Source organism: Ramlibacter alkalitolerans, assembly GCF_016722765.1.
GTDB classification, from domain to species: domain Bacteria; phylum Pseudomonadota; class Gammaproteobacteria; order Burkholderiales; family Burkholderiaceae_C; genus Ramlibacter; species Ramlibacter alkalitolerans.
Genome location: NZ_JAEQND010000021.1, coordinates 1 through 56872, shown reverse-complemented (window position 1 = coordinate 56872; position 56872 = coordinate 1). Strand labels below are relative to the sequence as shown.

Below are 56872 nucleotides of genomic sequence, written 5' to 3'. Positions count from 1 at the left end.
CGCGCTGCAGATTACGCGCAAGATGTGCCTCGATGCCGACATGGTGCTTGTCATGAGCCGGGAGCAGCGACGTCAGATCGAGTCCCTGTATCCGGAAATCTGCGGCCGCGTGTTCCGCCTCGGCGAACACGCGGACCGCGATATTCCAGATCCGTACCGGCAACCGGAGCCGGTTTTCCGTCACGCCTTGAAGCTCATCGACGAAGGCGTGACTTCCTGGGTGCAGCGCATCCGCAGACTCTGAAGTTGCCCATCATGAACGCTCCCCATCCACTGCAGTCGCAGCTGATGCCGCCGCCCAGCGTCGCACGCGACGAGGAACGCGGCATCAACCTCGTCGAATACTGGGACATCGTCGTCGACAACCGCTGGCTCGTCGCAGCGATCGTGGCGCTGGCAGTGGGCCTGGGCGGCGCCTATGCCTTCCTCGCGCGGCCGATCTACGAGGCCAACCTCCTGGTGCAGGTGGAGGACAACACGGGCAACGCGAAAGGCGTGCTCGGCGAGGCCGCCGGCCTGGTGGACGTGAAGACCGCCACCTCGGCGGAGCTCGAGATCCTGCGTTCGCGCCTGGTGATCGGCGAGGCGGTGGACAACGCCCGCCTCTATATCAGGGCGCACCCCCGCTACATCCCCGTCGTCGGCGACGCGCTGGCGCGCCATGCCGACGGCCTCTCGACACCGGGCTTCCTCGGGATGCCTGGCTACGTGTCCGGAACCGAGTCGATCACGGTGCCGTCGTTCCAGGTGCCGCGCCAGCTCGAAGGGTCGGAATTCCGGGTGACCGCGCTGGGCAACGGCGAATACCAGCTGTCCAACCCGCGCCTGAGCCAGCCGCTGCGGGGGCGCGTAGGCACGCCCCTCGTTTCCGACTCGCACCTGGGTCGCATCGAACTCACCATCACGAACCTGCAGGGCAATCCCGGCGCGGAATTCACCCTCCTGCGTCGCTCGCGGCTTTCGGCGGTGGAGGAATTGCAGCGCAACCTGAAACTGAACGAAAAGGGTCGCCAATCCGGCATCCTGGATGTATCACTCACCAGCTCCGATCCTGACCAGCTGATCGTCGTCCTGAACGAGATCGGGCGCCAGTACGTGCGCCAGAACGTCGACCGCAAGGCCGCGGAAGCCGAGAAGACGCTGGCCTTCCTCGACGTGCAGATGCCGCAGTTCAAGAAGCAGCTGACGCACGCCGAGGAGCTCTATACGCGCTACCGCAACCAGCAAGGCTCCGTCGCGCTCGATGAAGAAGCCAAGATGGCGCTGACGCGCACCGCCGACCTCGAAGGCAAGATGTTCGAGGCCCAGCAGAAGCGGCGCGAGCTGATCACGCGCTTCACCGCCGACCACCCTGCCGTCAAGACGCTCGACTCGCAGATCAACGCCTGGCAGCAGGAGCTGTCGCGCGCGAATGCGAGCATCCGCAAGATGCCGGCCGTGCAGCAGGACGCCCTGCGCCTCGAGCGCGACGTGCGGGTGTCCAACGACCTGTACCAGCAGCTGCGCAACACCACGCTGCAGTTGCAGCTGGTGCGCGAAGGCAAGATCGGCAACGTCCGCGTGATCGACCAGGCCACCCGGCCCGAGCTGCCGGTCGGCCCGAACCGGCCTGCCATCCTGGGCGTGGCCGCCCTGGTCGGCCTGGTCGGCGGCGCGCTGCTGGCACTCGCCCGCAATGCATTCTTCCGCGGCATCCGCAGCGCCCAGGAGATCGAGGCCGAAACCAGCCTCAACGTGTACAGCACGATTCCCTTGAGCGGCACGCAGGCCGAACTCGCCCGCAAGACGACGGAGAAGCAACCTGGCGTGCACGTGCTGGCGGCCACCCTGCCCGACGATGCGGCGATCGAGAGCCTGCGCAGCCTGCGCACCGCGCTGCAGTTCGCGATGCTGGAGTCGGGCTCCAACCGCATCCTGATCACGGGTGCGACGCCCAGCGTCGGCAAGAGCTTCATCTCCTCCAACTTCGCCGCTGTGCTCGCCGCCAGCGGCAAGCACGTGCTGCTGATCGACGCGGACCTGCGCAAGGGTCACCTGAACCAGTACTTCGGGCTGGCGCGCCAGCGCGGCCTGTCGGAGCTGATCGCCGGCGTGCTGCAGCCGCAGGACGTGATCCGCCGCGACGTTCTGCCCAACCTCGACCTGCTCACCACCGGTGTGCTGCCGCCCAATCCCGCGGAACTGATGATGAGCGGCGCGCTGGTCAACCTGCTGCAGCAGCTTTCCGCCGAATACGACTACGTCATCGTGGATACACCGCCGGTGCTCGTGGCGGCGGACACTCCCGCCATCGCAACCCAGGCCGGCGCGCTTCTGCTCGTGGCCCGCGCGGGGGAGACGCAGATGGGAGAAATCGTCGAGTGCGCCAAGCGGCTGTCGCATGCAGGCAAGTCCGTCACGGGCGTGCTGCTCAACGCGCTGGATCTGAGCCGCCGCCACTACGGCAGCTACGCGTACAAGTACGGCGGCTATCGCTATCGCGCCTATACGTATTCGCCGGGGAAGTAACCGCGGTGATGCACGGAGTCCGCCCTTACCCAATTAGTGTGCAACGGTGCTTGCCACGGGGACGGGCGTGCCATACAGTCCGCAGCTCTGTGACAGTCGGCTCGTAGAAGAAACAAACAACGACAAGGCGGGGCCCAAGAGCCCGCCGCGATCAGACGGTCCATCCTGATCTCCCACAGGAGGAACACGTGGTGCCCTACTTGAGTTCTACCGCAGTTGTTGCGGTGACTCTCACGTTGTCGTATGTGATCGCGCAGGCTCTCGTGCTCAGCGCGCACAAGCACGGCCACCTGACCATGGACCTGCCCGGCGCAGTCCAGAAGTTCCACCTGGATCCAACGCCGCGCGTGGGCGGCATCGCCATCTACATCGCGATCACCGCCGCCTGGATCGTGCTTCCCGGCGCAAGCGAAGCGAAGCTGCTCGGCACGGCGCTGCTCGCGGGCATGCCCGCCCTGCTGGTCGGCCTGGTGGAAGACGTGACCAAGCGCGTGAGCGTGCGTGCGCGCCTGCTGGTCACCATGGGCAGCGGCGGCTTGGCCGCGCTATGGAGCGGCTACGGCATCAACCGGCTCGACATCCCGCTGGCGGACAGCATGCTCGCGTTCTGGCCCTTCGCCATCCTGTTCACGGCCTTCGCCGTCGGCGGCGTCGCCAACGCCATCAACATCATCGACGGCTTCCACGGCCTGGCCAGCGGCACGCTGATGATCTCGCTGGTGGCCCTCGCCACGATCGCTTATTCGGTCGGCGACGTCCCGCTCGCAACGGTTGCGTTGGTCGTCGGAGCCGGCGTGGCCGGGTTCTGGGTGGTCAACTTCCCGTGGGGGCGGCTGTTCCTCGGCGACGGCGGCGCGTACTTCTCCGGCTTCACCCTGGCGTGGCTGACGGTGGAATTGCTGGCGCGCAATCCGCGCGTGTCGCCGTGGGCCAGCGTGCTGCTGTGCGCCTATCCGACGGTGGAAGTCATCTACAGCATCATCCGCCGCAGCCGCCAGCGTCGCTCTCCCGGCGCCGCGGACCGCCATCACCTGCACAGCCTCGTTGCGACGCAGATCGTGCAACCGCGCATGCGCGGTGCGCACCCGAATCTGCGCAACGCCGCCGTCTCGGTGGTGATGTGGATCTGCGCGCTCGTTCCGGTGCTGCCAGCGATCTTCTTCTACAACCGGGCCGATATCCTGCTGCCCTCGCTGGCGGGCTGCTTCCTGGCCTATCACGTGTTCTACCGGCGCGTCGCGACGATGGCCGATCGCAGCAGTGCCGAGGTGCCCGCCGAGGACGCCGCCGACGCGACGACCTGAATCCCCCCGGGTGCAATAAGCGAAAGGGCCGCAATGCGGCCCTTCTTCATTTTCAACGTGCGTTCTGCACCGCGAATTCCTCGAGGTTGCGCCCCTGCTTGAGCGCTTCCACGATCCATTGCGGTTTGCGGCCGCGGCCACCCGACCAGGTTTCGCCGTTCGGGCCTCGGTATTTCACCGCCGATTTGGCGGCCGATTTGGCCGGCCGCGCGCGCGAGCTGCCGGGCCCGCCGCCATTTCTCGCCAGCCCGAGATCCGCCGCGGTCAATCCGTAAAGCTCGATCTTCTGCTTGATATCGGCAATGGCATCCGCGATTTCCTGTTCGCGCATCCTTTCGGCTTCCGCCATCAGCTTTTCGGCCTGTTCCTTCAACTCGCGATAAGTCGCCATCGATGATCGTCCTTGAATTGGGTGCCCGCGATTATGCAAAAAGAAATCGATGTGCGACAGGCAACGGCCGGGCACGGCTGCCGATTTCCCATCTTGCACCGCTGCGCCTTTTGCCGCATTCTGGGGCTCCACTCCAGGGGATCCGGAATGTCCCTCCTCGCACGGCTGCGCGCACTGGCACTCTCGTCGTTCGTGCTTTGGGCCTGCGCACCCCTGGCGCTCGCCGCCGCGCCTTCCGCCGGCGAGCAGGAGACGATCGACGCCTTGTCGCGCGCGATGGAAGCCGTCGTCGGCGTGCAGGTCAACGCGGCCGAAGACGCGCGCTCCGTCCAGACGCTGGGGCGCCGGCGCACCGGCTCCGGCGTGGTGATCGGCCCCGACGGCCTTATCCTGACCATCGGCTACCTCATTCTCGAAGCAGACAGCATCCAGGTCACCACGCAGGACCACCGCGTGCTCCCGGCCCGCCCCGTGGCCTACGACCTCGCCACCGGCTTCGGCCTGATCCGGCCGCTGCTGCCCCTGCGCGTGCAGCCCGTGCCCCTGGGCACGGCGAGCGGCACCGCTGCCAGCGCGAAGCTGATGGCCGCCATCGGCGGCGAAGGCGGCGGCGCCGCGGTGACGGAACTGGTCAGCACCCGCCCCTTCTCCGGCTACTGGGAATACCACATCGAAGGCGCGCTCTTCACCAGCCCGCCGGTGGGCAGGCACAGTGGCGCCGGCCTGTTCAACGCGCGCGGCGAACTGCTCGGGATCGGCAGCCTCTTCGTGGGCGACGCGCTCGGTGACAGCCACGGCAGGCCGGGCAACATGTTCGTGCCGGTGGACCTGCTGCGGCCCATCCTCGCGGAGCTGCAGCAAACCGGCAGCACCCGCAGCAGCCGCCGGCCCTGGCTCGGGATCAATTCCACCGAACAGGGCGGGCGCGTGCAGATCGTGCGCGTGAGCGAAGACGGACCGGCCTTCGCCGCCGGCTTGGCGGAGGGCGACATCGTCCTCGCCATCGACGGCGAGAAGGTCAGCACGCTGGAAGGCTTCTACAAGAAACTGTGGTCACGCCCGGAGGCCGAGGGGGAGGTCACGCTCACGGTGCTGAAGGGAACGCAGATCCGCCAGGTGCCGGTGAAGACGATGGACCGCATGAAGACGATGCGGCGTCCCGCGGGCATCTGAAGGAGTATCCGGCAGCCTTGTCCGACAGGGCCTCCGGATAAAACCTGACAGGGCGTCGGGCAGCAGTCCTTAGCCTCGGGGCTGCGCTGCAGACCTTCGAGCGGCGCAGTGCCTGCAGTCGGCACGATGGGGGGGAAGCATGTCGAACGAAGTTCCTGGATCCACGCAGCCGCCGGCCCGCACGGGATGGGGCCAGTGGTTGCGCCTGGTGGCGGCCGCGCTGCTCCTGCTGGCGCTCTCCGAAGCGCTCTGGGTGTGGCAGACCTGGCCGGTGCGCGAATTGCTGCACCCTTCGGCAACGCGAGGCGCGGGGCAATGATGAAAGCGCGCTGGTTGCGGTCCCGCTTCGGGTCCTTCTCCGCCGCGGCGCTCACGCTCGGTTGGCTGTTGCTGGCCGTGTGGGCGGCAGGCCTGGTCACGGCCGCCGTCCAGCTCGGAAGCTGGCGCCAGGAGCTCTCGCGCACGCTGCTGCAGCTCAATGCCGACGCGCAGTTCCGCGCCCGCGCCCACACCCGCGACGCCGTCGATCCCGAGTGGTACCGGCGCAAGGCGCTCGCGCTGCTGTCGGCCACGCAGCGGCTGCAGCACAACGCGAGCTGGACGCTGTTCGTGCCCGGCTCCTGGCGCACCTTCGACAACCTCGAAGAACAGATCCAGGGCCGCCTGGAGCGCGAGTTCTCCGACATCGTGGTCGAGACCATGCGGCGCGAGCTCTACGCGCGCGCCAGCAAGCTCACGGGCGTGCCCCTGGTGCGCGGCTCCGGCGAACTGCAGACCGGCGCCGAATGCCAGTCGCCGGTGCCGCAGAACGTCGACCGGCGCCTCACCGCGGCGGCGGAGGACCTGCCCGAGTTCGTCGCGGTCAGCGATTACGTGGCGGCCGTGGGCGGCCTGGACGACGCCGTGCAGTCCTTCCTGTCGCTGCAATACAGCAACGGGCAGCCGGAGCAACTGCGCAAGCTGGTGGCCTATACGCTGGACCAGAAGCTGCCCGGGGCGCTCGCCGGCGCCGTGCACATGTTCCGCTCCAGCGAGGAGGTGAAGATGCAGCCGGCGCTGATGCAGACCCGCCTGCAATGGGCCACCCGCTGCGCGATGGGAAAGGCGATGAGCGCGCTGCACACGCGGCTGCTGAACACCAACGACCTGTTCGCGCTGGAGCAGGGGCTGGTGGAGCGCAGCGCCGGCTTGTTCGAGCCGGCCGCGCGGGCGGTCGCCTTCGACCGCACGCTGGAGCGCTATCGCGCCGTGCATGCGCTGCTCGACGACCAGCACACGCTGCTCGCCAAGGGGCACAACGACTGGATGGGCCAGGGCACGCTGCAGCTCGGGCCGGCGTACCAGAAGGTGCTCGCGCGCATTGCCCGCACGCGGCTGCTCGGGCCGGAGGTCGTGCAGCAGTTGCAGAACCAGTCGGGCGAGGCGTTCACCGAATTCCGCCGGCAGTTCCTCCTGGCCTTCGGCACGCGCGGGGAGCCGGGCATCGTCTGGATCGAAGGCGAGAAGCGCTTCGGCCTGTCCGCCGATCGCGCCGCGCTGCGCGAGGGCCTCGCCGGGCTGCTCAAGACCTCCTTCATGGCGGACGACGCAGCGCGCACGGGCAAGGACTCGGGCTCGCTGGCGAAGGTGGTGCAGGAGGCGCGCGCGCTCGCGCAGGAACGCGAGCGCGCCATCAAGGAGATCGTGCCGACCTTCCCGCGCGCGGCGCAGCCGGTGGTGCAGCGGGTGGTCGATGCGCGCGTCTCCGAGCTCGTGTACCAGCGCGCGTATCGCACGCTGAAGGCCGCCCTGCCCACCGACACCCGCGTGCCGCTGGACCCCGTCACGTTCCGGCAGCAGCGCGATCAGGTGCTCGCCCTGCACGCCGTGCTCAAGGAAACCGGCGGCAACGCCCTGGGCGACAAGCTGGTGGCCACCCTCGACGGGGAACTGCTGCGCCGGCTCGCCACCCTGCGGGACGACTGGATGCAGCAGCCCTTGCAGGACGCGCGCGCGGACGATTTCGGCTGGTGGCAAGGCGAAGTCGTCTCGCTCGCGCAGACGCTCGGTGCAGCCGACGGCAGCGCCGCTCCGTCCTTCAACCGCACCGCCAACCGCCTGGACGTGCTCGCACAGCAGGCCAAGGCCCTGCTCGCCCTGGGCAGCCCGGCGCTGGCGGCGGATCCGGCGGCCCTGCGCTGGCGCGGGCTGCACGAGGAACTGGATCGCTACCGCGCGCACTCGGCCGAGAGCAGCCTGGTGCGCCTCGAACGATATCTCGCCGGCCTGGGCCCGGACCTGCGGCGGGAGAACTGTGTCGAGCGCCTGGCGATCAACCAGCCCGCCGCAGGGCGCGACGACGAGATCGCGCAGCGGCACCTGCAGTTGCACCAGGCGCTCACGAAGCGCTGCCAGGAATTGCGCGCAGCGCCGGTGCTGCCGATGGTGCCGGCGGCGAGTTTGTCGCAGTAGGTCGGGGCCTGCGCACGACAACATTCACGATCTGCGAACCACGGCGCTTCGTAGGCTGGTGGTGAGCTTTGCGAACCCCAGCGATCAGCGAGCGCAGCGGAGCTGGGGTTCCGGCGCTTCGCGCGTCACGCCAGCCTACGAAGAGGGGCCACCCACCTACGCGCGCAACCCGCTCTCCACCGTCGGAAACCGCAACCGCACACGCAGCTCGTTCTTCATCCGCGCGTTCGCCAGCCGGCGCGACTCGCTCATGAAACTCAGGAGCGCCAGCGGAAGCGCCTCCTGCGCCGTGGCGCGCGGCACGCGCGGCGGGCGCGGCAGGCCGTACAGGTCCGCGGCCAGGTCGAAGTAGTCGCCCATCTTCAGCGCGCTGTCGTCGCTCGCGTTGTACACGCGTTGCGGCCGACCGCGCCACAGTGCCGCGATCACGGCACGCGCGAGATCGTCGGCGTGGATGTGGTTGGTGTAGACGTCGTCGCTGGCCTGCAGCACCGGCGTGCCCTTCTCCAGCCGCTCGCGCGGGGTGCCGCCCACGCGGTCGCTGGCATAGATGCCCGGGATGCGCAGCACGCTCGCACGCGTGCCCGTGGCGCGGCCGAAGTGACGCACCAGCCGCTCGGCATCCACGCGCCGCTGCGCCCGCGGCGTGTGCGGCGCCACCGCGCGGTGTTCCGCGACCAGCTCGCCGCCGCAGTCGCCGTACACGCCGCTGGTGGAGGCATACACCAGCGTCGCCGGCAAGCTGCGCCGGCGCAGCACGCGCAGCAGCGCCTGCGTGCGGCCGTCGCGCCACCACTGCTGCGCCGGCTCGGTCGAGGGCGGCGCGAGGTGCACGATGCGGTCGGCCAGCCCCGCCAGCCGCGCCAGCGTGGCCGGATCGTCGAGGTTGCCGTGCAGCGGCGTAATCCCGCGCGCGCGCAACTGCGGCGCCCGCGCCGGCGACGAGGTCAGCCCCAGCAGGTGCAGGCGCGGCGGCAGCGCCCGCGCGACGCGCAGGCCGACGTCACCGCAGCCGATGACCAGGATGCGCGGGCGGCGAAAGCGGCTGGGCAGCGCGCCGAGGGGGTTCTGGTTTGAGGGCAAAATCGGACCGAGACACCGACAAGAGCCCGAGGATACCCAAAGCATGACCGCCGCCACGCCGCCCGCCGGGCCCTTCCAGATCACGGTCCAGCCCAGTGGACGGCAATTCAGCGTCGACGGCGGTGAAGCCATCCTGCCGGCGGCGATCCGCCAGGGCATCGGCATGCCCTACGGCTGCAAGGACGGCGCCTGCGGCTCCTGCAAGTGCAGGAAGCTCGAAGGCACGGTGGTGCATGGCGTGCACCAGGCCAAGGCGCTGTCGCCGGAGGAGGAAGCCAATGGGCTGATCCTCACCTGCTGCGCGGTGCCGCAGACCGACGTGGTGCTCGAGTCGCGCCAGGTCACCGACGAAAGCGCCTTCCCGGTGCGCAAGATGCCTTCGCGCGTGAGCAGCCTGGAGAAGGTCTCGCACGACGTGATGATCGTCAAGCTGCAGCTCCCGGCCAACGACACGCTGCGCTACCACGCGGGCCAGTACATCGAGTTCATCCTGCGCGACGGCGCGCGCCGCAGCTACTCGATGGCCAACGCGCCGCACAACGGGCCTGGCGTGGAACTGCACATTCGCCACATGGCGGGCGGCAAGTTCACCGACCACGTCTTCACCGCGATGAAGGAAAAGGAGATCCTGCGCGTGGAGGGCCCGTTCGGCAGCTTCTTCCTGCGCGAGGACTCCGACAAGCCGATGATCCTGCTGGCCTCGGGCACCGGCTTCGCGCCGATCAAGGCGCTGATCGAGCACATGCAGTCCAAGGGCATCCAGCGCGAGGCGATCCTCTACTGGGGCGGTCGCCGGCCGGCGGATCTGTACATGGACGCATGGGTGCGCGAGCGGCTGGGCGAGATGCCGAATCTGAAGTACGTGCCGGTGATTTCCAACGCGCTGCCGGAGGACAACTGGACGGGCCGCACGGGCTTCGTGCACAAGGCGGTGATGGAGGACTTCCCCGACATGTCGGGGCACCAGGTGTACGCCTGCGGGGCGCCGATCGTGGTGGATTCGGCGAGGGATGAATATTCGGCGCTGTGCAAGTTGCCGGCGGAGGAGTTCTATGCGGACTCGTTTACCAGCGAGGCGGACAAGCACGGGAAAGAGGCGTAAGCCCTGGATTGCCGCCTTCGCGGGAATGACGCAGAGGGCCCCCTGGATTCCCGCCTTCGCGGGAATGACGCAGAGGGCCCCCTGGATTCCCGCCTTCGCGGAAGTGACGGCTTCTCTTCGTCATTCCCGCGAAGGCGGGAATCGTCCTTAGCCGGGCTGCGTTACGCTGGTCGCTGGAGTGACTCACTTCGTGAGACTACGCGTCGCGTGCGACGCTCGGCCGCAAGGCTCACCACCAGCCTGCTCAGTCACGCCAGGGTGGGCGGTCAGCGGCGCGACTGCAGCCGCTGCCAATCCTCGTACGCGCTGTTCATCCGGTCCTCGCGCGCACGCGCATCCAGATCCGTCGACGGACTGCCGGCTCCGGCGCCCATCGCTCGCGTATTGCGATGGTCCATGTGCGCCCGCGCATGCATGTCGTGTCCATGGTGCATCGCCCGGGCATGCATGTCGTGCCCATGGTGCATCGCGCTGGCGTGGTGACGCGCGTGCGCCCGCTTGGCCTTGGCCATCTTCTTGTGCTGCGCCTTGGCCTCGGCGTGGTGGCTGCTCATCGAGCCGCTCGCGCTCGCGTCGGCCGGGGCCGCGGCCGTCCCGTAGGAGGACTGGGCGAAGGCAGTACCGCCAAAGGGCAGCGCAGCAGCGATCATCAGGGCGTGGAGCTTCATGGAGTGTGTCCTTTCGGTGTAAGCCTCTACTCAACGCGCCGCGGCGGCCGAGGCTTGTCGGACGCCACGGATGCGGCGCGTCAGCCAATCACCGCGCCCGCCTGATCACACTTGCGACAATGGAGGGATGAAACGTCGTCAACTCCTACAGTCCGGCGCCGCCGCAGTGGCCGCCATCGCCGTTCCCGCCAGCTACGCGCAGGCGCGCCCCATTCGCCTGATCGTCCCGTACGCACCGGGCGGGCCCATCGATGTCACCGCCCGGCTGCTGGCCGAACGTGTCAAGGACACGCTGGGCACCGTCATCATCGACAACAAGCCGGGCGGCGGCGGCAACATCGGCGCCGACGCCATCGCCAAGGCCGCACCGGACGGCACCACCATCGGCATCTCGGCGGTCGCCACGCACGCGATCAACCCGTGGCTGTTCTCGAAGATGCCCTACGACCCGGTGAAGGACTTCGCGGCCATCACGCAGATGGTGCGCGTGCCCAACGTGCTGGTCATGAACGCCGAGACGGCCGACCGGCTGAAGATCGCCTCGGTGCGCGACCTGATCGCATACGGCAAGGCCAACCCCGGCAAGCTCAATTACGGCAGCGGCGGCAACGGCAGCGCGGGCCACCTCGCAGGCGAGATGTTCAAGCGCGACGCGGGCATCTACGCCGTGCACATCCCCTACAACGGCGGCAATCCGGCGCAACTGGCCCTGCTCTCGGGCCAGGTCGATTTCAACTTCGACAACCTGGCCACGGCCGCGCCCAACATCCGCTCCGGCAAGCTCAAGGCGCTGGCCGTCACCACCTTGAAGCGCTCGCCCAACCTGCCGGACGCCCCGCCGGTGGCCGACACGCTCAAGGGCTTCTCGATCGACACCTGGTGGGGCCTGGTCGCTCCGGCCGGCACCCCGCGCGATGCGATCCAGAAACTGAACCACGCCTTCGTGGCGGCGCTGAATTCGCCCGAAGCCAGGTCGCGCTTCGCGACGCTGATGGCGGAGCCCGTGCCGACCACCCCGGACGAATTCGCCGCATTCATGCGTAGCGAACTGCTTAAATACGAGAAAGTCGTGAAGGCCTCGGGCGCTAAGGTCGATTAAAGGCTGAGCCGCGGCTCCTACAACGCTGGTGAGAATCGTCCTACACGCAGTGCCTCAGCCGCGTTCCACATTGAAGCTCCAAGCACAACATGAGGGAGCCGGCGATGTGGACGCAGCGCAATATCCTGGTGTTGGTTCTTGGCCTCGTGGCGGCCGCTGCTGCCGTGGCGCAGTTGAACGAGGCCCTGCGATGGCGCTCCGGCCAGGCAGCGCTGGGGCTGCAGCCTGCAGCCGTCGCGCCCGCGGCACAGTGCGGTCCCTTCTCCCTCGCTTGCGATGCGTCCGCCGTCCTGCCCCTGTACGAGAGCCGCGCCGCCACCCGCAGCATCAGCCTGCAAGTCGGCACCAGCGATGGCCTCGCCCTGCGCCCGGCACGCGCGCAGGGCCTCAGCCTCGCCGTCCTGGGCAAGGCAGGCCTGGTCTCGGATCTCGGCGTGTACGGGCGCGTAGGCACCACGCTGGGCCGCGGCAACAGCTTCGCCGGCGTGGCGGGCGCCGACGCCGGCATGAGCTACGGCATCGGCCTGAGCTGGGACTTCTCGCGCCGCGCTTCGGCGATGATCGGCTTCGACAGCTACGACATGCGCGGTTCAGCCGGTGAAGCGCGGGACGTGCGCGCCACCAGCCTCGGGCTGCAATGGCGCTACTAGGCCCTTAGCACTCCACCTACATCTTTCGTGTCGCCGCGGGCCGGGCGACGTCGGGTCGACACAACACCGCTCGGCGGAAAACTCCACGTCCAGGCGGATGGGGGCCGGCCGCGGTCTTCCAACTCGGCCGGTTGTTGCGATACAACATGGCACACTTCCCACTCTCGGGTAACAGGTAGCCAGATGCAAAAGCGCACGACCGTCGACAAGGCAGTCTTCCCCGTCGCCGGGCTCGGAACCCGGTTCCTCCCCGCCACCAAGGCGCAGCCCAAGGAAATGCTGCCCGTGGTCGACAAGCCCCTGATCCAGTACGCCGTCGAAGAGGCGTACGACGCGGGCATCCGCCACATGGTGTTCGTCACCGGCCGGAACAAGCGGGCGATCGAGGACCACTTCGACACCGCCTACGAGCTCGAGACGGAGCTGGAAGCGAGCGGCAAGCACGAACTGCTGGACCTGGTGCGCTCGCTGGCGCCCGCCGACATGGACTGCTCCTACGTGCGCCAGCCGCGCATGCTGGGGCTTGGCCACGCCGTGCTGTGCGCAGCCCACATCGTCGGCGACTCGCCCTTCGCGGTGCTGCTGGCCGACGACCTGATGAAGGGCGCCGAGGGCGGCCCGGGCGTGCTGACGCAACTGGTGCAGGCCTTCCAGGAGGTGCAGACCTCGGTGCTGGCCGTGCAGGAAGTGCCGCTCGAACAGGTGCGGCGCTACGGAATCGTCGCCGGCGAAGCCAAGGGCGAGCGACTCGTGCAAGTGCAGCAGATGGTGGAAAAGCCGACCCCGGAGCGCGCCCCTTCGCGCCTGGGCGTGGCCGGCCGCTACGTGCTGACGCCGTCGGTCTTCGACAAGATCCGCAACCAGCCGCGCGGCAGCGGCGGCGAGATCCAGCTCACGGACGGCATCGCGCAGCTGATCGCCTCCGAGGGCGTGCATGCCTGGCGTTACGAAGGCAAGCGCTACGACTGCGGCACGAAGGACGGCTTCCTGGAAGCGACCGTCGAATTCGCGCTGCAGCACGCCGAGGTGGGGCCGGCCTTCCGCGAGTACCTGCGCGGTGTGCGCTCCGGGCTCTGAGATCGACAACAGGTGGGGAGCAGCCGCGGCATCGAACGCATCACAGGCAGGCAATGGCTCCTGGCCTGGGGCTGCGCCGTGATCCTGCTCCTCGTGGGCGTCACCCTGCCCGGCGCCCTCAAGGCCGACATCGAGGGGCAGCTGTGGCATGCGTGGCCCTGGTCGGCCTCGGCGCACTTCGTCCTGTTCGGCGTGATCGCCGCGATCCCCGTGTATGGCCGCGGCCGCCTGTGGGCACTGCGCCCGCTCGCAGTCGCCCTGCTCCTGGCCTTTCTCACCGAATGGCTCCAGGGATTCGTCCCGGGCCGCCATCCGATGGTGCGCGACGGGATCATCGACCTGTGTGGCGCCGCCACCGGCCTGCTCGCCGGCACCCTGTGCCTGCGCAGAAGGCAGCCCTGATATGCGCCGGCCAGGCCGCGCTTACCAAAGCGCGGCCAGTGGCCTTGTTCCGGAATTCTGCTTAAGCCACCGATAATGTCGGGTTGCTCCCTTGCTACCGCTGTCGAAAGAACAATGATGACCCGCAGCAACGAAACTTCCGCCTCCCCCAGGAACCTGCGCCCGGCACCCGCCGTGGCTCGCTGAGCGGGCCGCTGCCGATGCGTTCCTGCCTTGCCCTGGTCCTCGGGGCCACCACGTCCGCCTGCCTGGCGCAAAGCCCGCAGACCACGATGACGCAGGCCGGCTTCACCGGCCTGTCGATCACGCCCAGTGCGCACATCCTCGGATGGGGGCGCATGGAGTTCTCGTACGACAACCAGTTGCCCGGCAACGTGCGCGATCCGTCGGGGCACAACTACGTGCTCGGTGTCGGCCTGCTGCCGAACCTGGAAATCGCAGGAAGGCTGGCCGCCAACTCGCCGCTGGACGCGAACTGCTTCGTGGCACCCGGCTGCGGCACGCGCGACCTCTCCGCCTCCGCCAAGGCGGGCATCGCGCTCGATCGCGCGCAGCGCTACCACATCGCCGCGGGCATCACGGACGTCGGCGGATCCGTCACGCACTTCCGCAGCGTCTACGGCGTGCTCACGTACAACCAGGGCCCCTGGGAAGCGAGCGGCGGCTACGCAAGGCGTAGCGGCGGCGTGAACGGCTCGCGCTCGCCGCTGGATGGCATCTTCCTGGCCGGTGCGTGGCAGCCGCTGCCCTGGGCGCGCGGCCAGCTCGAATTCACGGATCGCAAGGCCTGGGCCGGCGTGCGCCTGTTCGCGCCCAAGGAGTGGCTGCCCGAGGGCTGGTCCGCCTATGTCGGTGCCAACCGCCGCCTGACGGACACGAACCTCACCGAGAAATCCTGGTTCAGCGCCGGCATCGCCATCCCGCTGTACAAGGTGCCGAACCTGCCTGCCAGCAGCGTGAATCCGTCGGCGGTCGCGCCTGCCCCGCAGCAGCCCCCCACGATTGCCGCGCCCCGCACCTCGCCGCCCGCCAGCGTTCTGGAATCCAGTCCTGCGCCGGCGCGGCCCGCGCCGGCCCCGCGTGTCGACGATGCGCGCCTGTTCGAACTAGCCGCCGCCCTGCGTAACCGCGGCCTGGAAGACCTCTGGGTCGGCCGCATGGACGACGGCTCCATCGCCGTGCGCGCCAACAACGCCACCTACAACTGGAATTCGCTCGATGCGCTGGGCGTCGCGCTCGCCGCGGTTGCCGACACCCTGGGAAGCAACGCCACGGTCTACCGCCTGATCCTCACGCAGCGCCAGCTTCCGCTGGTGGCCGTGACGGGCCAGGCCGATTGCCTGCGCCGCTGGATCCAGGACGCCACCGCGGCCTGCACCGCCGGCCAGCTCACCACGCCGGGCAGTGCGGTGCTCGATCGCATGCACTTCGGGGCCGACTGGGTGGTCCGCCGCGAGCAGGCCAGCATCGAGACGGTGCGCATGCGGATCAGCCCGATCCTGCAGAAGAACGTGGGTTCGGAATTGGGCGCGCTGGACTACTCGCTGGGTGCCAACATCGGCGTGGAGCTCCCGCTCTGGGACGGCGCGCGGGTCGAGGCCGGTTACGACGTGCCCATCACCGAGACCAGCGACTTCAAGAACGGCGGCGTCTTCTCGGACCGCCGCGTGCGCTCGCGCCTCGATCGCCTCGCTTTCACGCAGACCCTGCGCCTGCCGTTCGAGCAATGGATCACCGGCGCCGACGACGCCATGATCCAGCGCTGGGGCCTGGGCAACGTCGTGGCCCAGGGGTCGGTCGGCCAGTTCGGCGGCTTCTACACCGGCGTGCATGGGGCCGTGCGGTGGGAGCCGGGTGCCGGCCGCCATCGCGTGAGCGCCGAGGCCGGCCTGTTCGAGCACTCCGATTTCGGCAGCCCTGGAACGCCGGGCGTGCGTTCGCCGCGGCCGCTGATCGCGGAGTACCGGTACAACTTCGCGCCCACCCGCACGTACTTCGAAGCCACCGCCGGCAACTTCATGAACAACGACCTGGGTTATCAGCTCGGGTTAAGGCAATGGTTCAACGATGTGGCGGTGCATGTGTACTACAAGCGCACGCGCCTGGAGCACGAGCCGAGCCGCCAGTTCGTCGGCCTCGAGCTCACGTTCCCGCTCGGCCCGCGCAAGGACATGAATCCGCGCGGGTTCCAGGTGACGGGGACGCCGCGGTTCGCGCTGGGGGTGGAGACGACGGTGCGGGAGACCGGGTTGAATCCGGTGCGCGTGGGGCATGGTGTCGTGCCGCCCGTGGCGTCGGTGGAGGAGACGTTCAACTCGGATCGATCGGGGTTGGTTTATTTCGAGGACAACGTGGGGCGGATTCGGGACGTTGCGGCGCAAGCCGTGCGGAGGGCAGGTGCGCCATGATTTGGCAGGCGTGTGCAATATCTGCTTTTAGTCGTCCTTGATCAGTCCGCCTCTTCCTGATCTTGGCAAGCACCCTGTAACACTTGATAATGGACGACTGTCCAGCTGCGACCGCATCGCAGAACGCAAAGCAAGAACGTGCCGCCCCGAGAAGGGTCCGCGCCAAACTTCCTTGGCTCATCGCTGGACGCTGCCGCGCGAGAACCGGCTCACAGCCGCTGCCAAGACGCGTCTAAGTTTCCGAGGTATGGCGATGGCTCTACCTCAACCACTATTCTCGGGCTAAACATGAATGCACCGCACCCGTTATCAAGCCAGTTAATGGCCGCACCCCAAATGACAGCTTCGGATAATGACGATCAAATCGACCTACGTGAGTATTGGGACCTCATCGTTGATAGTAGATGGTTTATTGCAAGCCTTACCGCGCTGTCGCTATCCGTCGGCGTGGCGTACGCTTTCCTTGCTCGCCCGATCTACGAAGCGAACCTGCTAATTCAAGTGGAGGATTCAGCAGGTTCGGCGGCGAGTTTCCTCGGCCAAGCAGCCAGCCTCTTTGATGTTAAGACTCCCGCAGCCGGCGAGATCGAGATCATTCGCTCTCGGATGATCATTGGTGAAGCCGTTGACAAAACGCTGATGTACGTCCAAGCAAAGCCGCGCTACGTTCCTTTGGTCGGGGGGATTTTGGCTAGGAACACGAAGGCATTGTCTGAGCCCGGGTTCCTGGGTTTTGCGGGGTACGTAAGTGGCAGCGAGAGCATTCAAATCGGCAGTTTCACTGTGCCGGAAGAATTCGAAGCAAGCAAATTTCGTCTGCGCGTTCTCTCCAGCGGTAGATTTTCGGTGACCCACCCTGACTTGGAGGCTGAAATTCAAGGTGCAGTTGGTGTGCCTGCAACTCAAGAAACGCCCGACGGGACAATTTCTTTACTGGTAGGCTCCATTTCAGCCAAACCTGGCGCGGAATTTACGGTAGTGCGGAACTCTCGAGAGGAAACCATTGCAGACCTTCAAGAAGACCTAAAACTCACCGAAAAGGGAAGACAGTCCGGAGTGATCGAGGCGCGCCTGGAAGGCGCCGATAAAGAAAAGCTGATTCAATTACTCAACGAGATTGGAGGTCAGTACGTCCGCCAAAACGTGGAAAGGAAAGCGGCAGAAGCAGAGAAAACTTTGGCTTTCCTCGACGCCCAGTTGCCGCAATTTAAGAAACAGCTAATGGATGCAGAGGATGCCTTTAATCGGTACCGGAACAGGCAAGGCACGGTCGCACTAGATGAGGAGGCCAAGCTTATTCTGAGCAGAACCGTCGATCTGCAGGGCAAACTTCTGGAGGCGCAGCAAAAGAGAAAAGAACTCGTCAGCCGCTTCACACCTGAACACCCACTGGTGGCCACGCTGGATTCTCAGATTTCCGCGTTTAATGTTGAGATTGCGGCACTAAACGCGAAGGTGCACACTCTTCCCCTTGTGCAGCAAGACGCTCTACGCTTGGAGCGGGACGTAAAGGTGAATAATGAGCTGTATCAGCAGCTGCGGAATAATGCAATGCAGTTGCAACTTATGCGGGAGGGCAAGATTGGGAATGTCCGCTTGGTCGATCGTGCTGCGTTACCGAAGGATCCCATCCGTCCGCGGCGCGCACTTGTCATTGTCCTGTCACTGCTCCTCGGCTTTGTGGGAGCGGTGCTCGTCGCAATCGCGCGTAACGCCTTCTTCCGTGGAATCCGGAATCCGGAAGAAATCGAGGCGCACGCGGGATTAACGGTCTATAGCACTGTTCCTTTGAGCAAAGTGCAAGCGGGATTGGCACAGAAGGTAACTTCGAAGGAGCCAGGTACCCATGTACTTGCCTGCGAGGCTCCCCACGATTCAGCGGTGGAGAGCCTGCGAAGCCTGCGAACTGCCCTTCAGTTCGCCATGTTGGATGCGCCAAACAATCGAATCGTTATCACGGGCGCAAGTCCCGGGGTCGGCAAGAGCTTCATTTCCACCAACTTTGCCGCCGTGGTGGCAAGCAGTGGTAAACGTGTTCTCCTGATCGATGCTGATTTGCGCAAGGGCTATCTCAATAGCTACTTCGGTCTCCCGCGAGAGCGCGGCCTTTCGGAACTGATCGCTGGATCGGTCGCTGAATCCGAGGCGATTCACAGGAACGTTGCTCCGCATCTTGACATGTTGACCACCGGGGTGCTTCCGCCGAATCCAGCGGAGTTGTTGATGACTCAGTCGTTCTCGACACTTCTTGTTCGTCTTTCTAGTATGTATGACGTTGTCATCATCGATACTCCTCCAATCTTGGCCGCTGCGGATACCTTGAATATCTCTTTCCACGCGGGGACTTTGCTCCTTGTTGCACGCGCCGGCCAATCACTTGTTGGCGAATTGCACGAGAGCGCGAAGCGGCTTTCACATTCCGGCAGAACTGTGACAGGTGCCATTCTCAATGCGCTGGATGCGTCTCGTCGGCATATGGGCGCCTACGGGTACAAGTACGGCGGTTATAAGTACCGGCAATATAGCTACGAGGCGACCTCTCGTTGATCGAGACGGAGCGCTTCTCTGCGCTGATGTCCTTTCGCCGAAGCCGAAGCCGCCGCGGACGTTCACTAAGTCCCGGTGCTTCCTGAGCGCTTGGCCCCAGCTGCACCGGATCCACTTGCGCCGGAGCTCGCATGCTGAGATCTGTACCCAGTGTACGGGACGGGGTGCCACTTGGCTGCTGAGGCGGCGCGGCGCCAGTAGCCACCCTCAGGCAATTGCCGGCTGCATCATAGTCTGGTATTCCAGATCGTCGCGCGGCCACCACCCGTGACGGGGACGCTTTCGCGCTGGCCCGCCTCTCGGGCCGGCAGCGTTTAGATGGGCGGTGTTCTTGTTTGGCTTCAAGGCGGTCAATTTCGCGGGCCTTCCTAATTGGAAAGATCGTCCTCTCCAAATCGGGCCCGGCGGTGAAGGCCAGCGCCCCTAGATCAATTCAGGTGGAGGAGTTCGAGAAAAACCACGCGTGGAGGGGCCTCTGAGTTGCCAAGCCCAGATCTCTCACGAACATCGCCACCACGCTTGGATCTACGAGGCCGTCGTCGCTAAGTTACGTCAGCTTGGCCGCTGTTGACGGACTGGATGAAGAGAGATGCTTAAACTTAGAGCCAGCAGTACCTTGGTAAGGCGGTGCAACCTCAAGCTGCGACATTCCAATTATTGGTGCCGAACTAGAGCCGTGCAGTTCTGCCAGCACTACAAAGTTCGTATTCCGGCGATCGTGACCCGCGATTCCGGCTTCGTGACCGGGGATTCCCGTCCATCGTGACCGCCGTCACCACGTGAGGTGTTGCGGGCTCAGATTCTAGGTTGGGCGGTCACGATGGCTCCGGTTTTCCTCTCCTGCTTGTTTAGCTTCTCTTTCTGGCGCAGAGACTCGCCGGCGGGAGTAAAGCGGTGATTGCGTTGCATGAGCCGCTCGAGGATCGCGTCGGCGATCGTGGCGTCGCCGACCCAAGCATGCCAGTGCTCGATCGGTAGTGGGCTGGTGATACGTTCCGCCGGAATCTCCGGTCACGTTAGACCGGAATGACCGGTGGTCGGCGTCAACTATCTTGGCCGGTCGGCGACAACTATCCTGTCCGGTCTGAGGCGGGGTAGTTGTCGTCTAGTTGTCGTCAGGTCATCTTGGTCTTTCCTGGCGCGGAGGCCTGGGCCGCCCGCCGCCGATAGCTCTCCACGTTCATCTCCAGGATGGTCGCGTGGTGCACGAGCCGGTCCACCGCAGCCACGGTCATCGCCGGTTCCACAAAGACTTCGTTCCACTGGGAGAACGGAGTGTTGGCGGGTGACGACCGCGAGGCTTTTTCGCTCGTACCGCTCGGAGATGAGCTCGAATCGCACGGAGGTTTCGGCCTGGTCGCGGCGCACGTAGCTGATGTCCTCCAGCACCAGCAGGTCGAACCGGTCCAGGCGTGCCATCTCCTGCGGCAAGCGCAGGTCGCGCCTGGCTGCCTGCAGCTTCTGCACCAGATCGCTGCATCGCGAGAAGTACACCCGGCGCCCCGCCTCGACGAGGGCGTGGCATAGCCCGCTCACCAGGTGGCTCTTGCCCACGCCCGGCGGCCCGAATAGCAGCACGTTGGAGCAGCGGTGCAACCACTCCTGTCCCTCGGCCAGAGCCATGACCTGCGCCTTGGAAACGCTGGGCACCGCCGAGAAGTCGAAGTGCGAGAGGCGCTTGTCTGGGCTCAGGTTGGCCTCCGCCCGGTGGCGATCGATGCGGCGGGTTTCGCGCTGGGCGAGTTCGTGCTCCACGATTGCCTCCAGCAGCCGCTGCCCCGGCCAGCCTTCCTTGTCGGACTGCTGGCACAGGTCGCTGGCCACCCGCTTCATCGTGGGCATGCGCAGCTCCGTGAGCATCAGGGCCAAGCGCGCCGAGAGTGCTTCGGCGCCGCTCATTGCGTCACCTCGATGAGCGCGTCGTAGGAGGCGAGGCCGGCCATCTCCACCGTCACCTCCGGCAGAGTCGTGTGGGCGGCGGCACCAGGAGGTCGCCCAGCGCTTGCAGGTCGGGCTGTTGGTCCAGTTCGATCAACTGCTCAAGTTCGTCGGCGAGCTGCGTCTCGTGGCCATCGGCCGCCAGACTGAGCAGACCGACGATCGTCTTGCACGCCTCGCGCTCGGGCAGTGCTGCAGCCAGCCGCTCCCAAGTCTGCCGGTACACCGGCCGGGGAAACGCGGCGTCCCGCAGCACCCAGCGTGCAAACGCACCGGGCTTGCGCTTGAGAGCCGAGACGATATGGCGGTAGTCGATCTGCCGGGCGTACTTCTGGCCGCCGCGGTAGGTCGCCCTGGGCATCGTCAGGACGCATTGGCCTGCGAGCCAGCCTTCAATCCACTCGTCGTACACGCGCACCATCAGCCGGTGGCCAATGAGCTGGCTGGGAGCGCTGTACTGCATCTTCTTCACCGTGAACAGGCCGTACTTGCTCACGCGCGCCGGGATCTCCTCGTATTCGGCGGTGCGGCGCGTTGGCAGCGGCCTGAGCACTGGCCGCTCGGCGGCCAAGCGCGTGGAAATCCGGGCGTTGAAGCGCTGCACGACCTGGTCCACCAATCCCTCATAGGCGCCGAGATCGTCGAACTGGCGGCTGCCGCGCAGACGCAGAGCCTGGTCCAGCGCGGTCTTGAGCGAGCCGTGGCGCGACTCGATCGAGCCGTTCTCGTTGGACTGCCCCGGATTGCAGCGGCTCGCCCGCATCCCGTAGTGTCGGCACAGGTCGTCGTAGCGTCGCGTGAGCTCTTGCTGCTCCGCCAGATTGTTGAATGCCTTCGAGAGTCTGTCGGTGCGGTGCTACTCAGGTACGCCGCCGAGGCGCCACACGGCGGCCTGCAGCCCGGTGCTGAGCGCCATGAAGCTCTCGCCGCTCGTGATGATCGTGGCGTGGCGCCACCCCGAGTGCGCAGAGCGAACTGGTACAGCCGGTGCGGGAACGGCGCACCGCCGATCTCCACCTCCAGTTCGTCGCACACCGTGAAGTCCGACAAGCCCAGGCGGCCCGGCGGATGCTCTTGCGCGAAATAGACCTCGCGCTCGGCGCGTGCACGGCTCGCCACTGGCGCATGCGGCGCTGCAGCCTCCGTAGTACGCCGCCGTCGTACTCCCCCGGATGCCGCCGTTGAAGCTCCTCCAGCAGCGTCACGGCGTTGAGTGCCGGATCCCGCTGGAGCAACGGAACGACTTCCGTGTCCCAGACCTCGCCCAGCGGATCGGCGCGGGTCCTCCAGTTTCTCGGTTGGCGCTGCGACGGCAGCGCCGGGCTTTGCTCGATTCTCCGGGCGCTTCGCTCGCTGATGCCCGCTCTCGTGGCGGCCGCGACCTGCGTCATGCGGTTGCGGTCGTTCTTGTACTGGTGCACTTGGTGGTCCGTAATCCTCTTGCCGGGCATCCCGCTCGCTCTCAGAACTTCTTCTGGTGCTCACGTTAGCCCCGCCTCCGGACCTGCCCGGCGCCGGCCCTCAACCGGCCAAGATAGTTGTCGTCAGCCGGTCAAGATAAGTTGTCGCGAGCCAGGCCGGTCATGATCGACCGGAATCAGCGGTCACGATGGGCCGGAATACCCACAAAGCGCTTACAAAGGACGCTCAAGCTCTCGAAGCGCCAGCGCCAACAAGCAGGCGAGAAGACTCATCATGGATTTCGCGGGGCTGCCGCTGACCAGAATTACGCCAGCCGATGCTCGTGCGCGTGATGGGCGCCTGGAGCGACGTGTTCGTCCTGTGCCTGCGAGTGGATACCTTCTTTAAGCCGCCTCCAAGGATCGCGCTTAGTTGAACGAGTTCACCTTCGGACAAGCATCAACATGGAGTCCATTTTTCTAAGCATCACAGCGTATGTCACTGCCATGATGATCGAATATGCGCAAAGTGCAATTTCGTAGGGCAGGTGGAGCAAGCCGCACGCTGTAATTGCAAGAACGATGGAACTGGAACGGGCGACATCCCACAAAAGGATCCAACGCTCATGCCCAAGCACCGTTATTGCAGGAGACAGCGGAGACGCGACGACTTGAACGAGAACCACCGGAGCTAGAGCGAAAAGAGTCCAACCGGCCCCCGACCACTTAGCTGCACCTAGGAGGACACCAACCAACATTGGTCCGCAAAGGCAAACGATTGCGGCAACGGTCCCAAGCACAGTCAAGAGCGTCTTCGTTCGTGCATACCGTGCAGAAATGTCTGCCGGATTGTTGCGCGCGGCAGCACTGACTTCGGCCAAGAAACTCTGTGAAGCACCCGCAGTAAAGGCGAGCGTGGGGTAAACAGCAAGACGGAGCATCAACGCGAACCATCCAAGATTCTGTGCCCCGTACCACATTCCAATGAGAATTGTCGGAAAATACAGGCCGACCGCATTTAAGATGCCAGCCGGCCCCGAATACTTAATTCTGCCAGCCTCCTGTCTTAGGGCTCCTGCGATTTGGGCCAAGGAAATGACCCTGATACTGAGTGCTCGTGCAACTATGCGGCGACGAATCTGCGCGCCTAAATAGACGAACGCACCAACGAGCATACCCGCCACCAACATGAGCCCGCCAGTCGAAAACAGCGCCCCCAGCAGATTCGAAGTCGATGTCGTCACACTCTGCGCCACCCGGGCATCCGCCAGAGGCCGCAAATCGCCCCACCTGGTGTGCCAAGCCGACGCATAGGCTCCGCCAATTGCGAACAGGACCGCAACTGGAACAAGCAATAAAGCCAGAAACGGAATTTCTGCCGGAACAACACCCATCTTGTATGCGCCGAGCACCAGCGCCAGATAAACACTAGAAACTACCGCGCCGACCAGAATACCCCCTGCGGTGATCGCCAAGGCGCGCCTTGTGGAGCATACCCTAGTCACCGCCCAATCAATCCTTAGCAATGCAAACGACGAGCCGACGGCAGAAACCGCTACAAACCACGCCAAGATCCCAAATGCCGCAGGCTCATACAGTCGCGTTAGCACTGGTGTGAGCGCCAATGGAAGAACCTGACTGAGTCCAGCGGCAAAGATTGTCCGACTGAGATTAGACGAGTACCGAGAGCCTCCGGCGCGCTGTTTCAGCCTACCTGTTAGAGCGAATATCATGTGTCCGCGGCAATCAAAGGTCTAACACAAACTTCAGCCGCTCTCTTGCGGCCGTGTACTGTGCTGCGTAAGCGGCGGTGGCTCTGCGGGACAAATCTGCTCTTCTGGCTGGGTCGCGCAGCAAAGACACCACCTCGCCGGCAAATTGCGATTCGTCTTCAGCGATTAGAACACCAGTGCCGATGAAGCACTCTGCCCCTCTGGCTGCGTTCGGCGTGCACAAGATCGGCACACCTCTGCTAAGTGCGTCTATGTTCTTAATCGGCAACCCTGATCCTATTGAGACCGGATTGAGCATCATCGATGCGTCTGCGAAGAGAGCGTCAATATCCACCACTCCCAGCAGTTCAACTCCTTCAGCCGGAGCTGTGCTATTACAAATCGAGCCTGCAACCCTAAGCTTAAAACCGGGTTCCTGTTGAAGAACCTTCGGCAACACCTTTTGAATCATCCAATCTAAACCTGAACGATTCATTCTATTACCCGAACCAAGAAATACAAAAGCTCCTGCCACCGAATAGCTGGTTGGCTTAGGTGGAGCGATGAAATCCAACAGAAGAGTAGGCTGCGCACCCAACGATCGGAAATGATTGGCGTCCGGACCCGAAATTGCAATTACGCAATCCGATCGCCCGCAACCACGCGCCTCGTCAGAGCGTGAAACCGAATACCAGACATTTGGTCGCTCACCTTTTGGAAATATAGCCCACCTATCGGTGAACACATCGTGTGCATCTAACAGCTTTAAGCGAGGCCCACTCGCAAGCAGTGCGCGCGAAAAGTAAAGATACTCAACCTGCAAGTAGTCGAAATCGAACTGCTCTTGAAGGCGAAAAATGGCAGCGTCCAGGGACGTGCAATACCACTCGTCCAGTTCGTAGTTTCGCCGCGCGTTTAGTTGAAGCTTCGCTGAAGCGAATCGGAACGCCCGGCCGACACCAACTCGTAGACGATCAAGACCACCCCTGGAACACGTCGAAACACGACCACACACTAACTCCTCAAGTTCCGAGAGATCATTGCGGCGCTTATTTACGACAAGCAGAACATGGACCTCCACCCCTAAGCTTTGATAAAGGCAGACTAGGTCCAATATTCTCTTCTTGTTACCTTCGTTCGCGGGCACGAACACCACGTCCGTGACGATTAGCAGCTTTTTCGTAGCCACCCCAATACCACCTTTCGAACTAGCCTAGCTAGCCCGCCAAAGTCGAGGGCTCCAGCCTCAAAACACGCGTCTGCGAACTCGCTAAATCCTTTGCGCACTTCGCCGCGCTCCACGTAAAACCGTGCCAGCACACGAGTACGAGCACGAAATTGGCAGGCATGCGATAGCATTCCCTGCCACCGAGCCATCACAACCCGGAACTGCTCGGGATCGGGAATACCCGTCATCTGGTGCGGCGTGCCGGCGTGATATACCGAGAGGGGGACCCGAATTAGCGCGACACGCAAATTTCGCGCATGAGCCCGCACAATGAGGTCCCAATCCTGAAATTTTCTAATCGCTTGATCGAATTTCAGCTCTCGCGCAACCTTGCTCCACATTAACAGCGTGCTAGTTTGAAGATGCCCGCCCTGACACAATAAATAAGCGACAGGATCCCCTGAATAACGACGCTTCTTATCCGGGATTAACGTCACCCCATCGTAGCATTTATACACATCACTACTCACAATGTCTGCCTGCGCATGAACAAGCTCATGAACTTGACGTTCCACCTTGCCCGGCAACCACACATCGTCGCAGTCCAACAGCGCAACAACTGGGCAAGTCGCAATGTCGAGGCCAGCGTTGCGCGCCATCTGCGGACCGCCGTTGTCCAGCAACTGAACGACACGAACTCTATCGTCTTGGGGCAGTTTCCTTCGAATTTCCTCCACGCTCAATCCGGGAGTTCGATCATCAACAATGATGATTTCCCCGATCACTGCACCCTGGCAGATCACGGACTCAACCGCCCGAGCTAAAAGCTCAAGCCGATTATAATGCGTGATAACAGCAGAGACTCTAATTCTCGCCACCGGCGTCATTGAGAACATAAAGGTCCATGAAAATCCGGAAGAAGCTCAAGGATGAGTGGCATCCAACACTTCTTAGCTCTATCGAAGATGCCGAACTCTCCCGCATAGCTCCAATAGAACCAGCCAACATCTAGATCGCTCATGCGCTGACTCAAATACCGGACCCAGCGGTTGGCCGAGGAAGCCTCGGCGTTGCGATGCACGCCAAACTCCCCTATGTAAACGCCCGTTCCCTTCGGCAACATCGTCAAAGGTCGAAGTTGCCGATCCACGTCAAACCTCTCCCAGAGACTACCCGTCCACTTGCGCCCTCGCCACAACTGAGAATTCCGAACCCAGGGTGCTCCTTGATGGGTGAATTGCATCGGCGAATAGAAGTGTGCGGTACCCACGAGCCGGGCTGGGTTTTCGTCAAGCTGCGGTTTCAGCCCAGCGAGGGAATCCACTGTAGACCACTCCGAGCCTTGAAGAACGACAATGCGTCTACTGTCTTGAGCAAGCAGTGATTTCACGATGCGGCGCTGGATCGAATCCCAGACGGCAGGCATCAAGGCGGACCGCGGCTCATTGAGTATTTCGACCATGACGCGTTCGTCGTAGCCGCTGAGCGCCAGTGAGAGTTGATCCCAAACTCGCTCAAGCAATTGGCCGGAAGTTTCGGGGCCCATCGAGCTGAACTCGCTGTCGTGAACGTCTATAACAACTCGCAAGCCCTTGCTTAAGATCAGGTCGACGGATTCCTTGATTCTTCCGATATACCGGTTAGCGAGTTCACCGCTGCTATCGATGTGCGGTAGAACTCTGAGCGGAAGACGCACGGCGTTGAATCCCGCCGTCTTAATTCTAACCACATCCTCCTCCGTTGGACGCACCAGCCAGAACCTTTCAGTGTCCAAAGCTTCGTTCAGGTTTATTCCGCGTAGGCCTCGAACCGTCTCATTAGCGGAGGCGCAACCGCCCCAGCACGGGGCAAGCAGGATAAATGCAAGGATAATATATCTATATCGGAGCATCTTCAGGCCACCCCCTGTCTTGCCGGCAGAGCCCCTCGCTTTTCGATGCGCAGGAACAGCACTGCGAAAAAGTAGAAGTTTGCCTGCACCAGTGAGGATTCGGCAAAGTTCGAGAGGAGAAAGAACAGTAGGACAGCGGCGCAGGTGTTCGCATGCTTGTAACCTTCCGAGCGGCTCGGGAATTTCTGATATGCCAATCGAAAGTACGCCAACAAGAGCACTACGAAAGAAGTTGCCCCCGCGAGGCCAGCATCAAGAGCAAGATCGAGATAGCCGTTGTGGCCGTGCGGAATAACGTACGTCTCGCCCGAATTCACGACCAGCCCAGCCGAGCGCCAAAATGCACCAATACCGTACCCGAGCATAGGGTGCCGAGAGATCGCTTCAATGGCCTGCGCCCAAATGGATACGCGCCCCGTCAGAGTGGCATCTCGACCAAGAAAGCTCATTACAACCTCCAGATGTGAGGCCGCTAACAATGCAGCAAGAACAAGCACAGCTGCCAAGAGAACCGCCAGCATTATCTTTGCTGAGACGCCCCGAACTCTCATGTACACGCGCACAAAGTATGAAATAGCTAACACGAGCCCCAACGTTGCTAGCGCGTTAGCCGAATCCGAATAGTGCAGGCCGATGGCCGAAGTCATCAGTAGGACGAGAGCTCGACGATTGACGGGGTTGCGCCAGAGAGCGAGAATCGCGAGGAGAACTGAGAACGCAGAAAATTTCCCAAAAGCGTTCTTATGGGAGAAGAGGCCCTGCCATGCCCCTTCGTACCGGCCTACCGCGATACCATATCGAGGAGCAACTAGAACGACTAAAATTGACCCGATAGAGACGATCAGACACATGGTCAGTATCGCTTCTATTCTCTCCTCATAGTCCAGCACTCCCCGCGCAAGCGCGGCAAAAAGGAAAAGGGCGAGAAGCCGAATGGCTTCCTTCAGAGAATTTGATTTGTCCAAGGACCACAAGGTCGAGCAAACCAGGACGCCAACCAGAAGAACCTCGGGCCAAAACCAGCTCTTCGCCAGAATTCGGGGCAAGTAGAAGATGACACAAAGCACCCACACATAACTCAATAGAGAGATAACTAGCGGGATTTGATCTAGGGTCGCTTCGGACTCGTCCATCGCGCCTCGGGTTCCGAACATCCAAATGCCGACGCGAAGCGTTGAAATTGAAAATACGAATAGGGCAAGAAGAATAAGTCGGTGACGCAAGGATGAGCGGCTGAGAATCATGGCGCGAAACCGGAGTCGCAGTTGCGTAGTGCAGCTGCGTGCCTGTCCTCATCTCGAGATAGCGAGCCACAAAGCATGCGGTATAGTCACCGCATACCGCCTGAGTAGGTGGGCAGGGTTCGTCGCAACGCGGTGGAGCCACTCTAAATTCAGTTTTTGCATCCAAGCTGGGGCGCGGGGATAGTCCCCCGTAATGTAGTGGTAGCAACCGCCGCACGTTACGACCCAAGATGCCCTAAGCTGCTCAACCCAGTTCGATGCGAAGATTTGCTCCTTCGGCTTTCCCAGCCCCACCCACAGAACGTCCGCAGCTGAGGCGTTAATTTCTTGGATCACGCCAGGCTCTTCCGCTGCCGTGAAATACCCATTCCGGCGGCCTGCCAATACCAATCGCGGATATTTATTCTGCAGTATTTTAGCGCACTCAGCGTTTATTTCCTCCGATCCCCCTAACAGGAAAAAAGAGAGTCCTGCTCGCTCCGCGTGTGCAGCGCAATCATGAATCAGGTCGGTGGTGGCACTCCTCTCGAAAATCGCGCGCTTGTGCCGCAGTTTCGAGAGTGTCACAAGAAATCCACCGTCCGCATGGATAACGTCGGCGCGGCCAAGTGCGTGTCGATAGCTGTTGTCGGTTTCCCGAAGGGAGAGAGCATGGCCGTTCGCGTCATAGACCAGACGCGCAGGCTGCAACCGATTTTTTCGCTTGCTGATGCAATCTTGAACCATTGCTTCTGCAAGCTCGCGTCTCGAGGCAGTGACAATCTGAATACCGCCGATGCTCACATGCTCAAATTCAACCCAACCGCGCTGTGTCATTGCAACCTCATCGTCGGTTACTTTATGCCTGCGACATTGCAGTCCGCCGACCTACCGCAAAATAATCAAAGGCCTCTGCCCTCATTGTTTCAGGGTCGTAGAGGTTCCTGCCGTCGAAAATGATGGGGTGCTTCATTGCGTTCTTCACCGCGTTCCAATTGGGGCTGCGGTACACCTTCCACTCAGTCGCAATCAGGAGCCCGTCGACTGCCGACAGCGCGTCCACCGGCTTCGCAACAAGGGAGAAGTTCTCTAGTAAGTGCGCCCATTCGTTTAGATCGTACCGCAGCACGCGCAACGCCTCGCTTCCGGCGATTGGATCGTGGGCGAGGATTCTGGCACCGGCCAGCAGAAGTTCTTTGATGATCATGCGGCTGGGCGCATCGCGCATATCATCTGTGTTCGGTTTGAATGCCAACCCCCATAGCCCGAACGTCCTGCCCGTGAGATCTCTACCGTATCGGGCGAACACCTTTTTCACCAGAGACGTCTTCTGGTCAGCGTTAACATCCTCTACGGCCTGGAGAATCTTTAGCTTCCGCCCATGCTCCTCACCGGTCCGAATAAGCGCCTTAACGTCCTTGGGGAAACAACTGCCGCCGTAGCCGGTACCTGCATAAAGGAAGCTGTAGCCAATGCGCGGATCAGATCCAATGCCTTGACGCACCAATTCGATGTCAGCACCAACCAGTTCCGCAAGGCTGGCCAGTTCGTTCATGAAGCTGATCCGAGTCGCCAACATCGCGTTAGCCGCATACTTGGTAAACTCGGCGCTCCTAACATCCATGACGCGCGTTCGCTCGTGATTTCGATTAAACGGGACATAAAGCTGGCGCAGAAGCGCCAATCCCTTCTCACCCATCGGGTCGCTGTCTGCACCCAAGATAATGCGGTCCGGCCGGGTAAAGTCCTCGACGGCGGCACCTTCTTTCAGGAACTCCGGATTCGAGATTACCGTAAAGCCAGGGCGCTGCAAGGCATCCGGAAAGCGTTCAGCCAACTCTCCCTGCAGAACTGCGGCGACCTTTTCGGCGGTCCCGACCGGCACGGTCGATTTATCCACCACAACGGTGAATTGGTTTGTATGCTTCGCAATATTGCGCGCCGCAGCCAGAACATACTTCAGATCGGCGCTGCCGTCTTCATCCGGCGGCGTCCCCACCGCAACGAATTGAATCGCCGCGTGCGCCACGCTAGCCTCCACGTCCGTTGAAAAGGTTAATCGGCCCGCTTCGACATTTCTCTCGATCAACTCGCCAAGCCCCGGTTCGTAGATGGGTACTTCTCCGCGGTTGAGCATTGCGATCTTTTTTTCGTCCAAGTCAAGGCAGAAGACGTTGTTCCCCAAGTCGGCAAGACAGGCGCCGGTAACCAAGCCAACGTACCCGGTTCCGATGATAGTGACGTTCATGACTGTTAAATGAGAAAAGCAGGGCGTACCCACTTAAGGGCGCCCTACGCTTCAGGTTATGGGAATTCCTAGCGAGATCCGTTAGCGGTAAGAACCACTTTCACCGTGCGCGCCAGAATTTGAAAATCCAGAGAGAGTGACCAGCCCATCACATACTTTGAGTCGAGCTGAACGCGTTGCTGGTACGTGAGTTGATTGCGGCCGCTGACCTGCCACAGGCCGGTAAGGCCAGGTCGTACGGCGCAATACTCGCGCCAGTGCACCCCATAGAGCTCCCTTTGGCTCGGCATACACGGCCGGGGCCCCACTAAGCTCATGTCGCCAACCAGCACATTCCAGAACTGCGGAAACTCGTCAAGGCTAGTCTTCCGTATGAAGTGCCCAAACCCCGTAATCCGCGGATCCCGATCCAGCTTCTGGTACTTCTCCCACTGCGATTTCGCCTCAGGATCAGTGTCCAGGAATGAGTTGAACACCTCTTCGGAGTTCACCACCATCGAACGGAATTTGTAGAAGCGGAACTTCTTCCCATTCAGCCCCAGCCGCTCCTGCGAGTAGATGATGGGTCCGCGCGAGCTCAGGAGAACCCCGAGTGCGACGGCCAGCAACAGCGGAAGGAAGACGATGATGAAGACCAGCGCGCCTACGATGTCGATGAGCCGCTTGACGCCTGCACCCGCTCGGCCGTCCTCACGGGTACCGACCTCCGCCTCGTGCATCCACTCCCCGTCCGCGCCCAAGTACTCATCGTTCGACCGATACATTATTCCCCAGCCCTCTGTAACTATTTGCTAGTTTGGAAACTACAAGGCAAGCCGCGATCGTACACAGCCGTGCTCAGGGAGGAAAGCCCCCAGGCGTCGGAAACTCGTAAGCGTGACGAACTGCGCCCGATGGGCGGTGCTCAGTCGCGTGGATGCGACTGGGGCCGACTAGGCAACAGACTTAGGCGGCAGTAGCAGGTCGACAGGGGATAAGGATACCCGCACTGCCTTCACAGGAACCCGAAGAACGCGGCAAGGCTGACCCAGATCAAGATCGACAGCAGGCCCCCTAGCCAGAAGGCAGGGCTCACGAGCATGCTGCCCTCCTCGGGCTCGGGGGTAGGCTCCGACGAACGTGCACGGCCGCGCGCGGCGTGCTGCAGCCCGTGCCTGAGTACCTTGTCGTGCTCCACCATGTTCGTCTCCTCCAACGGCGGCTTGCCTGCACCCGCGAGAACGACCGGTCGTGTCGTACTTTGGATTGAATAAAGAGAGCCGCAGGGAGAGCGTAAGCCTTTGTCAGGGTTTTGTGAACAGAACGATAGTGCCGATATGTTTCGGGGGTAGGCAGGCGGAAGATTTCACGGTATGTGCCTGGATGAGGCATGAGAATTGGCGTTAGGCGGAGTGCCCCCATCCCAGCCTTCCCCCAGAGGGGGAAGGAGCAAAACATCACTCGCCTAGGTAGGCGGCGCGGACCTTGGGGTCCGAGAGCATGTCGCTGGCCTTGCCGGACATGCTGATCACGCCGGATTCCATCACGTAGCCGCGGTCGGCGATCTCCAGGGCGCGGCTGGCGTTCTGCTCCACCAGCAGGATGGTCACGCCCTGGTCGTGCACCTCGCGCACGACCTCGAAGATCTTGTCGACCATGATGGGCGACAGGCCCATCGACGGCTCATCCATCAGGAGCACTTTCGGTCGACTCATGAGCGCCCGACCCATCGCGAGCATCTGCTGCTCGCCGCCGGACATGGTGCCTGCAAGCTGGTCGCGGCGCTCCTTCAGGCGCGGGAAGATGGTGAAGACGCGGTCCATGTCGCCGGCGATGCCCGCCTTGTCGGAGCGGATGTGCGCTCCCATCAGCAGGTTCTCGGTGATCGTCATGCGGGTGAAGACGCCCCGCCCTTCCGGCACCATGGCCAGGCCCTGCTTGACCAGGTCCCAGGCGCCGCGGCCCTTGATGCTCTGCCCCAGGTACTGGATCTCGCCGCCGTTGAGCGGCTGCAGGCCGGTGATGGCCTTCATGGTCGTCGTTTTGCCGGCGCCGTTGGAGCCGATCAGCGTGACCAGTTCTCCCTCGTGCACCTCGAAGTCCACGCCCTTGACGGCCTGGATGCCGCCATAGGCCACCTTCAGCCCGCTCACCTTCAGCAGGGTCTGGCTCATCGCTGTTCTCCGACCGGCGCCGCGGCCGTTTCGCCCGTGGGCTTGTGGCTGTGGCCCAGGTACGCCTCGATCACCTTCTCGTTGCGCTGCACGTCGTAGGGCGAGCCCTCGGCGATCTGCTTGCCGTAATCGAGCACCGTCACGCGGTCGCACAGGCCCATCACCAGCTTCACGTCGTGTTCGATCAGCAGGATGGTGCGGCCGTCCTTGCGGATGCGGTCGATCAGCTCGCGCAGCACCACCTTCTCGGTGGAGTTCATGCCGGCCGCGGGCTCGTCGAGCGCGATCAGCTGCGGATCCGTGGCGAGCGCGCGCGCGATCTCCAGGCGCCGCTGGTCGCCATACGAAAGGGTGCGCGCCTTGTACTCCGCCAGGCGGCCGATGCCGACGTAATCGAGCAGTTCCTGCGCGCGCCTGGCGATCGCCGCCTCTTCTTCCTTGAACGTACGGGTGCGCAGGATGGCGCCGATCAGCCCCGAGTGCGTGCGCACGTGGCGGCCCACCATCACGTTCTCCAGCGCCGTCATGTCGGCGAAGAGGCGGATGTTCTGGAAGGTGCGCGCGATGCCCGCTCGCGCGACGTCGTGCACGGCGGTCGGCTTGTACGCGTGGCCGGCCAGTTCGAAGCTGCCGGCGTCGGGCGTGTACAGGCCCGTGATCACGTTGAAGAAGGTGGTCTTGCCGGCGCCGTTGGGGCCGATCAGGCCGTACACCTGCCCGCGCTGGATGGTGAGGCCCACGTCCGACAGGGCCTGCAGCCCGCCGAACCGCTTGGAAATGCCCGCGACGCGGAGAACGACATCTGCCATGCGCTGCTCCCCTTACTTCGCGTTGGCCGCAGGCGCGTGCAGCGGATTGCCCTGCCCCGGCGCAGGTGTGGGCGGTGTCGCCTGCAGCGCCTTGCCGTGTTCAGCCGTGGGCCAGAGCCCGCGCGGCCGCAGCAGCATGACGATGATCATCGCCAGCGCGATCAGCAGCTGGCGCAGGATGGCGGGGTCGAGCCGGCCGCCGGAGACGGCCTGCAGGTCCAGCACGCCGGAGACCCAGCGCAGCACCTCGGGCAGCGCCGACAGCAGCACCGCGCCCAGGATCACGCCGGGCAGGTGGCCGATACCGCCCAGCACCACCATGGCCACGATCATGATCGACTCGGTGAGGCTGAAGGACTCGGGCGAGACGAAGCCCTGGAAGGCCGCGAACATGGTGCCCGAGACGCCGCCGAAGGTGGCGCCCATGCCGAAGGCCAGCAGCTTCATGTTGCGCGTGTTGATGCCCATGGCCTTGGCGGCGATCTCGTCTTCGCGGATGGCCATCCAGGCGCGGCCGATGCGCGAGAGCTCCAGGCGGTGGCAGATCACGACGCTCAGCACCACCAGCACCAGGAACAGGTAGTAGTAGAAGGTGACCGAGGAGATGTCGAAGTTCTCGGTGACGTCCAGCCGCTTGCCCAGGTTCAGGCCGAAGATGGTGACGGGGTCGATCTGCCCCAGCCCCTTGGGGCCGTTGGTGATGTTGATCGGCTGGTCCAGGTTGTTCAGGAACACGCGGATGATCTCGCCGAAGCCGAGCGTCACGATGGCCAGGTAATCGCCGCGCAGCTTCAGCGTGGGCGCGCCGAGCAGGACGCCGAACAGGCCGGCCACGAGGGCGCCGAGCGGGATCACGCCCCAGATGGTGATGTGCAGGCCGTCCGGCCAGATCTGCGCGATCCACGGGAAGGCCTCGGCCAGGTGCGGCGAAGCAAGCAGGCCGTAGAGGTAGGCGCCGATGGCGAAGAAGGCGACGAAGCCCAGGTCCAGCAGGCCGGCGAAGCCCACCACGATGTTCAGGCCCAGGGCGAGCAGCACGTACAGCAGCGCCGTGTCGGCTATGCGGACCCAGAAGTTGCCGGCGTATTGCAGCAGGATGGGCAGCACGATGAGGGCGATGCCGCCCACTACCCAGCCAGTCTTGTTGGTGCGTTGGAAGACGGACATGCTGGCTCCTTCAGGCGCGGTCCGCCACGCGTTCGCCCAGCAGGCCGGAGGGCCGCAGCGTGAGCACCACGATCAGCACGATGAAGGCGAAGATGTCCGAGTAGTGGCTGCCCAGCACGCCGCCGGTGAGCACGCCCAGGTAACCGGAGCCGATCGACTCGATCAGCCCGAGGAGGATGCCGCCGACCACCGCGCCCGCCAGGTTGCCGATGCCGCCGAAGACGGCGGCCGTGAAGGCCTTGAGCCCGGGCAGGAAGCCCATGGTGTGCTGCACCGTGCCGTAGTTCGACGCGTACATCACGCCGGCGATGGTGGCCAGCACGGCGCCGATGACGAAGGTGGCGGAGATCACCATGTCCGGCTTCACGCCCATCAGGGCGGCCACGCGCGGGTTCTCGGAGGTGGCGCGCATCGCACGGCCCAGGCGCGTGTAGTTCACCAGGTACGTCAGCACGCCGAGCGAGATCGCCGTCATCGCCAGGATCACGATCTGCGTGGTGGTGATCACGGCGCCGGCGAACTGGATCGGGGCGGCCGGCAGCAGCGTGGGATAGGGCTTGTAGTTCGGCTTGAAGATGATCATCGCCAGCGTCTGCAGCAGGATGGACATCCCGATGGCGGTGATCAGCGGCGCGAGCTTCGGGCTGTTGCGCAGCGGCCGGTAGGCGATCTTCTCGATCGCGAAATTCAGCGTGGCCGCGACCACGCAGGAGATGATCAGGGCCACCAGCAGCAGCAGCCACCCGGGCACGCCGGGCATCGTTTCCTGCGCTTTCACGATGATCGCCCAGCTGGTGAGCGCGCCCACCATCAGCACCTCGCCGTGCGCGAAGTTGATCAGGTTGATGATGCCGTACACCATGGTGTAGCCCAGGGCCACCAGCGCGTACATGCTGCCCAGGACCAGACCGTTGATGATCTGCTGCAGCAGGGTCTCCATAGAGGGGTTCTCCGTTTATGGGCCGGCCCGGGCCGGCGACACCTTTGTGAGGCGTTTGTCATCTAGCAAAAAACCCGCCCAGCGGATCCACAGGCGGGTTGATGCGGCGGCGATTGTAACGACGCTACCTGACTGCCAACATTTGCGCAGCAGGGAGTTTCCCTTCTATTTTTTCCTTTCGTTGAGCGAGCGCAACTCGCGCAGCTTTTCGGCGATCCGGATCTCCAGACCGCGCTCCACCGGCCGGTAAAACCGCGGCGGCGTCATGCCTTCCGGAAAATAGGTCTCGCCCGCTGCGAAGCCGCCTTCCTCGTCGTGAGCGTAACGGTACTCCTTGCCGTAGCCCAGGTCCTTCATCAGGCGCGTGGGGGCATTGCGCAGGTGCAGGGGCACCGGCCGGGTGCCGTCCTTGCGCACCAGGGCGCGTGCTTCGTTGTAGCCCACGTAGACGGCGTTCGACTTGGGCGCGATCGCCAGGTACACCAGGCACTCGGCCAGCGCGAGCTCGCCCTCGGGGCTGCCGAGGCGCTCGTAGACCTCGGAGGCATCGAGTGCCATGCGCAGCGCTCTCGGGTCGGCCAGGCCGATGTCCTCCACCGCCATGCGGATCATGCGGCGGGCCACGTAGCGCGGGTCCACGCCGCCGTCGATCATGCGCACGAACCAGTAGAGCGTGGCATCCGGGTCGGATCCGCGCACCGACTTGTGCAGCGCGCTGATCGTGTCGTAGAACTGCTCGCCGCCCTTGTCGTAGCGCCGCATGCGCTCGCCCAGCACCTTGAGCAGCCATTCGTCGCCGATCTCGGCGCGCTTCTCCTTGGTCGCCGCCACGGCCAGCGTTTCCAGCGTGTTCAGCAGGCGGCGCGCGTCGCCGTCGGCGTAGGCGATCAGGCGGTCCAGCGCCTTCGGCTCGATGGCGGGCACCGCATCGATCGCCTGCGCGCGCTGCACGATCTGGCGCAGGTCGTCTTCGGAGAGGGGCTGCAGCACGTAGACCGCGGCGCGCGACAGCAGCGCGGAGTTGACCTCGAAGGACGGGTTCTCGGTGGTGGCGCCGATGAAGGTGAAGAGGCCCGATTCGACGTGCGGCAGGAAGGCGTCCTGCTGGCTCTTGTTGAAGCGGTGCACCTCGTCGACGAACACGATGGTGCGGCGGCCGTGGCCCTGCGCCACCTGCGCCTGCTCCACGGCGTCGCGGATGTCCTTCACGCCGCCCAGGACTGCGCTGATGGTGATGAACTGGGCGTCGAAGGCATCCGCCATCAGGCGCGCGATGGTGGTCTTGCCGGTGCCGGGCGGGCCCCAGAGGATGCAGGAGTGGGGCTGGCCCGATTCGAAGGCGATGCGCAGGGGCATGCCCTCGCCCACCAGGTGCTGCTGCCCGATCACTTCGGCCAGCGCCTGGGGCCGCAGGCGTTCGGCCAGCGGCGCGTGGGCGGGGTTGGCCTTGCTCATTGGCGCGAGTTTATAGTGCGGCCGCGTCGCGTCGCCGTGACTCTCGTAGGCTGGCGGTGAGCCGCGATAGCGCGCGAACCCCAGCGATGCGCGAAGCGCTGGGGTTCGGCCTGTCGGCGCTCACCACCAGCCTACCGTTCGGCCTCTCGGCGCTCACCGCCAGCCTACGGATACCCTCGCGCGAAGAGTCCCGCCGGCTGTTTATAGTCCGAAGATCATGGACGCCGCGCTCTCGTCTACGCTGTCGGCCCTGCTCGGGGCGATGGTCGGTGGTGGCATCAGCTACCTGCTCAATCGCCAGCAGCTCGCCAACCAGCTGCGCATCCAGCAGGAGCTGCACAAGGTCGAATTCATGGCGGAGACGACCGCGCGCCACTTCCTCGCGCACAAGGCCTACACCGACCGCTCGTTCGAGACGCTGCGCAAGCACCTGGGCGGCTTCGAAGACGACGAACTGCGCAAGATCCTGGTGCGCGCCGGCGCGATCCGCGTGTACCGCGAAGACGGCTCGGAATGGTGGCGCCTCCTCTCCCGGATGGAGGAGTACATCGAAAGAAAGCAGCTCGATCAGATCGCACGCGAAATCTGAGTTTTCGCGTTTGTCAATTCCCCGAACGCACAAATTCTGCGGCGCCGACCGACGGCGAACCGCCTTTCACTCGGGGCACGTACAAGCTGACACAAGTCTGGCACCGCCGAGCCTTGACGCAGCACAAGCGATTGTGCTGCGTTGGCACAACACTTTGACCTGACGCTGCGGTCGGGCTTGTCTTGCCACGATGAGCATGGCGGAAACTTGCGGCCTTTCCCTTGTAAGCAAAGGTCACCATGCGCATGCATCCCCTTTCCGCGGTCGCCGCGGCCGCCATCCTGGCCTCCCTCACCCTGGTGAGCTGCGGTGGAGGCGGAGGATCCGGGTCGACCGCGGTGGTCACTCCCCCGGTCCTGCAGGAACTGCAGAACGCCCGCTACGTCGTGACGTTCGTCGACACCGTGACCGGCGCCCCGGTCACCGATGCCCTGAAGGTCACCTTCGTGGGCGAGGCCCAGCTGAAGGCCACCGACGGCAGCGCCCTGAACGACCAGACGGTGACGACCAGCACGGGCATGGTGTTCGTCAGCGCCGATTTCACGTCGACGGCCAATGATTTCTCCGTGCAGGTCAGCGATCCTGCCAACAAGGGCTGGGTTGCCACCGGTGCGCGCGTGGTCGGCACCGCCAACCTGCAGGGCGACCAGACCGTGGTGGTCCGCATGGTGAACACGAAGGCGGCCGCCGCCGTGAACGCATCGGATGCGCCGGTGGCCATGTCGGTCGCGAACGGCAACGCCACTGCGACGGGCGCCCTGTCCGCTCCCGTGGCCGTGACCACGACGCCCAAGACGGTGGTCAACACCGAAGGCGTGAGCGAGACCATCGGCACCTCGAGCCTGGCGATCTCCGCCGGCACCATCGGCAAGACCAGCTCCGGCGCGGCTGCCGCCCCCGGCCCGCTGACCGTCTCCAACACCTACTTCGCCACGTCGAACGCCGAATCGCTCAACGCGTTCCCGGGCGGCTTCGCAGCCACCGTCGAAGTGCCCGCTGCCAACGCATCGGTCCTGAACGGCGCCGCGGCCGACGCCGGCACCTTCGTGACCGCCGGCTTCGCGCAGTTCAACGTGACGGACAGCCAGGGCAACGCGATCAAGACCTTCGACAAGCCGCTGACCGTCGGCATCGACCTGCCCAAGGGCACGCGCGACGAGAACGGCGTGGTCCTGAAGGTGGGCGACCAGTACCCGGTCTGGAGCTATGACGACACCAATGGCAAGTGGGTGTTCGAGAAGCTCGGCACCATCGCCGAGAAGACCCCGGTGGACCCGAACAACTTCACCGTGCAGTTCACGACCACCCACCTGTCTTCGTGGAACCTCGACCAGTACGTCAACAGCTGCACGGCGACGGTGAACCTGCAGGGCCGCCCTGCGAACGACACGCGCCTGCTGACCGTCGACGTGCTGGGCAGCGCCGGCCAGCGCTATGGCAGCCAGGCCCTGATCAACGACTCCACGCTCACGCTGCTGCGCGCGCCGAACATCAGCGGCACGATCATCGTCAAGGACCGCGGGACCGAAGTCGGGCGCGTGACGAACAAGGCCTTCTGCGGCGCCGCGATCAACGTGCCGATCACGCTGACCGCCCTGCCGGTCGGCAACGTGCGCATCGAAGCTTCGGAAAGCTGCGCGGACGGCACGCAGCAGCGCCCGGTGTGGACCTCGGCGGCGGTCCGCTACACCTCCGGCGGCCTGACCACCGCGCGGCCCGCGTACACCCGGCAAGCTGCCGCCGCGGACAAGTTCGCGCTGGCCACGCTGGGCAGCGTCCCCTCCGGCGCCGTGACGGTGCAGTTGCAGAACCCGCGCACCGGCGCGTGGGTCACGACGACCGACATCACCGGCGCGACCTCTTCGACGGTGGTGACGGGCGGCACGACGGTGTTCAAGTTCAACTTCCCGATGACCTGCAGGGTCGTGTCCGGCGGGGTGTGATCCTGACCGCATGACGCGAAGGGCGGCCTCTGGCCGCCCTTTTTCATTGCGGGAGAGCCCCGCATGTAGTAACGTTGCTACATGGGACGCAAGGCACTTCGAACCACCACTGTCACGAGCCGCGAGTTCAACCAGGACACCGCAGGCGCAAAGAAGGCGGCCGCCAAGGGGCCGGTGATCATCACCGACCGGGGAGAGCCCGCGCATGTGCTGATGACCTACGCGCGCTTCGAAGAGCTCACGGGCGGCAGCCACGACATTGTCAGCTTGTTGGGGATGACGGAAGGAACGGACATCGATTTCGAACCGCCCAGGGCGGAAGGTTTGATCAAGCCGGTGACGCTCGGCTGATGTTCCTGCTCGATACGAACGTCGTATCCGAGCTGAGAAAGGCGCCCAAGGGGCGTGCCGATCCAGGCGTGGTTGCCTGGGCTCGGTCCGTTGACCCGACGACCCTGCATCTCTCCGCCATCTCGATCCTGGAACTCGAGCAGGGCATCCTGCAACTCCAGCGACGCGATGCGCAGCAAGGCTCGATGTTGCGAACCTGGATGGCCTCGCAAGTCCTGCCCGCGTTCGAAGGGCGCATCCTGCCCGTCGACGTGGCGGTGGCCCTGCGTTGCGCCGCACTCCACGTCCCGGACAGACGCGCTGAACGCGACAGCCTCATTGCGGCCACCGCGCTGGTCCACGGCTTGACGGTCGTGACCCGAAATGTCCCGGACTTCGAGGGCTCAGGGGTCGTGTTGCTCGACCCCTGGCACCACCAGACTTGACGCTCTCGCAGGCGCTCAGGGCGACTGCACGACGTCCGCGCCCTTCGGCGGCTGGAAGCGGAACGCATCCGCACTCACGCCGGCGTTGACCTGCATTCCGCTGAACGTGATCAGCGAGCGCTGGCCGAAGCTGTCCAGGATGTCGAGCGCCGCGAGCTGGTCGCCGCGGAAACCGACCTTCATGTTGGCGAGCTGGCCTTCCTTCACGCGCGGCGTGGCCTGCACCCACTGCATGCCATCGCGGTCCGGCAGCGCCTGCAGGTCGAAGTCCTTCTTCAGCGTCTCGAGGTCCGGCGAGGCGGCGATGAGGGCGGCGGGCGTGGAGCCGAGCACCTTGGCCTGCTTGCGCTGCGTGACCTGGTTCAGGTCCTTGTCATGCAGCCACAGCGTCTGGCCGTCGGCCACGATGGTCTGCTCGAAAGGCTTGCGGTATTCGAAGCGGAAGCGGTTCGGGCGCTGGAAGTCGAAGGTGCCGGTGGAGGTCTTGGTGCGCGAGGCTTCGCCATTCTTCGGTGGCGCCGTGATCACCTGCGTGAAATCGGCGTGGCCGCTCTTGGCGGTGCGGATGAAATTCTCCAGGCTTTCGATGGCGCCGGCGTGGGCGGCGGCGGCGAGCGCGGTCAGTGCAAAGGCGGCGAACAGTTTCTTCATGCGGATATCTCCCAACGAGGCATTGTCCGTTGGGTGGGCCGCCCGCGGGGAAGTTCGTCAAGGGGCGGTGAACTCTGCAAAAAGGCGGGATGCGGGGGGGATTGGGGGTGTTGTCCTACGGAGGCGGCGGGCTGTGCTGCTTGCTGCCGGGTTGCGGGGTGCACGAACCGCTGGGGTTCCGGCGCTTCGCGCGTCACCGCCAGCCTACAGGGCCTGCCGTAGGCTGGGGCGGCGCAAGCCGCCGAAGGTGAACCGCGGCAGCGCGTGAACCCCAGCGATGCGCAAAGCGCCGGGCACCCTACTCCCGGCCGGGCACCAGGATGTCTCGCTGCCCGCGCGTGTTCATCGCGCTCACCAGCCCGGCCTTTTCCATCGCCTCCAGCAGGTTCGCGGCCTTGTTGTAGCCGATGGCCAGGTGGCGCTGCACCAGCGAGATGCTGGCCTTCTGGTTCTTGAGCACGACTTCGACGGCGCGGTCGTAGAGCGGATCCCCCTCGCCGCCGCCTTCGCCGGCCAGGCCACCCAGGGCGCCGTCCTCGCCGTCGACCGTGCCGCCTTCCAGCACGCCCTCGATGTAGTTGGGCTCGCCGCCTTGCTCCTTGAGGTAGTGCACGACGCGGTGCACCTCCTCGTCGCTCACGAACGCTCCGTGCACGCGCACCGGCAGGCCGGTGCCGCTGGCCATGTACAGCATGTCGCCCATGCCGAGCAGTGCCTCCGCGCCCATCTGGTCGAGGATGGTGCGGCTGTCGATCTTGCTGGAGACCTGGAAGGCGATGCGGGTCGGGATGTTGGCCTTGATCAGGCCGGTGATCACGTCGACGCTCGGGCGCTGGGTGGCCAGGATCAGGTGGATGCCGGCGGCGCGCGCCTTCTGCGCCAGGCGCGCGATCAGTTCCTCGATCTTCTTGCCGACCACCATCATCAGGTCGGCCAGTTCGTCGATCACCACGACGATGTAAGGCAGCCGGTCCAGCGGCTCGGGGCTTTCGGGCGTGAGGCTGAAGGGATTGGGGATCAGCTCGCCCTTCGCCTTGGCTTCGTCGATCTTGTGGTTGTAGCCGGCCAGGTTGCGCACGCCCATCTTGCTCAGGAGGCGGTAGCGGCGCTCCATCTCGGCCACGCACCAGGTGAGGCCGTTGGCGGCCTGCTTCATGTCCGTGACCACCGGCGCCAGCAGGTGCGGGATCCCTTCGTAGACCGACATCTCCAGCATCTTGGGGTCGATCATCAGCAGGCGCACGTCGCGCGCTTCGGACTTGTACAGCAGGCTCAGGATCATCGCGTTGATCCCCACCGACTTGCCCGAGCCGGTGGTGCCGGCCACCAGCACGTGCGGCATCTTTGCCAGGTCCGCGACGACGGGGTTGCCGACGATGTCCTTGCCCAGGCCCATGGAGAGCTGCGACCTGGCCTCGTGGTAGGCCTGCGAGCCGAGGATCTCCGACAGCTTGATCGACTGCCGCTTGGCGTTGGGCAGTTCCAGCGCCATGTAGTTCTTGCCGGGGATCGTCTCGATCACGCGGATCGAGACCAGCGACAGCGAGCGCGCCAGGTCCTTGGCGAGGTTGACGATCTGCGAGCCCTTCACGCCGGTGGCCGGCTCGATCTCGTAGCGCGTGATCACCGGGCCGGGCGAAGCCAGCACCACGCGCACCTCGACGCCGAAGTCCTTGAGCTTCTTCTCGATCAGGCGCGAGGTCATCTCCAGCGTCTCGGGCGAGACGGTTTCCTGCCGGCCGCTGGCTGCATCGAGCAGGTCGACCTGGGGCAGCTTGCTGTCCGGCATTTCGGCGAACAGCGGCTTCTGGCGTTCCTTGGCGACGCGCGCGCTCTTGGGCACGTCGGCGATCACCGGCTCGATCAGCACCGGCTTGGGATGGTGTTCCTCGATCTCGATGCGCTCTTCCTGCACCGTCTCCTCGCGCTCGCGCGCCGCGCGCTGGCCGAGCGCCAGGTCTTCGGCGATCTCGCGCTTCTCGCGCCGGGCGGCGATGAAGCCGTCGACCACGGCGCCCAGGCGTTCGGCCACGTGGCTCCACGAGAAGCGGAACACGACCCCCATGGCCAGCACCAGCAGCGCGATGAAGAACAGGCCGGAGCCGGTGAATCCGAGCCATTGCACGCCGGCGCCGCCGACCAGGTAGCCGAGTGCGCCGCCGGCGTGGTCCGGCAGGCGCGCTTCGAAGCGGTACAGGCGCGACCACTCCAGGCCCGTGCTGGCCACGAGCAGCAGCGCCAGCGCGACCCAGAAGATCCAGTGGCTGCGCAGCCAGGCGCTGGCCTGCTCCTGCGGGGCGGGATCTTCGGAACGCATCCAGCGCGCCAGCGAAGCGAGCCAGGCGCGCACGCCCGCGGCCACGCACCACCAGGTCGAATAGCCAAGCAGGAAGTAGCTGGCATCGGCGAGCCATGCACCGAGGCGCCCGCCCCAGTTGTGGACCGCGCTGCCATCACCGGAAGTGGAGAAGGCCGCATCGGCCGGCGAGTGGGTCACCATCGCGAGCAGCCAGAACACCAGTGCGACGGCGCCGAGCACCAGGGCGCTCTCGTGGGCGAAGCGCGCCAGCCCCGGGCGCGGGTCGGACGCGGCGGGCGCGGCATCCGTGAGGGTGTTCAGCGAGTACGTCATGCGCAAGCGCGAGCTTAGCGCAGGGAGGACTTACATCCCCGAGCCCGCCGGGCGACCGGTGAGGCGGATGTTGCCCCCTGACGTCATTCCCGCCCCCCCCCGTCATTCCCGCACCCCCGTCATTCCCGCGAAGGCGGGAACCCAGCGCTCCCGATGAAAAGGCGGCCCGCGGCCGCCTCCCGCCTCCCACGGACGGCGGCCGGCAGCGGTGACCTCATTTACAATAGCCCTTAACGTATCCATTAACGGAGAGCACCATGGGCGTACGTGCCGCCGACGTGGTTCCCATCAGCGAAGCGAGGGCGCGGCTCACGGAACTGGCGGAAGACGTCGTGGGCCGCGGCAGCGAGAAGGTGCTGACGAAAAATGGCGCCAGTTATGTGGCGCTGGTCGATGCACGCAAACTCGACTACTACCATGCCCTGGAGGCCGAACACGCGGGGCTGGTCCTCCTCCAGGACGCCCTCGAAGGCCTGGGCGACCTGGCGGCAGGTCGCGTGGTCGAAGACTCCGCACTCGACGCCGCCCTGGCCATCGGTCGCGCCAAGCCTCGCAAGAAGGGCTGAGACCGAGTGGCACTGCCGGCGAATGCGCGACTCCAGGCCGCGGAGTCCTTCATCCGCGATGTCCGCTTCGTCCATGAATTCCTGCGCCAGCAGGACCCCACGCTCGCCGACCAGAGATACGGTGTGCTGCTCCAGCAGTTGAAGGAAGCGCGCGAGCATCTGCGCTGGAATCCCGCCGCCGGCCGGCCCGCGCGCTTCCTGCAATCGCGTTCGGCCCACGGCCAGGCGCTGGCCGCGCGCGCCGCTGCGCTGGCAAGGGCTCATGGCGTACCGCAACTGCGCGAGCTGGTGGTCAAGCCGTACTTGCTGCTGTATGCAGAAGGAACAGGTCGTGTCGTGCTGCTCGCGCTGAAGCACGAGCGGCAGTTGTCCTTCCACATCGACTGACAAAGGTGTCCAGCAGGCTGGTGGTGCAGCGAAGCGAAGCCCCAGCACTGCGCGCAGGCGCCGGGTGCTCCCCCCGGTCATTCCCGCGAAGGCGGGAACCCAGGGCTCCCGATGAAAAAAGGCGGCCCGCGGCCGCCTTCCTGGATCCCCGCCTTCGCGGGGATGACGGCTTGTGGGTGACGCTCCTGCGCCCTTCACCCCAGCGTCGTCAACCTGTCCTTCACCAGCATCGACCCATCCTCCCGCGTCTCGATGAAGCCGCGGTCTTCCAGGTCCTTCATCACGCGGCTGACCATTTCGCGCGAGGCGCCCACCATCTTGGCGATGTCCTGGCGCGAGATGCGTTCGCGGATGGTCATGAGGCCCTCGCGATCGGGCTGGGCGAATTCGAGCAGCGCGCGCGCCACGCGCCCGTACACGTCCATCAGCGCGAGCGACTCGATCTTGCGGTCGGCCTGGCGCAGGCGCTGCACCAGGCCCTTCATGATCGCGTACGACATCGAGCTGTTCTCGGGCAGGCAGCGCGCGAACTCGGCGCGGCCGAGCGTGAGCATGTCGGTCTGCACCTCGGCGCGGCAGGTGGCCGAGTGCGGCTCGTTGTCGATGAGGCTCATCTCGCCGATGTAGTCGCCCGGGTTCAGCGTGGCCAGGATCACCTCGCGGCCGCGCTTGTCGGAAGTGACGACGCGGACGCGGCCGGTGAGGATGATGAACAGGGTGTTGGTCTTCTCGCCCTGCTCCACGATGGTTTCACCCCGCTTGAAGCGGCGCTTGATCACCGCATCGGCAACGGCTTCAGCCTGGGACGATGTCAGCAGGGCGAACAGCGGCACCCGGCGAATCAGCTCCAGGTTGGACAACATCGACATGTTTCTTATCCCTTCTGCTCGGGCGGCCGGCGATGGGTTCTTACAATGTTCGTCATCGAGAAGTTGCAAGCATTGCGCATGCCCGCGTCAGTGATACTTCTCCAACCGGGCAGAAATGTACACCGACCTGTGGTGGTTGCCACACAGGTTTTTCCATCATGAACGACAAGCACGCCAAAGTCCTGATCCTCGGCTCCGGCCCCGCCGGCTATACCGCCGCCGTCTACGCGGCCCGCGCGAACCTCAATCCGGTGCTGGTCACCGGCATCGCGCAAGGCGGCCAGTTGATGACGACCACCGAGGTCGATAACTGGCCGGCCGACGTGCACGGCGTGCAGGGCCCCGAGCTGATGCAGCGCTTCCTCGAACACGCCGAGCGCTTCAAGACCGAGATCGTGTTCGACCACATCAACAAGGTCGACTTCGGCAAGCGGCCGTTCACCCTCACCGGCGACAGCGGCACCTACACCTGCGACACGCTGATCATCGCCACCGGCGCCTCGGCGCGCTATCTCGGCCTGCCCTCGGAGACGGCCTTCATGGGCAAGGGCGTGAGCGCCTGCGCCACCTGCGACGGCTTCTTCTACCGCGACCAGGTGACCTGCGTCGTCGGCGGCGGCAACACCGCCGTGGAAGAGGCGCTGTACCTCGCCAACATCGCCAAGAAGGTGTACCTGGTGCACCGGCGCGACAAGTTCCGCGCCGAGCCCATTCTCGTCGACAAGGTGATGCAGAAGGTGGCGGAAGGCAGGATCGAGCTGAAGCTGTTCAAGACGCTCGACGAGGTGCTGGGCGACGCCACCGGCGTCACGGGCATCCGCCTGAAGGACACGAAGAGCGGCGAGACGGAAGACGTGCAGCTGCAAGGCTGCTTCATCGCGATCGGCCATTCGCCCAATACCGAGATCTTCCAGGGCCAGCTGGAGATGAAGGACGGGTACATCCAGACCCGGACCGGCCTGAATGGTTTCGCCACGATGACCAGCGTGCCCGGCGTATTCGCCGCCGGCGACGTGCAGGACCACGTGTACCGGCAGGCGATCACGAGCGCGGGGACCGGGTGCATGGCGGCGCTGGATGCGCAGAGGTTCCTGGAGCAGGAGTAGCCCGGCTTCGCTGGCTGGCCTCTCGTAGGCTGGCGGTGAACCGCGCAGCGCGTGAACCCCAGCGTTGCTGGCGGTGAACTGCGAAGCGCGTGAACCCCAGCGTTTCGCGCAGCGCTGGGGTTCACGCGCTGCGCGGTTCACCGGCGGCGGCTTTCGCCGCCCCAGCCTACGGGGCTGCGCCCCTCCCCCAGCCTACGGGGCTGCGCTTTCACGCTATAATCGCCGGCTCGGCTGAATTCGACCTGGGAAGGTCCGTTCGGCCACGGGTTACCGCCACCCTTCTGGCGAGGTGAGGCGCTCACGCTCAGTGACCGCCGTTTCGAACATATCGGAGAGTGCTGATGGCACGCGTCTGCGACGTGACGGGCAAGGGCCCGATGGTGGGGAACAACGTCTCCCACGCCAACAACCGTACCAAGCGCCGGTTCCTGCCGAACCTGCAATACCGCCGTTTCTGGGTCGAGAGCGAGAACCGCTGGGTGCGCCTGCGCGTTTCCAGCGCCGCGCTGCGCCTCATCGACAAGAATGGCATCGACGCCGTGCTCGCCGACATGCGTGCGCGCGGCCAAGCCTAATCTTCCCCAGGAGCACCACCATGGCAAGCAGCAAAGGCGGACGCGAAAAGATCAAGCTGGAGTCCACCGCGGGCACCGGCCACTTCTACACGACCAGCAAGAACAAGAAGACGATGCCCGAGAAGATGTCGATCATGAAGTTCGACCCGAAGGCACGCAAGCACGTCGAGTACAAGGAAACCAAGCTGAAGTGATGCGCCCGGCGCCCGCGCGCCGGCCAGCACTTCGTCCCGCACACGCGGGGTCCAGGAAAGCCCCGCACCGCGGGGCTTTTTTGCGTCCGCCGTTCAGGCAGGACGCGGCTTTCTCCCACGCGCCGGCGGCGGGCCGTCCCGCAAGAATCCGGGTCGCCCTTCTGGAGAACGACCATGAGCATCCTCGGAAACATCTTCGGCCGCATTTTCCCGGGCGCGCACGCGCAGCAGCCGAGCGCCCCCGCGGCCACCCCCCCGACCAGCCCCGGCACCGCCACACCCTCGGCGGCCCAGCCGCAAGCCACCACTCCAGCCGCCGCTGCAAACGCGCAGCCGACGGGGGCCGCGACCACGGCCCAGCAAGTGGACATCGAGCAGGTCCTGGACGGCATGGCTGCGAAGAACTCGCAGAAGCTGAACTGGCGCAACTCCATCGTCGACCTGATGAAGCTCGTCGGCATGGACAGCACCTTGCAGGAGCGGCGCGAATTGGCGGACGAACTCGGCTATTCCGGCGACAAGCAGGACACCGCAGCCATGAACATGTGGCTGCACAAGCAGGTCATGAAGAGGATGGCCGAGAACGGCGGCAAGGTGCCCGCCAACCTCATGGACTGAGGCCGCGGCGCACAGGAAAAAGCCCCGCGACGCGGGGCTTTTTCATTCCGGCTTGCGCGCGGCTTCCTCAGCGATAGCGCGGGTCGTCCGGGTAACGGTCGACGCGGTTCGCGACGCCGTCGCCGTCGCGGTCGTTGCGGCGGGCCACGCTGTTGCCGTAGCCGATCACCTGCCCGTTCTGCTCCACGTATGCCGGACGCCCGTCGGCACCGTAGTAGACGCGGCGGCCGTACGGGTCGATGTACGAGCCGTACCGGCCGTAGCGACCCGCAACCGCGGAGTCGTTGCTCGGAACGCTGAGGCGCAGTTGGCGGCCGGCCGGGTCCATGTAGACCAGTTCACCGTCGTCCTGGCGGAACACGGTGCCGTTCGGCAACATGCCAGAGTTCGCGGGCAGGCCGGGCGGGTAGCCGACGACCTGTCCCTCGCCAACGGTGCCGCCAACCCCGACGTTGCCGAGGATGTTGGTCAGGACCTGCGGCAGCACGCCCTCCAGCCCCTGTGCCGAAGCGGCTCCGCCGGCGGCAAGGGCGCCTGCAGCGGCGATGGAAACGATCAGTTTTTTCATGAGGTACTCCTGCGCGGAAACTCCGCCATGGCCTGATTGGATCGCCGAACGTGGCGTCGAACCAGCGGCCTGCATCCACTCCTGTGTGCGAGCCGACCGTGACCCATGGTAGGCGGGCACGCCTGAACGGAGCGTGAATGAAAAGCAGGCGAAAAAAAGCCCCGCAATGCGGGGCTTTCCTTCGGGCGCAGCTGCCTCAGGCGTGGGCCGCGCGCAGCTTCAGCGAGAACTGGCGCAGCGCCTCGATCCCGCTTTCCTCGGCCCGGCGGCACCAGGCCTGCAGGTCGGCGGCGAGCTGTTCGCGCGAGTGGTTCGTGTTGAGCCACATCTGGCGCAGTTCCTCGCGCATGCTGGCCATCTGGTCCAGCACCGGGTGCTCGGCGCGCACGCGCGCGAGCTGCGGCTTCGCGGCGGCCGGCACGCGCTCTTCGTCACGGTGCAGCCAGCGCTTGGCGGCCTTGAGCGCGGCGATGTCCTGGCCCTTGGCCTGCAGCGCGGCGATCTCCGTCTTGGCGGCGCGGCGCATTTCGCGGCCGTAGCGGGCCATGACCTCGTAGCGGTTGGCGATCACGGCCTCGAGCGTCTTCTCGTCGGCGACGGGCTTGATCTCGCCCAGGCGCAGCTTCGGCGGCACCTTCTTCACGGTGGCCCAGCCGATCTTCTGCATCAGGCTGATGTAGAGCCAGCCGATGTCGAACTCGTAGGGCTTGACCGAGAACTTCGCGGACGTCGGGTACGTGTGGTGGTTGTTGTGCAGCTCTTCGCCACCGATCATGATCCCCCAGGGGGAGATGTTGGTGCTGGCGTCCGGCGCCTCGAAGTTGCGGTAGCCCCAGTAGTGGCCGATGCCGTTGATGATGCCGGCGGCGGAAATCGGGATCCACAGCATCTGCACCGCCCACACGGCGAGGCCGAGCGCACCGAACAGCGCCACGTTGATGATCAGCATCAGGCCCACGCCCTGCCAGCTGTAGCGCGTGTACAGGTTGCGCTCGATCCAGTCATCGGGCGTGCCGTGGCCGAACTTGGCCATGGTTTCCTTGTTCTTCGCTTCAGCGCGATAGAGCTCGGCACCCTGCCAGAACACGGTGTCGATGCCGCGCGTCTGCGGGCTGTGCGGATCGTCGGGCGTCTCGCACTTCGCGTGGTGCTTGCGGTGGATGGCCACCCACTCCTTGGTGACCATGCCGGTGCCCAGCCACAGCCAGAAGCGGAAGAAATGCGACGGGATGGCGTGCAGGTCCAGCGCGCGGTGCGCCTGCGCGCGGTGCAGGAACAGCGTGACGGCCGCGATGGTGATGTGCGTCGTCACCAGGGTGTACAGCACGATCTGCCACCAGGACAGACCCAATAGACCGTTGGCGAGCCAGTCGATCGCCGCGTTCAGGACGGCCCAGTCGGGAAGCAACATGGATGCGTTTTCTCTTTCTCAGGAAAAAGCCCGCATGCGTCCCGCGGGCAAAGGACAATGTAGGACGGATTCTAGGCCGGGGGGTTCCCGACCGCCCGACTTTTGACATCAGGACTGGACTTTTTCCCAAGCCGCAGCGTAAAAGCCGTCCGTCGCGTGGCGCTGCGGCCAGAGCCGGAGGTCCTGGCCGCCCTCTGCGCAGAGCTTGGCAGCGTCGTCCACACGGGCGGATTCCAGCAATTCCTGGACCTGGAGCCGCCGAAAGCCCGGGCTGGCTGCAGAGAAAGCCTGCGCCACCTCTTCGTTCTCGGCCCGCAACAGGCTGCAGGTGGCGTAGACGATCCTGCCGCCGGGCTTCAACAGCCGCGCCGCGCTGGCCAGGATCGCGCCCTGCTTGGCCGCCAGTTCCACCACCGATTGGGCCGACTGGCGCCATTTCAGGTCGGGATTGCGCCGCAGCGTGCCCAGCCCGGAGCAGGGGGCGTCGACGATCACGCGGTCGATCTTGCCGGCCAGCCGCTTGATGCGCTCGTCACGCTCGTGGGCGATGGCGGCCGGATGCACGTTGGAAAGCTTGCTGCGCGCCAGCCGCGGCTTGAGGTTCTCCAGCCGGTGCGCCGAGACGTCGAAGGCATACAGCCGCCCGGTGTTGCGCATCGCCGCGCCCAGTGCCAGCGTCTTGCCGCCAGCGCCGGCGCAGAAATCGACCACCATCTGGCCGCGCCGCGCGTCGGTGAGCAGGGCCAGCAGCTGCGAACCCTCGTCCTGCACCTCGATCGCACCGCGCGAGAAGGCGTCGAACTTCGTCAGCGCGGGCTTGCCTTCCAGCCGCAGCCCCCACGGCGAGTACGGCGTGGGCTTGGCGGCGATGCCGGCCAGGCGCAGTTCCTCGCGCACGTCTTCGCGCTTGTCGGCCAGGGTGTTGACGCGCACGTCCAGCGGCGCGGAGGCGTCGAGGCTTTCCACCAGCGGCCAGAAGTCGTCACCGAGCTGCTCCTTGAGCGGCGCGACCAGCCACTCCGGCAGGTTGTGGCGGTGCCGCTCCGACAGCGTCGCCGGGTCCACCGCGTCGCACTGGTCCAGCCAGGCCTTCTCCTGCTCGCTGAGGGCGCTCTTGAGGAAATCGCGGTCGCCGGAAAAACCCAGGATGGCCAGCCGGCGCTCGCGCGGGCCGCTGCCCGAGCCGGCGAGATGCTCGAACAGCAGCTTGCGCCGCACCACGGCATAGGCGGTTTCGGCCAGCGTGGCACGCTCGCGCGGGCCGAGCGCGCGGTGCTCGCGGAAGTAGCGCGAGACCACGGCGTCGGCGGGATGTTCGAAGCGCAGGACTTCGCGGACCAGCTCGGAACACGCATCGAGCAAGGCTTTGGGGTGCATGCCCCGATTGTCGCCGGGCGGCGGCGCCTGCACCGTCGCGCGATCGCTCGCCTCCTGTCAGGCAGCTTGCCGCAGGAAGTGCGCGATGGCCCTCGGATAGATCAAGTGTTCCTGCGTCAGCACGCGCGCGGCGAGCGCCTCCGGCGTGTCGCCGGGCAGGACGGGCACCACCGCCTGCTCCAGGATCGGCCCGTGGTCGAGGTCGGCGGTGACCTGGTGCACGGTGGCGCCGCCGAAGCGGCAGCCGGCCTCCAGCGCGCGCTGGTGCGTGTGCAGCCCCGGGAAGGCGGGCAGCAGCGAGGGGTGGATGTTCACCAGCCGGCCGCGGTAGCGTTCCACGAAGGCCGGGGTGAGGATGCGCATGAATCCGGCCAGCACGACGAGCGCCGGCGCATGGGCATCGATCGCCGTGGCCAGGGCTTCGTCGAAGGCCTCGCGCGAGGGGAAGGGCTTGTGGTCGACCACTTCGGCGGCCAGCCCCTGCTCGCGGGCGAAGGCCAGCCCGCCGGCATCGGCGCGGTTGCTGATCACGGCCTTCACCTCCGCGCCCAGGCCCTTGCGCCAGTTGTCGCGCTGCGCCGCGCGCACAATGGCGGCCATGTTCGAGCCCCCGCCGGAGATGAGGATCACGATGTTCTTCATGCTGGACCGGATTATCCCAAGGAGCCCGTGCGGCAGATGGAACCCCTGACCCTGGTCGAGGCGCGCGTCCTCGGCACCCTGATGGAAAAGGCACGCACCGTGCCTGACACGTATCCCATGACGCTCAACGCGCTGGTTGCCGGCTGCAACCAGAAAAGCGCGCGCGACCCCGTCACCAACCTGCGCGAGGCCGAGGTGCAGGAGGCCCTGGACGGCCTCAAGCGCCGCTCGCTCGCCTTCGCCACCAGCGGCTCGCGGGTGACGCGCTGGGAGCACAACTTCCAGCGCGCGATGGTGGTGCCGGAGCAGTCCGCGGTGCTGCTGGGCCTGCTGATGCTGCGCGGCCCGCAGACGGCCGGCGAGTTGCGCATCCACAGCGAGCGCTGGTACCGCTTCGCCGACATCTCCTCGGTGGAGGGCTTCCTCGACGAGATGCGCGACCGCAGCGAGGCCAAGGGCGGCCCGCTGGTGGTGCAGTTGCCGCGCGCCGCGGGTGCGCGCGAGGCGCGCTGGGCCCACCTGCTGTGCGGGCCGGTCGACGTGGCCGCGGCCGCCGCCAGCGCGGAAGCGCGGGCCGGCGGCGACGGGGCGCTGGCCGCCCGCCTGGCCTCGCTGGAAGAGGAGGTGGCGCAGCTGCGCGAGATCGTCACGGATCTCGCCACGCAGCTGGGCATGTCACCGCCTGGACAGACCAAAACGAACGACCGTGCTTAAACTCACCGCCTTGCGTCATCGCGGCAATGACGAATCCATCGTTCCGGAGACATCATGGATCTAGCCTTCACCCCTGAAGAACAGAAGTTCCGCGAGGAGGTCCGCGCCTGGGTGCGCGAGAACCTGCCGCCGGAGATCGCGCACAAGGTGCACAACGCGCTGCACCTCACCCGCGAGGACATGCAGCGCTGGGCGAAGATCCTGGGCAAGAAGGGCTGGCTGGGCTACGGCTGGCCCAAGCAGTTCGGCGGCCCCGGCTGGTCGGCGGTGCAGAAGCACCTGTTCGAGGAGGAGACGGCCCTGGCCGGCGCGCCGCGCATCGTGCCCTTCGGCCCGGTGATGGTGGCGCCGGTGATCATGGCCTTCGGCTCGCCCGAGCAGCAGAAGCGCTTCCTGCCCGGCATCGCGAGCGGCGAAGTGTGGTGGAGCCAGGGCTACAGCGAGCCGGGCTCGGGCTCCGACCTCGCCTCGGTGAAGTGTCGCGCCGAGAAACACGGCGACAAGTACATCGTCAACGGCCAGAAGACCTGGACCACGCTGGCCCAGTACGGCGACTGGATCTTCTGCCTGGTGCGCACCTCCACCGAAGGCAAGCCGCAGACCGGCATCTCCTTCCTGCTGATCGACATGAAGTCGCGCGGCGTGACGGTGCGCCCGATCATCATGCTCGATGGCGGCCACGAGGTGAACGAGGTGTTCTTCGACAACGTCGAAGTGCCCGCCGAGAACCTGATCGGCGAAGAGAACAAGGGCTGGACCTACGCCAAGCACCTGCTGTCGCACGAGCGCACCAACATCGCCGACGTGAATCGCGCCAAGCGCGAGCTCGAGCGCCTCAAGCGCATCGCGCGCAGCGAGGGCATGTACACCGACACGCGCTTTCGCGACGAGATCGCGAAGCTCGAAGTCGACGTGGTGGCGCTGGAGATGCTGGTGCTGCGCGTGCTGTCGGCGGAGAAATCCGGCAAGAACCCGCTGGACATCGCAGGCCTGCTGAAGATCAAGGGCAGCGAGATCCAGCAGCGCTACACGGAGCTGATGATGCTGGCGGCCGGCCCTTACGCCGTGCCCTTCGTCAAGGAAGCGATGGAGGCCGGCTACCAGGGCGAGTTCGTCGGCGCGGCGTATCTCGCGCCGCTGGCCGCCACCTATCTCAACATGCGCAAGACGACGATCTACGGCGGATCGAACGAAGTGCAACGCAACATCGTCGCGCAGGTCGTTCTCGGCTGACGCCGTAGAACAACCCGCGCGTTGCGCATCTACACCGCTCCCCCGCACCCCCTCCAAGAGGGGGCTCCAGCAAGTCGCTACGCGAGGAACATGAAATGGATTTTGATTTTTCCGACGACCAGGAACAGTTGCGCGACGCGGTGCGCAAGTGGGTGGACCGCAGCTACACCTTCGAGCGCCGGCGCGCGATCACCGGCGCGGGCGGCTTCGACCGCGCCGCCTACGGCGAACTGGCGGAACTGGGCCTTGCCGGCCTGTACGTCGCCGAGGACCAGGGCGGCATGGCGATGGGCCCGGTGGAGGCGATGGTGGTGCTGGAGGAACTCGGGCGCGGCATCGTGCTGGAACCCCTGAAGCACACGCTCGTCACCAGCGGGGTGCTGGGCGCCTACGCGCCCGAAGACGTGCGTTCCGCCTGGCTGCCGAAGATCGCCTCGGGCGAGGCGCTCGTCGTGCTCGCCCACCAGGAGCGCAAGGGCCGCTACCGCCTCGATGTGTGCGAGGCGCAGGCGACGCCGGCGGGGGCCCAGGGCTGGAAGGTCTCCGGCGAGAAGAGCATCGTCCCCGCCGGCGACCAGGCCGATGCCTTCCTGGTGCCGGCCAAGGCGAACGGCAAGATCGCGCTGTTCCTCGTCGAGCGGCAGGCGCAGGGCGTGAGCACCCGCGGCTATCCCACGCTGGAAGGCGGCCGCGCGGCCGAACTGACGCTGCGCGACGCGCCCGCCACCCTGGTGAGCGAGGAGGGCCTGACCGTGCTGGAGCACGCCGTCGACATCGGCATCGCCTGCACCTGCGCCGAAGCGGTGGGCGCGATCGACAAGACGATGCAGCTCACGGCCGAATACCTGAACACGCGCAAGCAGTTCGGCGTGACGCTCTCCACCTTCCAGGCGCTGCGGCACCGGATGGCGGACATGAAGATGCAGCAGGAACTGGCGCGGTCCATGAGCTACTACGCTTCGCTCAAGCTCAATGCGCCGCCCGAGGAGCGCCGGCGCGCCATGGCGCGCGCGAAGTACCAGCTCGGGGTGTCGATGCGCTTCGTGGGCCAGAACTCGGTGCAGCTGCATGGCGGCATCGGCGTGACCGACGAATACGCGGGCAGCCACTACTTCCGCAAGCTCACGCAGCTGGAGCTCGAATTCGGGGATACCCTGCACCACCTCGGCGAGGTCTCGGCAAGAATGCAGGACACCGCCGGCGTGTTCGCCTGAACGACGCACGACGCAGGACGCAGACAGCACGTCACCCCCGCCATGAAACCTCGTGCGGGGGCCCAGGGGAGCGGCCCGCGGAAAGACAACGAAACACCGCAGCCATGACGACCCGCCGCCATTTCCTCGCACTTTCGGGCAGCCTCGCGCTCGCCGCCTGCGCCTCCGGCCCCTCCCTCACTTCCGAATATCCTCCGATCGTCTTCGTCCACGGCAACGGGGATTCCGCCGCGCTCTGGCAGACCACGCTGTGGCGCTTCGAATCCAACGGCTGGCCGCGCGATCGCCTGTTCGCGCTCGACCAGCCGTACCCCGTGGCGCGCGACGACGATCGCGTCGAGCAGCCCGGTCGCTCGTCGACCGCGCAGAGCATGGAATTCCTGCGCGAGGAAGTGGAGCGGGTGCTCAAGGCCACGGGCGCGCGGCAGGTCGTGCTGGTCGCCAACTCGCGCGGCGGCTACGCGGTGCGCAACTACATCCAGAACGGAGGCGGCGCCGCCAAGGTCAGCCACGCGGTGCTGGGCGGCGTGCCGAACCACGGCGTGTGGAATGTTCCGGGCCGCTTGCCGGGCAGCGAGTTCGCCGGCAACGGGCCCTTCCTGCAGGCGCTCAATGCGCCCAAGGGCGCGCAGGGCGACGAAGTGACCGGCCCGGTGAAGTGGCTCACGATCCGCTCCGACCACAACGACAAGTTCGCGCAGCCGCTGGGCATGTGGATCGGGGATGCGAGACTGCAGACCGGCATCACCGCCGATGGCCCGGCGCTGAAGGGTGCGACGAACGTCGTGCTGCCCGGCGTGGACCATCGCGAAACCTCGTTCTCGGCCGCCGCATTCGAGGCGGCTTACCGCTTCATCACGGGCAAGCCGCCGGCGACGCTGCAGATCGTGCCGGAGGGCCACGTGATGCTTTCCGGCAAGGTGATGGGCTCGGGCGTGTCCCCGACCGATCCGGCCAGCGGCAGCTTCCCCAACAACCTGCCGCTGCCCGGTGCCAAGCTGGAGGTGTATGCCATCGACCCGGCCACGGGCGAACGCCGCGGCCCTGCGGTGCTGACGCAGACCATCGGTGCCGAAGGTGCGTGGGGCCCGCTGCACGGGCAGCCGGACACGCATTACGAATTCGTGGTGTCCGCGCCCGGCTACGCCACGACGCACATCTACCGCAGCCCCTTCCCGCGTTCGAGCACGATCGTCCACCTGCGGCCGGACCGGGTGGCGCCGTTCGAGCGCAACGCGATGGTGATCGTCACCTTCACGCGGCCGCGCGGCTACTTCGACCCGCAGCGCGACAAGATGCTGTTCGACCGCCGCACCCCGCCCCCCGGCGTGCAGCCCGGCGCCGGCGTCTCGAGCTCGCGCATCCAACTGCTGGACGTGGGCCGTCCGGTGCTCGCGGAATTCAACGGCGAGAAGCTGGCGGGCCGCACCTGGCCGGTGGCGAACAATGAGTTGACGGTGCTGGAGTTGACGTACTGACGGGATCCGTCATCCCCGCACCCCTTTCCGTCATCGCCGCGAAGGCGGGGACCCAGGGCTCCCGATGCTCGCCGCGCGCGGCGAGTTTCCAAACGCCCTGGATTCCCGCCTGCGCGGGAATGACGGACGTGGGGCGCGAAGCGCTGGGGTTCGGCCTTCGGCGCTCACCGCCAGCCTACGGATCGCCCCACGGGATTCGTCATCCCCGCGCCCTTTCCGTCATCCCCCCGAAGGCGGGGGGCGGTCTCAACCGGTCAATGCAACGGTGGCTGCCAGCCTTTCGGCTGGTGACTCGAATCCCAAAGTCTCTCTGGGACGTGTATTGAGCTTTCTGGCGACCTGGTCTAGCTGCTCCTGCGTGT

At 65.2% G+C, this 56872-nt stretch carries 52 protein-coding genes and 2 pseudogenes (1 of these 54 cut by a window edge); 27 read left to right on the top strand and 27 right to left on the bottom strand.

Annotated features, from left to right (window positions below; genetic code table 11):
• The 3 genes from JI746_RS26575 to JI746_RS26565 all read left to right on the top strand — a co-directional run.
• Positions 1 to 244, top strand: the 3' portion of a protein-coding gene (locus JI746_RS26575) for a low molecular weight protein-tyrosine-phosphatase (RefSeq protein ID WP_201693338.1). It extends 188 nt beyond the left edge of the window; 244 of the gene's 432 nt are visible here — the last part of the coding sequence; its start codon lies beyond the left edge, outside the window; the stop codon is at positions 242 to 244.
• 11 nt (positions 245 to 255) lie between these two features.
• The gene (locus JI746_RS26570; RefSeq protein WP_201693337.1) at positions 256 to 2508 is read left to right on the top strand and encodes a polysaccharide biosynthesis tyrosine autokinase; all 2253 of its coding nucleotides are present in this window, start codon (positions 256 to 258) and stop codon (positions 2506 to 2508) included.
• A 224-nt stretch (positions 2509 to 2732) separates the two neighbouring features.
• Positions 2733 to 3812 (top strand): MraY family glycosyltransferase, encoded by a 1080-nt coding sequence (locus JI746_RS26565; RefSeq protein ID WP_201693336.1) that lies wholly within the window; start codon positions 2733 to 2735, stop codon positions 3810 to 3812.
• Between the two features lie 52 nt (positions 3813 to 3864).
• Here the strand turns inward: JI746_RS26565 and JI746_RS26560 are convergent, their stop codons facing one another.
• Positions 3865 to 4203, bottom strand: coding sequence for an H-NS histone family protein (locus JI746_RS26560; protein ID WP_201693335.1), 339 nt, complete (start codon positions 4201 to 4203; stop codon positions 3865 to 3867).
• Positions 4204 to 4350: 147 nt separating this feature from the next.
• Between JI746_RS26560 and JI746_RS26555 the strand changes: the two genes are divergently transcribed.
• The 3 genes from JI746_RS26555 to JI746_RS26545 all read left to right on the top strand — a co-directional run bounded on the left by JI746_RS26555 (position 4351) and on the right by JI746_RS26545 (position 7827).
• Complete coding sequence (locus tag JI746_RS26555) at positions 4351 to 5376, top strand: S1C family serine protease (protein WP_201693334.1); 1026 nt, start codon at positions 4351 to 4353, stop codon at positions 5374 to 5376.
• A 139-nt stretch (positions 5377 to 5515) separates the two neighbouring features.
• Positions 5516 to 5695 (top strand): hypothetical protein, encoded by a 180-nt coding sequence (locus JI746_RS26550; protein WP_201693333.1) that lies wholly within the window; start codon positions 5516 to 5518, stop codon positions 5693 to 5695.
• Positions 5692 to 7827, top strand: coding sequence for a hypothetical protein (locus tag JI746_RS26545; protein ID WP_201693332.1), 2136 nt, complete (start codon positions 5692 to 5694; stop codon positions 7825 to 7827). The genes JI746_RS26550 and JI746_RS26545 overlap by 4 nt, the downstream gene beginning before the upstream one ends.
• A 156-nt stretch (positions 7828 to 7983) precedes the next feature.
• Here JI746_RS26545 and JI746_RS26540 read toward each other — a convergent pair whose 3' ends face one another.
• Positions 7984 to 8910: an NAD-dependent epimerase/dehydratase family protein gene (locus tag JI746_RS26540; protein WP_201693331.1), complete on the bottom strand. Its 927-nt coding sequence runs from the start codon at positions 8908 to 8910 to the stop codon at positions 7984 to 7986.
• 43 nt (positions 8911 to 8953) lie between these two features.
• Here JI746_RS26540 and JI746_RS26535 point away from each other — a divergent pair, with 43 nt between their 5' ends.
• Positions 8954 to 10012, top strand: a complete 1059-nt coding sequence (locus tag JI746_RS26535; RefSeq protein WP_201693330.1) for a CDP-6-deoxy-delta-3,4-glucoseen reductase — start codon at positions 8954 to 8956, stop codon at positions 10010 to 10012.
• 266 nt (positions 10013 to 10278) lie between these two features.
• Here the strand turns inward: JI746_RS26535 and JI746_RS26530 are convergent, their stop codons facing one another.
• Complete coding sequence (locus tag JI746_RS26530; RefSeq protein ID WP_201693329.1) at positions 10279 to 10680, bottom strand: hypothetical protein; 402 nt, start codon at positions 10678 to 10680, stop codon at positions 10279 to 10281.
• 127 nt (positions 10681 to 10807) lie between these two features.
• Here JI746_RS26530 and JI746_RS26525 point away from each other — a divergent pair, with 127 nt between their 5' ends.
• From JI746_RS26525 to JI746_RS26500, 6 genes are all read left to right on the top strand, one after another.
• On the top strand, positions 10808 to 11779 hold the full coding sequence (locus JI746_RS26525) for a Bug family tripartite tricarboxylate transporter substrate binding protein (protein ID WP_201693328.1): 972 nt from the start codon (positions 10808 to 10810) through the stop codon (positions 11777 to 11779).
• Between the two features lie 128 nt (positions 11780 to 11907).
• Positions 11908 to 12429 carry a hypothetical protein gene (locus JI746_RS26520; protein ID WP_236600167.1) on the top strand — a complete coding sequence of 174 codons (522 nt, stop codon included), beginning with the start codon at positions 11908 to 11910 and terminating at the stop codon, positions 12427 to 12429.
• Positions 12430 to 12612: 183 nt separating this feature from the next.
• Positions 12613 to 13506, top strand: coding sequence for a UTP--glucose-1-phosphate uridylyltransferase GalU (galU, locus tag JI746_RS26515; protein WP_201693326.1), 894 nt, complete (start codon positions 12613 to 12615; stop codon positions 13504 to 13506).
• 78 nt (positions 13507 to 13584) lie between these two features.
• Positions 13585 to 13908 carry a VanZ family protein gene (locus tag JI746_RS26510; protein ID WP_201693325.1) on the top strand — a complete coding sequence of 108 codons (324 nt, stop codon included), beginning with the start codon at positions 13585 to 13587 and terminating at the stop codon, positions 13906 to 13908.
• A gap of 200 nt (positions 13909 to 14108) precedes the next feature.
• Positions 14109 to 16316 carry a YjbH domain-containing protein gene (locus JI746_RS26505; RefSeq protein ID WP_201693324.1) on the top strand — a complete coding sequence of 736 codons (2208 nt, stop codon included), beginning with the start codon at positions 14109 to 14111 and terminating at the stop codon, positions 16314 to 16316.
• Positions 16317 to 16637: 321 nt separating this feature from the next.
• Positions 16638 to 18863: a polysaccharide biosynthesis tyrosine autokinase gene (locus tag JI746_RS26500; RefSeq protein ID WP_236600166.1), complete on the top strand. Its 2226-nt coding sequence runs from the start codon at positions 16638 to 16640 to the stop codon at positions 18861 to 18863.
• A gap of 795 nt (positions 18864 to 19658) precedes the next feature.
• On the opposite strand, the pseudogene JI746_RS26495 reads toward JI746_RS26500, so the two are convergent.
• The 17 genes and pseudogenes from JI746_RS26495 to JI746_RS26415 form a co-directional block, all read right to left on the bottom strand.
• Positions 19659 to 19853 (bottom strand): annotated as a pseudogene (locus JI746_RS26495) (ATP-binding protein); the annotation flags it as partial.
• Positions 19854 to 19910: 57 nt separating this feature from the next.
• Entirely contained in the window at positions 19911 to 20762 is an 852-nt protein-coding gene (locus tag JI746_RS28440) for an ATP-binding protein (protein WP_456239081.1), read from the bottom strand.
• A pseudogene (gene istA / locus JI746_RS26485) lies at positions 20759 to 22252 on the bottom strand (IS21 family transposase). The gene JI746_RS28440 and the pseudogene istA overlap by 4 nt, the downstream one beginning before the upstream one ends.
• Positions 22253 to 22644: 392 nt before the next feature.
• On the bottom strand, positions 22645 to 23676 hold the full coding sequence (locus JI746_RS26480; protein WP_201693322.1) for an MATE family efflux transporter: 1032 nt from the start codon (positions 23674 to 23676) through the stop codon (positions 22645 to 22647).
• 271 nt (positions 23677 to 23947) lie between these two features.
• Positions 23948 to 25102, bottom strand: a complete 1155-nt coding sequence (locus JI746_RS28310; protein ID WP_201693321.1) for a glycosyltransferase — start codon at positions 25100 to 25102, stop codon at positions 23948 to 23950.
• Entirely contained in the window at positions 25081 to 25968 is an 888-nt protein-coding gene (locus JI746_RS26470; protein ID WP_201693320.1) for a glycosyltransferase family 2 protein, read from the bottom strand. Before JI746_RS26470 ends, JI746_RS28310 begins: the two co-directional genes overlap by 22 nt.
• Positions 25965 to 26972 (bottom strand): glycoside hydrolase family 5 protein, encoded by a 1008-nt coding sequence (locus tag JI746_RS26465; RefSeq protein ID WP_201693319.1) that lies wholly within the window; start codon positions 26970 to 26972, stop codon positions 25965 to 25967. Before JI746_RS26465 ends, JI746_RS26470 begins: the two co-directional genes overlap by 4 nt.
• Positions 26973 to 26974: 2 nt before the next feature.
• Positions 26975 to 28105: an O-antigen ligase family protein gene (locus tag JI746_RS26460; protein ID WP_201693318.1), complete on the bottom strand. Its 1131-nt coding sequence runs from the start codon at positions 28103 to 28105 to the stop codon at positions 26975 to 26977.
• Positions 28106 to 28264: 159 nt separating this feature from the next.
• Positions 28265 to 29032 carry a WecB/TagA/CpsF family glycosyltransferase gene (locus tag JI746_RS26455; protein ID WP_201693317.1) on the bottom strand — a complete coding sequence of 256 codons (768 nt, stop codon included), beginning with the start codon at positions 29030 to 29032 and terminating at the stop codon, positions 28265 to 28267.
• Between the two features lie 22 nt (positions 29033 to 29054).
• Complete coding sequence (locus tag JI746_RS26450; RefSeq protein ID WP_201693316.1) at positions 29055 to 30443, bottom strand: UDP-glucose dehydrogenase family protein; 1389 nt, start codon at positions 30441 to 30443, stop codon at positions 29055 to 29057.
• A gap of 68 nt (positions 30444 to 30511) precedes the next feature.
• Complete coding sequence (locus tag JI746_RS26445) at positions 30512 to 31162, bottom strand: sugar transferase (RefSeq protein WP_201693315.1); 651 nt, start codon at positions 31160 to 31162, stop codon at positions 30512 to 30514.
• 275 nt (positions 31163 to 31437) lie between these two features.
• Positions 31438 to 31623, bottom strand: coding sequence for a hypothetical protein (locus tag JI746_RS26440; RefSeq protein WP_201693314.1), 186 nt, complete (start codon positions 31621 to 31623; stop codon positions 31438 to 31440).
• Positions 31624 to 31879: 256 nt separating this feature from the next.
• A complete protein-coding gene (locus JI746_RS26435; protein ID WP_201693313.1) occupies positions 31880 to 32596 on the bottom strand; it encodes an ABC transporter ATP-binding protein in 717 nt (238 codons plus the stop codon).
• Positions 32593 to 33405 (bottom strand): ABC transporter ATP-binding protein, encoded by an 813-nt coding sequence (locus JI746_RS26430; protein ID WP_201693312.1) that lies wholly within the window; start codon positions 33403 to 33405, stop codon positions 32593 to 32595. The genes JI746_RS26435 and JI746_RS26430 overlap by 4 nt, the downstream gene beginning before the upstream one ends.
• Positions 33406 to 33417: 12 nt before the next feature.
• Entirely contained in the window at positions 33418 to 34572 is a 1155-nt protein-coding gene (locus JI746_RS26425) for a branched-chain amino acid ABC transporter permease (RefSeq protein WP_201693311.1), read from the bottom strand.
• Between the two features lie 10 nt (positions 34573 to 34582).
• Positions 34583 to 35512, bottom strand: a complete 930-nt coding sequence (locus JI746_RS26420) for a branched-chain amino acid ABC transporter permease (RefSeq protein ID WP_201693310.1) — start codon at positions 35510 to 35512, stop codon at positions 34583 to 34585.
• A gap of 165 nt (positions 35513 to 35677) precedes the next feature.
• Positions 35678 to 36967: a replication-associated recombination protein A gene (locus JI746_RS26415; protein ID WP_201693309.1), complete on the bottom strand. Its 1290-nt coding sequence runs from the start codon at positions 36965 to 36967 to the stop codon at positions 35678 to 35680.
• A 217-nt stretch (positions 36968 to 37184) separates the two neighbouring features.
• On the opposite strand from JI746_RS26415, the gene JI746_RS26410 reads away from it, so the two are divergent.
• The 4 genes from JI746_RS26410 (at position 37185) to JI746_RS26395 (ending at position 40275) form a co-directional block, all read left to right on the top strand.
• Complete coding sequence (locus tag JI746_RS26410) at positions 37185 to 37556, top strand: hypothetical protein (RefSeq protein WP_201693308.1); 372 nt, start codon at positions 37185 to 37187, stop codon at positions 37554 to 37556.
• Positions 37557 to 37801: 245 nt separating this feature from the next.
• Positions 37802 to 39499, top strand: a complete 1698-nt coding sequence (locus JI746_RS26405) for a hypothetical protein (RefSeq protein ID WP_201693307.1) — start codon at positions 37802 to 37804, stop codon at positions 39497 to 39499.
• An 81-nt stretch (positions 39500 to 39580) separates the two neighbouring features.
• Entirely contained in the window at positions 39581 to 39850 is a 270-nt protein-coding gene (locus tag JI746_RS26400) for a type II toxin-antitoxin system prevent-host-death family antitoxin (protein WP_201693306.1), read from the top strand.
• A complete protein-coding gene (locus JI746_RS26395; protein ID WP_201693358.1) occupies positions 39847 to 40275 on the top strand; it encodes a type II toxin-antitoxin system VapC family toxin in 429 nt (142 codons plus the stop codon). The genes JI746_RS26400 and JI746_RS26395 overlap by 4 nt, the downstream gene beginning before the upstream one ends.
• Positions 40276 to 40290: 15 nt before the next feature.
• Here the strand turns inward: JI746_RS26395 and lolA are convergent, their stop codons facing one another.
• Both lolA and JI746_RS26385 read right to left on the bottom strand, forming a co-directional pair.
• A complete protein-coding gene (gene lolA / locus JI746_RS26390; RefSeq protein ID WP_201693305.1) occupies positions 40291 to 40926 on the bottom strand; it encodes an outer membrane lipoprotein chaperone LolA in 636 nt (211 codons plus the stop codon).
• A 298-nt stretch (positions 40927 to 41224) separates the two neighbouring features.
• On the bottom strand, positions 41225 to 43558 hold the full coding sequence (locus JI746_RS26385) for a DNA translocase FtsK (protein ID WP_201693304.1): 2334 nt from the start codon (positions 43556 to 43558) through the stop codon (positions 41225 to 41227).
• A 257-nt stretch (positions 43559 to 43815) separates the two neighbouring features.
• Here JI746_RS26385 and JI746_RS26380 point away from each other — a divergent pair, with 257 nt between their 5' ends.
• Positions 43816 to 44124 carry a type II toxin-antitoxin system Phd/YefM family antitoxin gene (locus JI746_RS26380; protein ID WP_201693303.1) on the top strand — a complete coding sequence of 103 codons (309 nt, stop codon included), beginning with the start codon at positions 43816 to 43818 and terminating at the stop codon, positions 44122 to 44124.
• Positions 44125 to 44130: 6 nt separating this feature from the next.
• On the top strand, positions 44131 to 44511 hold the full coding sequence (locus JI746_RS26375) for a hypothetical protein (RefSeq protein WP_201693302.1): 381 nt from the start codon (positions 44131 to 44133) through the stop codon (positions 44509 to 44511).
• Positions 44512 to 44705: 194 nt separating this feature from the next.
• Here JI746_RS26375 and JI746_RS26370 read toward each other — a convergent pair whose 3' ends face one another.
• Positions 44706 to 45380: a Crp/Fnr family transcriptional regulator gene (locus JI746_RS26370; protein WP_201693301.1), complete on the bottom strand. Its 675-nt coding sequence runs from the start codon at positions 45378 to 45380 to the stop codon at positions 44706 to 44708.
• A gap of 158 nt (positions 45381 to 45538) precedes the next feature.
• Here JI746_RS26370 and trxB point away from each other — a divergent pair, with 158 nt between their 5' ends.
• The 4 genes from trxB (at position 45539) to JI746_RS26350 (ending at position 47873) form a co-directional block, all read left to right on the top strand.
• Positions 45539 to 46486 carry a thioredoxin-disulfide reductase gene (trxB, locus tag JI746_RS26365; protein WP_236600165.1) on the top strand — a complete coding sequence of 316 codons (948 nt, stop codon included), beginning with the start codon at positions 45539 to 45541 and terminating at the stop codon, positions 46484 to 46486.
• 341 nt (positions 46487 to 46827) lie between these two features.
• The gene (gene rpmB / locus JI746_RS26360; RefSeq protein WP_201693300.1) at positions 46828 to 47061 is read left to right on the top strand and encodes a 50S ribosomal protein L28; all 234 of its coding nucleotides are present in this window, start codon (positions 46828 to 46830) and stop codon (positions 47059 to 47061) included.
• A gap of 20 nt (positions 47062 to 47081) precedes the next feature.
• Positions 47082 to 47255 carry a 50S ribosomal protein L33 gene (rpmG, locus tag JI746_RS26355; RefSeq protein ID WP_201676774.1) on the top strand — a complete coding sequence of 58 codons (174 nt, stop codon included), beginning with the start codon at positions 47082 to 47084 and terminating at the stop codon, positions 47253 to 47255.
• Positions 47256 to 47429: 174 nt separating this feature from the next.
• Positions 47430 to 47873, top strand: a complete 444-nt coding sequence (locus JI746_RS26350) for a DUF3597 domain-containing protein (protein ID WP_201693299.1) — start codon at positions 47430 to 47432, stop codon at positions 47871 to 47873.
• A 67-nt stretch (positions 47874 to 47940) separates the two neighbouring features.
• On the opposite strand, the gene JI746_RS26345 is transcribed toward JI746_RS26350, so the two are convergent.
• The 4 genes from JI746_RS26345 to purN form a co-directional block, all read right to left on the bottom strand.
• Positions 47941 to 48441 carry a hypothetical protein gene (locus tag JI746_RS26345; RefSeq protein ID WP_201693298.1) on the bottom strand — a complete coding sequence of 167 codons (501 nt, stop codon included), beginning with the start codon at positions 48439 to 48441 and terminating at the stop codon, positions 47941 to 47943.
• 196 nt (positions 48442 to 48637) lie between these two features.
• Positions 48638 to 49852, bottom strand: a complete 1215-nt coding sequence (locus tag JI746_RS26340; RefSeq protein WP_201693297.1) for a DesA family fatty acid desaturase — start codon at positions 49850 to 49852, stop codon at positions 48638 to 48640.
• 108 nt (positions 49853 to 49960) lie between these two features.
• Positions 49961 to 51229, bottom strand: a complete 1269-nt coding sequence (locus tag JI746_RS26335) for an RsmB/NOP family class I SAM-dependent RNA methyltransferase (RefSeq protein ID WP_201693296.1) — start codon at positions 51227 to 51229, stop codon at positions 49961 to 49963.
• A gap of 57 nt (positions 51230 to 51286) precedes the next feature.
• Positions 51287 to 51871 carry a phosphoribosylglycinamide formyltransferase gene (purN, locus tag JI746_RS26330; protein ID WP_201693295.1) on the bottom strand — a complete coding sequence of 195 codons (585 nt, stop codon included), beginning with the start codon at positions 51869 to 51871 and terminating at the stop codon, positions 51287 to 51289.
• A 36-nt stretch (positions 51872 to 51907) separates the two neighbouring features.
• Between purN and JI746_RS26325 the strand changes: the two genes are divergently transcribed.
• The 4 genes from JI746_RS26325 (at position 51908) to JI746_RS26310 (ending at position 56510) form a co-directional block, all read left to right on the top strand.
• Entirely contained in the window at positions 51908 to 52585 is a 678-nt protein-coding gene (locus JI746_RS26325) for a YceH family protein (RefSeq protein WP_201693294.1), read from the top strand.
• Between the two features lie 54 nt (positions 52586 to 52639).
• The gene (locus tag JI746_RS26320) at positions 52640 to 53818 is read left to right on the top strand and encodes an acyl-CoA dehydrogenase family protein (protein WP_201693293.1); all 1179 of its coding nucleotides are present in this window, start codon (positions 52640 to 52642) and stop codon (positions 53816 to 53818) included.
• A gap of 95 nt (positions 53819 to 53913) precedes the next feature.
• Positions 53914 to 55032 carry an acyl-CoA dehydrogenase family protein gene (locus JI746_RS26315; RefSeq protein WP_201693292.1) on the top strand — a complete coding sequence of 373 codons (1119 nt, stop codon included), beginning with the start codon at positions 53914 to 53916 and terminating at the stop codon, positions 55030 to 55032.
• 104 nt (positions 55033 to 55136) lie between these two features.
• Positions 55137 to 56510 (top strand): alpha/beta fold hydrolase, encoded by a 1374-nt coding sequence (locus JI746_RS26310; RefSeq protein ID WP_201693291.1) that lies wholly within the window; start codon positions 55137 to 55139, stop codon positions 56508 to 56510.
• The last annotated feature ends 362 nt before the right edge of the window (positions 56511 to 56872 follow it).

Coding starts and splice junctions, on each gene's coding strand:
- JI746_RS26570 (WP_201693337.1), top strand. CDS start 256: ATGAACGCTCCCCATCCACTGCAGTCGCAGCTGATGCCGCCGCCCAGC.
- JI746_RS26560 (WP_201693335.1), bottom strand. CDS start 4,203: ATGGCGACTTATCGCGAGTTGAAGGAACAGGCCGAAAAGCTGATGGCG.
- JI746_RS26555 (WP_201693334.1), top strand. CDS start 4,351: ATGTCCCTCCTCGCACGGCTGCGCGCACTGGCACTCTCGTCGTTCGTG.
- JI746_RS26550 (WP_201693333.1), top strand. CDS start 5,516: ATGTCGAACGAAGTTCCTGGATCCACGCAGCCGCCGGCCCGCACGGGA.
- JI746_RS26545 (WP_201693332.1), top strand. CDS start 5,692: ATGATGAAAGCGCGCTGGTTGCGGTCCCGCTTCGGGTCCTTCTCCGCC.
- JI746_RS26535 (WP_201693330.1), top strand. CDS start 8,954: ATGACCGCCGCCACGCCGCCCGCCGGGCCCTTCCAGATCACGGTCCAG.
- JI746_RS26530 (WP_201693329.1), bottom strand. CDS start 10,680: ATGAAGCTCCACGCCCTGATGATCGCTGCTGCGCTGCCCTTTGGCGGT.
- JI746_RS26525 (WP_201693328.1), top strand. CDS start 10,808: ATGAAACGTCGTCAACTCCTACAGTCCGGCGCCGCCGCAGTGGCCGCC.
- galU (WP_201693326.1), top strand. CDS start 12,613: ATGCAAAAGCGCACGACCGTCGACAAGGCAGTCTTCCCCGTCGCCGGG.
- JI746_RS26505 (WP_201693324.1), top strand. CDS start 14,109: ATGCGTTCCTGCCTTGCCCTGGTCCTCGGGGCCACCACGTCCGCCTGC.
- JI746_RS26500 (WP_236600166.1), top strand. CDS start 16,638: ATGGCCGCACCCCAAATGACAGCTTCGGATAATGACGATCAAATCGAC.
- JI746_RS28440 (WP_456239081.1), bottom strand. CDS start 20,762: ATGAGCGGCGCCGAAGCACTCTCGGCGCGCTTGGCCCTGATGCTCACG.
- JI746_RS26470 (WP_201693320.1), bottom strand. CDS start 25,968: ATGACGCCGGTGGCGAGAATTAGAGTCTCTGCTGTTATCACGCATTAT.
- JI746_RS26465 (WP_201693319.1), bottom strand. CDS start 26,972: ATGCTCCGATATAGATATATTATCCTTGCATTTATCCTGCTTGCCCCG.
- JI746_RS26460 (WP_201693318.1), bottom strand. CDS start 28,105: ATGGACGAGTCCGAAGCGACCCTAGATCAAATCCCGCTAGTTATCTCT.
- JI746_RS26455 (WP_201693317.1), bottom strand. CDS start 29,032: ATGACACAGCGCGGTTGGGTTGAATTTGAGCATGTGAGCATCGGCGGT.
- JI746_RS26450 (WP_201693316.1), bottom strand. CDS start 30,443: ATGAACGTCACTATCATCGGAACCGGGTACGTTGGCTTGGTTACCGGC.
- JI746_RS26445 (WP_201693315.1), bottom strand. CDS start 31,162: ATGCACGAGGCGGAGGTCGGTACCCGTGAGGACGGCCGAGCGGGTGCA.
- JI746_RS26440 (WP_201693314.1), bottom strand. CDS start 31,623: ATGGTGGAGCACGACAAGGTACTCAGGCACGGGCTGCAGCACGCCGCG.
- JI746_RS26435 (WP_201693313.1), bottom strand. CDS start 32,596: ATGAGCCAGACCCTGCTGAAGGTGAGCGGGCTGAAGGTGGCCTATGGC.
- JI746_RS26430 (WP_201693312.1), bottom strand. CDS start 33,405: ATGGCAGATGTCGTTCTCCGCGTCGCGGGCATTTCCAAGCGGTTCGGC.
- JI746_RS26425 (WP_201693311.1), bottom strand. CDS start 34,572: ATGTCCGTCTTCCAACGCACCAACAAGACTGGCTGGGTAGTGGGCGGC.
- JI746_RS26420 (WP_201693310.1), bottom strand. CDS start 35,512: ATGGAGACCCTGCTGCAGCAGATCATCAACGGTCTGGTCCTGGGCAGC.
- JI746_RS26415 (WP_201693309.1), bottom strand. CDS start 36,967: ATGAGCAAGGCCAACCCCGCCCACGCGCCGCTGGCCGAACGCCTGCGG.
- JI746_RS26410 (WP_201693308.1), top strand. CDS start 37,185: ATGGACGCCGCGCTCTCGTCTACGCTGTCGGCCCTGCTCGGGGCGATG.
- JI746_RS26405 (WP_201693307.1), top strand. CDS start 37,802: ATGCATCCCCTTTCCGCGGTCGCCGCGGCCGCCATCCTGGCCTCCCTC.
- JI746_RS26400 (WP_201693306.1), top strand. CDS start 39,581: ATGGGACGCAAGGCACTTCGAACCACCACTGTCACGAGCCGCGAGTTC.
- lolA (WP_201693305.1), bottom strand. CDS start 40,926: ATGAAGAAACTGTTCGCCGCCTTTGCACTGACCGCGCTCGCCGCCGCC.
- JI746_RS26385 (WP_201693304.1), bottom strand. CDS start 43,558: ATGACGTACTCGCTGAACACCCTCACGGATGCCGCGCCCGCCGCGTCC.
- JI746_RS26380 (WP_201693303.1), top strand. CDS start 43,816: ATGGGCGTACGTGCCGCCGACGTGGTTCCCATCAGCGAAGCGAGGGCG.
- JI746_RS26370 (WP_201693301.1), bottom strand. CDS start 45,380: ATGTCGATGTTGTCCAACCTGGAGCTGATTCGCCGGGTGCCGCTGTTC.
- trxB (WP_236600165.1), top strand. CDS start 45,539: ATGAACGACAAGCACGCCAAAGTCCTGATCCTCGGCTCCGGCCCCGCC.
- rpmB (WP_201693300.1), top strand. CDS start 46,828: ATGGCACGCGTCTGCGACGTGACGGGCAAGGGCCCGATGGTGGGGAAC.
- rpmG (WP_201676774.1), top strand. CDS start 47,082: ATGGCAAGCAGCAAAGGCGGACGCGAAAAGATCAAGCTGGAGTCCACC.
- JI746_RS26350 (WP_201693299.1), top strand. CDS start 47,430: ATGAGCATCCTCGGAAACATCTTCGGCCGCATTTTCCCGGGCGCGCAC.
- JI746_RS26345 (WP_201693298.1), bottom strand. CDS start 48,441: ATGAAAAAACTGATCGTTTCCATCGCCGCTGCAGGCGCCCTTGCCGCC.
- JI746_RS26340 (WP_201693297.1), bottom strand. CDS start 49,852: ATGTTGCTTCCCGACTGGGCCGTCCTGAACGCGGCGATCGACTGGCTC.
- JI746_RS26335 (WP_201693296.1), bottom strand. CDS start 51,229: ATGCACCCCAAAGCCTTGCTCGATGCGTGTTCCGAGCTGGTCCGCGAA.
- purN (WP_201693295.1), bottom strand. CDS start 51,871: ATGAAGAACATCGTGATCCTCATCTCCGGCGGGGGCTCGAACATGGCC.
- JI746_RS26325 (WP_201693294.1), top strand. CDS start 51,908: ATGGAACCCCTGACCCTGGTCGAGGCGCGCGTCCTCGGCACCCTGATG.
- JI746_RS26320 (WP_201693293.1), top strand. CDS start 52,640: ATGGATCTAGCCTTCACCCCTGAAGAACAGAAGTTCCGCGAGGAGGTC.
- JI746_RS26315 (WP_201693292.1), top strand. CDS start 53,914: ATGGATTTTGATTTTTCCGACGACCAGGAACAGTTGCGCGACGCGGTG.
- JI746_RS26310 (WP_201693291.1), top strand. CDS start 55,137: ATGACGACCCGCCGCCATTTCCTCGCACTTTCGGGCAGCCTCGCGCTC.